This window comes from Brevundimonas sp. Bb-A, assembly GCF_009394735.1.
GTDB lineage: Bacteria > Pseudomonadota > Alphaproteobacteria > Caulobacterales > Caulobacteraceae > Brevundimonas > Brevundimonas aurantiaca.
Genome location: NZ_CP045456.1, coordinates 2,254,323 through 2,308,856, shown reverse-complemented (window position 1 = coordinate 2,308,856; position 54,534 = coordinate 2,254,323). Strand labels below are relative to the sequence as shown.

Here is a 54,534-nt window from a genome sequence, read left to right as displayed (position 1 = left end):
CTCGAAGGGCCTCGAAGCGCCTATCTCGGCCGCCATGTGGAATATCGTCCGCGTCCTTCTGTTCGCCCTCGCGGTGGCCGGGTTCATCGGCCAGTCGTCGGCGCACGCCACTCCGGTTCAGGTGTTCGAGGCGACGGCGGCAATGCCGGAGGCGGACTGCGCCGAGATGATGGACATGGCGGACGAAGCCGTCGACGACGCCGAAGGCCCGTGCAGCAAGATGACGCCGGATTGCATCGCCAAGATGGGCTGCGCCGCCGTCGCCTCGCCGATGCCGCCCGCGCCGGCGTTCGAGCATCCGCTCGGATCGGGGGCGACATCGTTCGCCGAGGTCGATGTCGCGCTGGAAGGCGCAGGTCCGCTTCCGCTGAAGAGTCCGCCAAAACCACTGTCGTAGACTGCTTTCGCTGATCGGCAAGCCGCGCCCCGCTTCGCGGCGTCCGCCGATCGACTAAGGTCTGCGCCTGCGTCTCGCCGCGAGGTGGACGCGGCGGTTATCGAGATTTCTCATGATCATTCGCTTCGGCACGGCGGTCTCCGTCGTGCGCCGTCTCCCGGCGGTTCCCTTGCCGCGACGCTTGCGGCGGCCTTGCTGGCCGTGCCCCGTTGACCGGCCCTGGCCGCTGGCCGCACTCCTGGTGCTCGGACTCTGCGCCGCGCCGGCCCGTGCCGACCCCCAGACCTTCGACGAGACTCTGGCCCGCGCCGCCAGCGAGGCGCCGCGCCTGAGAGCCAGCGCTCTGGGCGTCGACGCGGCTCGGGCCGCCGCGCCCGCTGCCGGGCGCCTGCCGGACCCCCGGCTCTCCGTCGGTCTCGACGGATATCCGGTGAACGGGCCGTTCGCGGGGCAATTCGATGAAGACTTCACCATGCTCAGGATCGGCGTCGAGCAGGAAGTGCCCAGCCGCGCGCGTCGTCGCGCCGAGCGAGACATCGCCGAGGCGGCGATCGGCGTCGCCGGCGCTGAGGAGTCCGTCGCGCGACGAGAGGTCCGGGTCGCCGCGGGCCTCGCGTGGATCGACCTGTTCTATGCCGAGCTCCGCTTTGCAGCGCTGGACGAGCTGCTGGCGACGTTGCAACCCCTCTGGGACGCCGCCCCGGCCGGAGTCGCGTCCGGCGCCTATCGGCCCGCCAACGCTCTCGGTCCCGTTCAGCTCAAGGCGGATCTTGACGATCGCCGCAGCAGTCTCGCCGCCGACATCGAGAAGGCGCGAGCCGAACTGGCCCGGTGGACGGGCGACGCCGATCCCGAGACGGTCGGACCGCCGCCGCAGGACGATCTCGACCTGGTCGCCTTACAGAGCGGCATCGCCCAGCTGCCGACCGTGCGGGCCTATGGAGCCGCCGCGCGCCGCGCCGAAGCCGAGGTCGTTCTGGCCCGCGCCGGACGCCGGCCGGACTGGTCGTTCCAAGCCAGCTACGCCCGCCGCGATGAGCGGTTCGGCGATCTGTTCTCCGTCGGAGCGAGCGTGCGGCTGCCGATCTTTCCCGGTCGGAGGCAGGATCCGGTCATCGCCGCGCGCGCCGCTGATGCGCTGCGGGTCTCCGCCGAGCGTGAGGACGCTGAGCGCGTGTTGACCGCGTCGCTGCGAAGCGCCCTGGCGGAATACGTGACCGCTCACGATCAATGGATCCGGTCGCGCGACGTCGTTCTGCCCAGTGTCCTTCAGCGTTCCGATCTCGAAACCGCGAGCTATGCGGCGGGCCGGGCGGGCATCGTTGAAGTTCTCGAAGCCTTCACCGCCGTGGCCAACGCCCGGCTCGACGCGCTCGATCGCGAGGCCGCCGTGAAGCGTCAGGTGGTCGAGATCACTCTCACCTATGGGAACGACGACCGATGAACGCCCTTCGCAACAAACGCCTGGGCGTCGCCATGGGCGCGCTTCTTTTGGTCGGGGTCGGCGTCGGGGCAGGCATCGTCGTCGCTCCACGCCTGGATGGGGCCGGCGGCGAGACCGCCGAGGGGGCAGGGGAGCGCGAGATCCTCTACTGGTACGATCCCATGGTTCCGAACGAACGATATCCGGGGCCTGGAAAATCGTCGATGAACATGGACACCATCCCCAAGTATGCCGATGAGGGGGGAAGTAGCGCCACCCCCGGCGTCCGGATCGATCCGGCGCTGGCCCAGAATCTGGGGGTCCGATATGCCACGGCCCGCCGTGGCGACCTGGAGGGCGATCTCAGCGCCACGGCGATCATAGGTTACAACGAACGCGACATCGCTGTGGTCCAGTCGCGCGCGGACGGCTTCGTCCAGCGCGTCTACAACCGCGCGCCGGGCGACGTGGTCGCCGCGGGCGCCCCTCTGGTCGATCTGCTCATTCCGTCCTGGGGCGGAGCCCAGACCGAATATCTCGCCGTGCGACGCACCGGCAATACGCCCCTGATCCAGGCGGCGCGGCAGCGACTGGTGCTGTTGGGCATGTCCGAGGGCGTAATCGCTTCTGTGGAACGCAGCGGGCGGGCGCGGAACACGATCACGATCTCGACGCCCACTGGCGGCGTGATCAAGACGCTGAGCGTGCGCGCCGGCATGAGCGTCGCCCAGGGCATGACCCTGGCCGAGATCAACGGCCTGTCGACCGTCTGGGTCAACGCCGCCATCCCGGAGGCGCTCGCGAACCAGCTGAGAGCCGGGCAGTCCGTCGAGGTGGCCCTGGCCGCGTTCCCGGGCGAGCGGTTCACGGGTCGCCTGACCGCCCTGTTGCCGGAGCTCGTCGGCGACAGTCGCACGATCACCGCGCGGATCGAAATGGCCAATCGGGGAGGGCGTCTCAGGCCGGGCATGTTCGGCCGGATCACCTTCGGCGGCGGTTCGACTTCGGCTCTGCTCGTGCCGACCGAGGCGGTGATCCGGACCGGAGAACGTGACATCGTCATGCTCGCCCTGCCGGAGGGCCGCTATCAACCGGCCGAGGTCCGCATCGGACGGGAAGCCGGCGGACAGACCGAGATCCTCGCCGGTCTCAGGGAAGGCGAACGAATCGTCGCGTCGGGGCAGTTCCTGATCGATTCTGAAGCCAGCTTGTCAGGCGTCACGGCGCGGCCGATCGGCCAAACTTCCGGACCCGCACGCGCCCCGGCGTCGCCGACGGCCGGCCGGCCCGCCGCCGCCCAGACGGGCGCATCCATGGCCGCGCCCGCGCCGCGCGAGAGGTCGGGGCAATGATCGCCGCGATCATACGCGCCTCGGTCAAGGGACGTTTTCTCGTCCTTATGGCCGCGCTCGCTCTGCTGGCCGCCGGCCTGTTTGCGGTTCGCAGCACGCCGGTCGACGCCCTGCCGGACCTGTCGGACGTACAGGTCATCATCCGCACCAGCTATCCGGGGCAGGCCCCCCAGATCGTCGAGAACCAGGTCACCTATCCTCTGGCGACCACCATGCTGTCGGTGCCCGGCGCGCGAACGGTTCGGGGCTACTCCTTCTTCGGCGACAGCTTCGTCTATGTGCTGTTCGAGGATGGGACGGACCTCTACTGGGCCCGTTCCCGGGTCCTCGAATATCTGAGCCAGGTGCAGGCGCGACTTCCCGCGACCGCCCAACCGGCACTTGGTCCGGACGCCACCGGCGTAGGCTGGGTTTATGAGTACGCCTTGGTCGACCGCAGTGGCCGAAACGATCTGGCCCAGTTGCGCAGTCTGCAGGACTGGTTCCTCCGCTATGAGTTGAAGACCGTGCCGGGTGTTGCCGAAGTCGCCAGTCTGGGCGGCATGGTGCGGCAATACCAGGTGGTGCTCGACCCCGTCAGGCTCGCGTCCTACGGCGTCACCCATCAGGTGGTGGTCGAAGCTCTCCAGCGCGCCAACGGCGAGACGGGCGGCTCGGTGCTCCAGCTCGCCGAGGCCGAATACATGGTGCGCGCCAACGGCTATCTGACCGAGCTCGACGACTTCCGGGCCGTGCCGCTCCGCACGGCGGCTGGAGGCGTGCCGATCAGCCTCGGGGACGTCGCGACCATCCAGATCGGCCCGGAGATGCGGCGCGGCATAGCGGAGCTGAATGGCGAAGGCGAGGTCGCCGGCGGCGTCGTCATCCTGCGATCCGGCGCAAACGCCCGCGCCACGATCGCGGCTGTCGCCGAGAAACTCCAGACGCTCAAAGCCGGATTGCCGCCGGGGGTCGAAGTGGTGACGACCTACGATCGCTCGCAGCTCATCGACCGGGCGATCGACAATCTGAGCGGCAAGTTGATCGAGGAGTTCATTGTCGTCGCCCTGGTCTGCGGCCTGTTCCTCTGGCACGCCCGGTCGGCGTTGGTCGCCATCCTGACCCTGCCGCTGGGCGTGCTGGCGGCCTTCCCGATCATGAATCTTCAGGGCGTGAACGCCAACATCATGTCGCTGGGCGGCATCGCCATCGCCATCGGGGCCATGGTCGACGCGGCAGTGGTCATGATCGAGAATGCCCACAAACACATCGAGCGATGGGAGCACGATCACCCCGACAAGAAGCTGGCGGGCGAGGAACGGTGGAAGGTCATCACCGAGGCGGCCGTGGAGGTCGGACCGGCGCTGTTCCTTAGTCTGCTGATCATCACCCTGTCGTTCATTCCGGTGTTCAGCCTCCAGGCCCAGGAGGGTCGGCTGTTCGCGCCGCTGGCCTTCACCAAGAGCTACGCCATGGCGGCCGCGGCGATCCTGTCGATCACCCTCGTGCCGGTTCTGATGGGCTATCTGATCCGGGGACGGATACCGGCCGAGCAGAGCAACCCGATCAACCGCTGGCTGACCCACATCTATCGGGGGCCGCTCGACTGGGTGCTGCGTCACCCAAGGAAAACTCTCTTGGTCGCCTTGCTGGTCTTCGCCACTACGGCCTGGCCTCTCAGCCGGCTCGGCGGCGAATTCATGCCGGCGATGGACGAGGGCGACCTGCTCTATATGCCTTCGGCCCAGCCGGGCCTCTCTGCGGCCAAGGCCGCGGAACTGCTGCAGCAGACGGACCGCATGATCCGCACGGTGCCGGAAGTGGCGACCGTGTTCGGCAAGGCCGGCCGGGCGGAAACCGCGACGGATCCGGCTCCGCTGGAAATGTTCGAGACCACCATCCAGTTCAAACCGCGCGATGAATGGCGCCCCGGCATGACGCCGGAGAAGCTGGTCGAGGAGCTCGACCGCGCGGTCCAGGTTCCGGGGTTGTCCAATGTCTGGGTTCCTCCCATCCGCAATCGCATCGACATGCTGGCGACGGGGATCAAGAGCCCCGTCGGCGTCAAGGTGTCCGGCGCCGACCTCGGTCAGATCGACCGCGTCGCGGCCGAGGTCGCCGAGGTCGCCCAATCCGTGCCGGGCGTGAGCTCGGCGCTGGCCGAGCGTCTGACGGGCGGCCGCTACGTCGATATCGACATCGACCGCGACGCGGCGGGGCGTTACGGTCTCAACATCGCCGATGTGCAGTCGATCGTCTCAGGCGCGATCGGCGGCGAAACCATCGGCCAGACCGTGGAGGGCGTGGCGCGCTATCCCATCAGCGTGCGCTATCCGCGCGAGTTGAGGGACAGCGTGGAACAACTGCGAGCCCTGCCGATCCTGACGCCTTCAGGCCAGCAGATCACCCTGGGCGCCGTCGCCGATCTGCGGATCGCCGACGGGCCGCCAATGCTGAAGTCCGAGAACGGCCGGCCGACCACCTGGGTCTATGTCGATGTGCGGGGACGCGACCTGGCCTCGGTCGTCGCGGATCTGCGTCGCGCCGTGGCCCGTGCCGTCACCCCCACGCCTGGCGTGAGCATCGCCTACTCGGGCCAGTTCGAATATCTCGAACGGGCGACCGCGCGGCTCAGGATCGTGGTCCCGGCCACGCTGGCGATCATCTTCGTCCTGCTCTACCTGACGTTCGGGCGCTTCGACGAAGCCCTGCTGATCATGGCCACCCTGCCGTTCGCCCTGACCGGGGGGATCTGGCTGCTCTATCTGCTCGGCTTTCACCAGTCCGTCGCCACCGGCGTCGGCTTCATCGCCCTGGCCGGCCTCTCGGCCGAGTTCGGCGTGGTGATGCTGATCTATCTGAAGCAAGCTTTGAAAGATCGCGGAGCCGACCCCGATCGCGGACAGGTCCAAGAGGCCGTTCGCGAAGGCGCCCTGCTGCGGGTCCGGCCCAAGGCCATGACGGTCGCCGTTGTCCTGGCGGGCCTGTTTCCGATTCTGATCGGCCACGGCGCGGGCTCGGAAGTGATGAGCCGGATCGCCGCGCCGGTGATCGGAGGCATGATCACCGCACCTTTGCTCTCGATGCTCGTTATACCGGCGGGCTACCTTCTCCTCAGGCGCCGCAAGGCCCGTTCAACCCCCCCAAACCAAGGAGCGACCCCATGACCCGAACCCTTGTTTCACTCGCCGGCGCGGCCATGATGCTTTCGGCCTGCGGCCAACCCGCGGACCCGGCCGCCGAACCGGCCGCTGCCGCGCCCGTCGACACGGCTTCCGCGGCCGGCGCGGCGGACACGGCGACGTCCCCCGCTGCGGGCTCCAGATCCGGCAGCGGCGCAGGCGTGGTCACCGCCGTGGATACGGCGGCCGGCACCGTGACGATCAATCACGAGGCTATTCCGGCGGTCGGCTGGCCAGCCATGACGATGAGCTTTACGGCAGACCCCGCCGTGGCACAGCAAGCCGCTGTCGGGGATCGCGTCCAGTTCGACCTGACCGTTCAGGGCAACGCGGGTGAAGTCACCGCCATTCGCCCGGAATAGCCGGACCCGCCTTCACCGTTCGTGCGGGGCGTTGTCAGCGCACGCACGGTGAAGGCGGTGCTCCATCAACGGCTCGACGGAGTGATCGTGCCAACCGCCTCCCGGCACGCCTCTTCGCAGCGGCGGCAGGCCTCGGCGCAGATGCGGCAATGTTCATGCATGTCCGCGTGTTTGTCGCACTCCGCGGCGCAGGCCGCGCAGGTGTCGGCGCAAACCTCGAGCTGGCCCTTGATGACCGCCTCGTTGCTCCCCGTACGGCGCGCGCCGACCGCGCCGGCGGCCGCGCAGACGTCGGCGCAGTCGAGGTTGAGCCGAATGCATTGGACGAGATCGGCGACCATGGCTTCGCCGAGACAGGCGTCGGCGCAGATGCGGCAGGTCGCGGCGCACTCGTAGGCCGCCTCGACGGCGCGGATCAGTGCGTCGTTGGTCGAGCCTTTGACGTGAGGGTGGGCGCTGATCATGGACTGGATATGCATGGGATTCTCCGATGGCGGACTTGGTCAACCCGCCGGAACGGCCGCTGTTCCCCGGTGACCGCGTACGCCGTGAAACGTGAACGGTGTGCATCCCTGAGCGGGCAGCTGGGCCGGGATCAAGGTGTCCGGCCATGTTCCTAAGGGACTATCTGCGGTCGGCAAGCGCCCCATCCTCCACCCGAATACGCCACGCCAGAAGCATAGCGTTCGCGCTGCTCCACGCGACGGCGATCCAGACCTGGCCGACCGCCAGCGGCAGGACGAGGATTTCGAGGGACGCGATCACATAGTTGGGGTGACGAACGAACCGGTAGGGACCCCGTCTGTTCAACGGCGCGCCGAGCAGGGTGATGATCCGTGTGGTCCAGAAGCGTCCGAGCGTCGCGATGACCCAGAGTCGCCCGAACTGCAGCACCACGTAGAACGCAAGCCAGGCGGGATGCGGAACTGTCGCCGGCGGCGTGGCGAGTGCGATGGCCGCCAGCCAGCTGGCGTGCAGTGCGATGAACAGGGGATAATGGCGGGCGCCGACTTCGACCGCGCCCAGTGCGATCAGCCGCCGGGTGTTGCGATTCGCCAGCCAAAGCTCCCAAAGGCGCTGGATCGCCACCAGGCCGATCACCAGCCACAGCCACATCAGGGGTGCACCAGCATCAGGCCGGCGGTGAAGCCGGGGCCGAGGGCGGTGAGCAGGAGAGGCCCTTCCACTCCGTCGTCGAGCATGGCCTTCAGGACGAACAGCACCGTCGCGGCGCTCATGTTGCCGTGGGCGCGGAGCACCTCTCGCGTGTGGCCGAGCGTCCCTTCGGTCAATTCGAAGCAGGTCTCCAGCGCGTCGATCACCTTGGCTCCGCCGGGATGGCAGACGAAACCGCCGACATCCTTCGCCGTCATTCCATTATCGGCGAGGAACTGCGTCGCCACTGGCCGGAAGTCCTCCTGAACGAGGGTCGGGGTGTCTCGACTGAAGACGACCTTGAGCCCGTCGTCCGCCACGCCCCAGCCCATGACATCCAAGCTGTCAGGCCAGGTGTGTTCGCGACTGGCGCCGAGAGCGGGCCCTTTGGCGTCGTCACGACAACTGATCACCGCGGCGGCCGCACCATCGCCGAACAAGGCCGTCGCGACGAGGTTCGATTTGGATCGGTCCTGGGCCCGGAAGGTGAGGGCGCAAAGTTCGACCACAAGCAGAAGCACGCGCTCGTCCGGATGGGCCATCGCGATGTCGGCGGCGTGCGCGAGTCCGACCACGCCCCCGGCGCATCCGAGGCCGAAGACAGGCAGACGCCTTACGTCGGGCCGGAAAGGCATCACCGTCATCAGCCGGGCGTCCAGCGCAGGCGTGGCTATGCCGGTCGTGCAGACGACGACAACCGCGTCGATATCCTGCGCCGTCAACTCCGCCTCGGCCAGCGCCTTGCCCGCGGCTTCGGCCAGCACGGCGACCGCGTTCTCAAGGAACAGATCATTTCGTTCGGAGAAGCTGTGGGGCTTCAGATACCACTCGATCGGGACGCAGGAGTGCCGTGTCTCGATCAGGGCGTTCCTGTAGATCGGAGCCAGACGTTCGAAGCCGCCATGAGTGGTGGCGAACATCTCGGCGCCGTTCGCTGCCACATCCTCCTGTTTCAACGTGAATGGCGGCCAGGCCAGGGCGAGGGCCTGCAGCCGAGGGCGAGTGTGTGGCAAGCGACGCTCCAGCGTTCGGGAACCCACAAACACGACGCCTGCCGGTCAGTTTCAAAGCGCCGGCGAACAGACGAGGTTCCTGTGACCCGCAGTCCATATACACGCCTTGAACACGACTTCGCCGGATCAGTTAAGGTCGCGCACCAAGCGCCGGCTTCCTGGTCCTCGCCGGCGGGTGCGCTGCTGGAGCGATGCCCGGATTCCTTGTCTGTCCCGCCTAGGATCCGGACGCGCTGGCCCGTTCGCATGCTGACCTAAACGACGACGATCCTTATCTGTCCGAGGGACAACCCGGGGAGGGATGCGCCACGCGCAACCGTTCGTGATCGACGGGCGGCGTCGTCGGTGGCCTTCAACGAGCAACTTGAAGCCTTGATCTTCTCCAGAGTTCCAGAATAATCGAAATATGGAATCAACGGCAGCAGTTCTCGCTCTTTCGGCCTTCGCTCAATCGACTCGAATGGAGGCGTTCCGTCTGCTGGTTCGACACGAGCCCTTGGGGCTGCCGGCGGGCGAGATCGCCGATCAGCTGGCGATCCCGGCCAACACCATGTCGGCGCATCTGGGCGTGCTGTCCCGCGCCGGTCTGGTCAGCTCGGAGCGCCGAAGCCGGTCCATCGTCTATCGCGCCGATCTGGATAGGCTGCGCGAGCTGGTCCTGTTCCTGTTGAAGGACTGCTGCGGAGGGCGCGCGGACCTGTGCGAGCCGCTTCTGCGAGAACTCGCGCCCTGCCGCGACTGAGGATCATCCATGGACGTCATCATCTACCACAACCCCGCGTGCGGGACCTCGCGCAACGCCCTTGAACTGATCCGGCATACAGGGGTCGAGCCGCACGTGATCGAGTATCTGAAGACCCCGCCGTCGCGAGAGAGGATCGCCGACTTGGCCGCGCGGACCGGCGGCTCGCTGCGGGACCTGCTGCGCGAGAAGGGCACGCCCTTCGCGGAGCTGGGGCTGGCCGAAGCGCTGTCTGACGACCAGCTGCTGGGCGCCGTGGAGGTCCATCCCATTCTGCTGAACCGGCCGATCGTCGTCTCGCCTCTGGGCGTGAAATTGTGCCGTCCCTCGGAGGCGGTTCTGGACCTGCTTCCGGCCGAAAACCTGAAGCCATTCGCCAAGGAGGACGGCGAGGTCGTCATCGACGCCGACGGGAAAAGGGTCCGCTGATGGTCGACACGCCCGTCGTCGACACGCCGCGTGAGGCCCCCGGTCGTCTGTCCTTCCTGGACCGCTGGCTGACGCTGTGGATCTTCGTCGCCATGGCGGCGGGCGTGGCGCTGGGGACCCTCGTTCCGGGTCTGCCCGGCTGGGTCGACAGCCTCTCGGTGGGGACGACCAACATCCCCATCGCCATCGGCCTGATCCTGATGATGTACCCGCCGCTGGCCAAGGTCAGGTACGAGGCCCTGCCCCAGGTGTTCGCCGACAAGCGGGTGCTGGTCCTGTCCCTGGTCCAGAACTGGGTGATCGGGCCCATCCTGATGTTCGCCCTCGCCGTGATCTTCCTCAGGGATCAGCCGGAGTACATGACCGGGGTCATCCTGATCGGGCTGGCGCGCTGCATCGCCATGGTGCTGGTGTGGAACCAGCTCGCGCGGGGCGACAACCATTATGTCGCCGGCCTGGTGGCCTTCAATTCCCTGTTCCAGATCGCCTTCTTCAGCGTCTACGCGTGGATTTTCCTCGCCGTCCTGCCGCCGCTGTTCGGCCTGGAGAGCAGCGTCGTGGACGTCGGCGTCTGGACGATCGCGGCGGCGGTGCTGGTCTATCTGGGCCTGCCGTTCCTCGGCGGTTTCCTGACCCGCCGCGTGCTGATCGCGCGCAAGGGGGCGGACTGGTACGAGACCCGGTTCCTGCCGCGCATCGGCCCGCTGACCCTCATCGCGCTGCTGTTCACCATCGTGGCCATGTTCAGCCTCAAGGGCGGCGAGGTGGTCGCCCTGCCGCTCGACGCCCTGCGTATCGCCATTCCGCTGACGATCTACTTCCTCGTCATGTTCGTGGTCAGCTTCCTCATGGGCAAGCTGATCGCAGCCGACTACCCGCGCACCACGGCCCTGGCCTTCACCGCGGCCTCCAACAATTTCGAGCTGGCCATCGCGGTCGCCATCGCCGCGTTCGGCCTAGCCTCGCCGGTCGCCTTTGCGGCCGTGATCGGCCCGCTGGTGGAGGTGCCGGTGCTGATCCTGCTGGTGTTGGTCGCCCTCTGGATGGGCCGGCGGTGGTTCCCGGACACGGTCCCGCCAGCGGACGCCGGATGATGGTGGTCCTGCATCTGATCGAGGCGACCGACGCCGGCCTTATCGCCGCGCTGCGGGCCGAAGGCCTGCCCGCGCCTGACGCCGGCCGCTACTTCAGCGCCGATCACGACGGCGCCGTCGTCGGCTATGTCGGGCTGGAAGGGGAGGGGCGCGACCTGCTGCTCCGCTCGCTCGTTGTGCTCGCCGATCGGAAGGCGCGCGGCTTGGGAGCCCGGGTGCTGGCCGCGACCGAGGTCGTCGCCGGCGACCTGGGCGCCGCACGCCTGCATCTGCTCACCACGACGGCCGAGCCCTTCTTCGCCCGGAACGGCTACCGGGCCGCGAGCCGCCAGTCGGCGCCGGAGGCGATCCGGCGGACCCGCGAATTCGCGGGGCTCTGCCCGGCGTCGGCGGCCTATCTGACCAAGGACCTCTGATGACCTTCGCCCGCCTGCGCCCGCTGCCCGATCCGGATCATCTGCCGGCCCTGGACAAGGCCTATCTCTCGGCCGATCCCGCCCGCGATCTGGGGCCGCATGACCATTCGCCCCGGATCCTGCTCCTCTACGGATCGCTGCGTGAACGGTCCTATTCGCGCTTCTGCGTCGAGGAGGCGGCCCGCCTGCTGCAATGGATGGGATGCGAAACCCGCATCTTCGACCCGTCCGACCTGCCCCTTCCGGGGTCGCCCGGCGATGACGATCACCCCGCGGTGCGCGAACTGCGCGAGCACGCTCTGTGGTCCGAGGGCATGGTCTGGTGCAGCCCGGAACGGCACGGCCAGGTCTCGGGCCTGTTGAAGCTGCAGATCGACCATCTGCCCCTGAGCATGGGCGGCGTGCGCCCGACCCAGGGCCGAACCCTGGCCGTCATGCAGGTCTCCGGCGGCTCCCAGAGCTTCAACGCCGTCAACACGCTGCGCCTTCTGGGCCGCTGGATGCGGATGGTCACCATCCCGAACCAGTCGAGCGTGGCCAAGGCTTTCCAGGAGTTCGACGAGGCCGGGCGGATGAAGCCCTCCGCCTACTATGAGCGCCTCGTCGATGTGATGGAGGAACTGGTGCGCTTCACCATCCTGGTGCGCCCGCACTCGACGCAGCTGGTGGACCGCTACTCCGAGCGCAAGGCGGCCGGAATTCCCATCGACGCCGCAGCCGACCTGTCTTCCATCGCTATCGCCGCCCGGTAGCACACCCATCTAATGGAAGATTTTTGGCGCGGGACGGGCGCGCGAAGACCAGGGCGCTAGCCTCCCAACGCCTCAATGACCGGACAACGGCTGGTCTCTGGGTTGCGGCAGTCCGCCGCCGCCTTCTGGAGCACGCCGCGCAGGCGCTGCAGATCCGCGATGCGAGCGTCGATGCTCGCCACATGTTCCCGCGCCATGTCGCGGACCTCACAACAGGCCTGAACCCCCGGCTCGCTCAAGGCGATGAGGCGGCGGATCGCGTCGAGCCCGAAACCAAGCTCCCGGGACCGTCGGATAAACCGCAAACGCTGCAAGTGTTCGAAGAGGTAGCTGCGGTGACCGCCATCGGTTCTCGGCGGCGCCGGCATCAGGCCGATGCGCTCATAATAGCGGACCGTCTCGAGATTGGCGCCAGCACTCTTCGCCAGTCGGCCAATGGTCATACTCCGAGTCGACATATCCCTTGATCCTGTAGCGGCTACGGGTTGTAGCCATTAGCAGTACCCTGACAGGAGACTCCATGGCGACCGACTCCAAATCACCCCGCATTCCGCACGTGGCTGCCAGCGCGGCAGCCGCTGTCGGCGGCCTGGCTTCGGTTTTCGCTTGGGCTGCCTGTTGCGTGCTGCCGCTCGCTTTGTCGGTGGCCGGCCTGTCTTTTGCTGGCGTGGCTGTCATCGCCGGCGCGCGACACTGGATAACGGTCGTGGCCGTTGCGGTCCTTGTTGGCGGCTGGCTGGCACACTGGCGCCGCCTCCGCGCCTGCCGCAGGGACGGGGCGTGTCGGCGGCCGTCACGATTGTCCGTCGTGTTGTTGATGGCCGCAACGGTTCTGGTTGGCCTGTCTCTGGTTTGGGAGCCCCTTATCGAACCTTGGGCCATGCCCCTGCTGGCGGCTCAGCGATGAACTTCGCCGTAAAACTTTGCTCGACGTTGACTTGTCCGCATTGCGGTCATGTCGCAGTCGAGACCATGCCCACCGACGCTTGCATCTGGTTCTACGACTGCCTCGGCTGCGGCGCGCAGTTGAAGCCCAAACCGGGCGACTGCTGCGTCTTCTGCTCTTACGCCGATGTGCCGTGTCCGCCGATCCAGATCGACGGCAAGGGCTGCTGCGACTAGGCTTCGTAGGGCCTGAGGCCTCAGAGGAGGATTGTCGACGACCCTGGTGATCGGATTGGGGTTGACGGTACAGAGGCGCCGTGTTGCCCCCGGTCGCTGGCGACAGGACTCTCGGGGCCTCAGTCTCGAAGAGCTGACAGCCGTCGAGGTGACCTCGGTGTCTCGGCAGCTGCGGTCTACGTGATTTCGGCGGAGGACATCCGCCGCTTGGGCGCAGTGAGCCTGCCCGAGGTGCTGTGCCTCGCCTCCAGCCCGGACGAGCGGCACCCAATTTCTGATCGGCGTCTTGGGTCTTCGCTGTCGTCAGATCGTGCGATGCCGCGCGCTATCGAGCCGTTCCTCTCTGCGAGAAGCCGGTGACCGTCTCGGGCATCACGGACGCCTTAATCAACTAAGTTCAGGCATAGCAATGTGCCTGGCCTGGGCAGGCGAACTACTCGAAGTGATTCAGCGTCGTCTATTCTGGTCTAGGCCCAGAGCCGGTCAGACTGAACGTGCGGGTGTAGCCGAGACCGGAGCGACGTCTGCGCCCCGCCGGGCTCACCTCTGTCGAAGTTCAACTGCGATCAGCGCGTATGGAGCACCCGGCGCAGGAATCGGGAGGCCCTCGCCGAGCCGAAGTCCCTGGCCGCTTGGGCCAATCGATCGGGATTCAACGCACGGGCCCGCTCGAGCACCCGGGGCACAAGGTCGGTCCGGTCCTCGGCGAGCCGATGCGTGCTCAGAAGAAGAGCGACAAGCAAAACCTCCGCGTTCAGACGACTGGGGACGGATGGCGTCCTGCGGAAGTCATAGGTTAGGCCGCCGAGCTCGAACCGGCCCTGACGCCGGAGATTGTAGACGATCGATTCATTGTAGAGCTGTGTCGTCCCGACCCCGAGGCCGTTGAACGCGCTCGGGGACATCATCAGAAAGCGGTCGTCCTTGAGGAAGGCCTTGATCAGCTTCTCCGGCCTTGCGGGCGCCCTGCCGAACCGGCTCTGGCGCGGCGCCATGTAGAGACCGTGAAAAACCTTCTCTAGATGGCCCTCGACCACGAGCCGACGCACATGGCGATCAAGGGCGCTGGACCCCTTCGCGAGGTCCCGACGACGATAGACCTCGCCGGGTCGCAGCTGCCTCCTGAGGTCATCGAGAGCCGACATGCCGCCGCCGACCCTAGAAGGGCACCAGGCCCCGGAGCGCCGGGCGCGCCCAGTCCGGAAGCGGGGGCGAAAGGGTGATCCTGGCCCCCGCCTTTTCACAGAATGGGCGGAGAAGGGCAGGGGCGCCGTGAGTGTTGTCGAACAGGACCGCCAGATCGGCCTGTTCAAGCGCTTGGGGAAGCAGGTCGAGCGTCCGGACATAGCGCTGACGGATACGATCTTCAGGCACGTCGTGACCACCCAGCAGGACTCTCTGGGCGACGCGCGCCACGTTCAGAGAGGGGGATTCCGTCGCAACGAAATAGAGAGCGGTTCGAAACCCGCGCGCCTTGGCCTCCCGCAGAACCTCGATCTTGGACGGATGAGACATCACGGTCTCGAACGAGAAGCTTCGTCCGGCCTCAAGGCAAGCCTGCCGCTCATCGGCGGCGATCTGCTGCGCTCCACGGACGCGCGCGCCATAGGCGCCTTCCAGCGTCTTGGCGATCTCGTCGGGATTCACATAGTGGCCGAGATCGACCCCGTCCGCCCTCAACTGGTTCGTCAGGGTCGTCTTGCCGGACCCGTTTGGCCCCGCGATCATCAGGACGAACGGCGGCTCAGAGGCCAAGCCGGCGTCGCACTTCAATCTGGAGGTCGGCGGCTCCGAAAAGCGGCGTGACGGCTGCGCCTTTCACGGCTGCTCCGGCCTTCGCACGGTTTGCGGTGGGTAGAGGTGAGCCTCGCCTTGCAGTGGGAGAGTAGGCGACGCGCGCGTGCTCGAAGCAGTAGACGCCTTCGGATGCCCGACGACCGCAGAAGGTGAACTCGCGTGAAGATGGATCGCCGATCGGCCACTTGCACATGTGGGCGCCGAGGGTGAGCACCGTAGCGGTGCCGTCCGCCACTTCCATTAGTCGGACGCGGGCCGAGGCCGGGCGGGTTGATGGCCGTCCGCCGGACAGGCCCAGCTGATGCACCTTGCCGATGACGTCATTTCGGGTGATCCCACCGAGCCGCATCGCGATCTGGGTGGCGCTCAATCCGTCGAGCCAGAGCGTCTTCAGCAGATCGAGCCGTGCGTCGTCCCACGGCGGCGGGGTCGCAGGTTCGGCTTCAAACGCAGCAAGAGGAACGTCGGCGCGCTTCGCCTCATCGGCGGCGGCGCGGGACGCTCGGGCCCCGGCTTCGACGAGGTCTTCGAAACTCAGATCGAAAGGCGTTGGTGCCATGCGATTCATATAGCGAATATAGGGGCCGATCGATAGGGCGTCACTGCCGCGTCGCGGGAACCAGAATGTCCCGTCGATTTCAAGGTCGCGCGGTGATCACGTCTGATTGAGCACCAGTCCAGGGCGACCATCACCGCGTCATCACTGAAAGACGGCAGCGGGATAGACACGCCCGGCGACCGGTCGGATGCGGATCGCCGCTTCCATCGCGCCGATGGTCAGGCGACAAGCCCGTATGAACGATATCCCGGCACGCCAGAACAGACCCGAGAATCTCCAGCTGATGCGGGCGCGCCAGGAGATGTTCCACCGCGCTAAGCTCATCTTTATCCTCCAGCTGATCCTGACCGTCTTTCTGCCGGTGGTCGGAGCGGCCACAGGTCTGTTCGTCGAGGAAGCGCGTTCGGGCGTGGCGGCATTCAGCCTCGTAGTCACCTTGCTGGACATCACTATTCTGGATCGCGCCCAGCGCCGTTTCGTGCGGAGCGGCGCCAAAATCGCCGAATGCTTCGACTGCTCCGTGCTGCAACTGCCTTGGAACGGCTTGAGCGCAGGAAAACGTATTGATCCTGAGATCATAGAGGCTGCAGCAGAAGCCTGGTCGAAACGCCACAGCGACAAAGGCATCCTTGACTGGTACCCGGCCGAAGTCGGCAGCACGAGTCTGGAAGCCGGGCGGTTGCTCTGTCAGCGCAGCAGTCTCTGGTACGATGTCACCCTTCGGCGCTTCAACGGCTCGATTGCCTTGGTGCTGGCGATCGGCATCCCAACCGCCTTTCTCATTGCCTGCTGGGTCGTCCGGCTGCCGCTGAGCGACGTCGCCGTGACCTGGATGCCAGTGGCCCCGGTGTTGGTCTGGTCCGTTCGGGAGCACTTCAGACAGAAAGACACGGCCGAAAGCCAGGACCAGACGAAGAGCGAACTGGAGTCCGTTCTGGCGAGGGTGGAGGCGGAGGCGATTTCAGCAGACGACGCCCGCGACGCCAGCCGCAATATTCAGAACGCCCTATATGCGCGTCGGGTGTCCAGTCCTCTGGTCATGCCGGGCCTCTATGAGGCCCGACGCGCCTACCTGGAAAGACATATGAAAGCCGGCGTCGCTGTGAGGCTGCGCGCCGCCGGCTCTACACCCGACTGATCAGGCCGCCGGGAAGAAGTCGCCGAAGACTCCTTTCCAAATCCGCACGGCCTCGGTCTCGCTGCCCTGCGCCTCGGCACGATAGGCGCGCGTTGCGGCCATCTCGGCGTCTCTCAACGTCTGGCGGGCCACCGCGCATTTGGCGGTCGTCATCTCGTCGGACACCGGCGGGCCCAGTTTCGCGGGATCACTCCAGGTTTCCTCGATGCTGGCCGCAGCGGCGGCGAAGAATCGACGGGCTTCGTCGGGGAAGCTGTTGAACGGACCATCAACCAGATCGAGGGCCATGACTTCGACAAGGAAGGACGGTTCGATCGGCTTGCCGTTGGCCCGGTTCCAGCTTTTCAGCATCTTTACGAGCGGCACCCAATTCCCGCTGAGCGTCTTGTTCTTCGCTGTCGTCAGGTCGTTGTGGGTCGCGGGGTTCGTTTTGATCCACTTGCCGAGATCCTCGTCGGGAATCTCGTAATCCGATCCCGACTGGAACGCCGGGACGACGTCCAGGCTGACGACCTTGCCTTCCTCATGCTGGGTCTGGTGGCGTTTTTCGAACCAGACGGTCACGCACCGGCGGTCGCGCTCCACCTGATCTCGCCCATACGCATCAACGAGGCACGTCTCGAGGTCGTCCAGAACGGCCTTCGGGTGCGCCTTGCGTCGGTGGTCCTCCTTTGACCCCAGACAGACAAAGATATCGATGTCCTTGAGCGGCTTTGTCTTGGTGTGTCGCCCGTAGGAGCCGGTCAGGAAGTCGTGGTCGACGTGGAAGGCTTCCTGCACGGTGGCGCGGACATCCTTCTGCCGACGGCTTGCATCATCCTTCTCGGTCTGCGTCAGCTCCAGGCGGCTTTTGAATGTGGCGAATGCGTCGCTGACCTTGGTCATGCCGGCCTCCAGTAGTTGAGCCCGGCGGTGATGTCGTGGGTGGCGATCGCCGTGCCGGTGGACCGGCTGACGAGGCCGGCCGTCGAGAGGTGCGATGTGCTGGACATTCCCGGAACTTCCGGTCGGCCTCGCTTGCAGCTCAGGATGATCCGATAGGTGCATCCGGTCGGCGGGCGACCGACCTTGTCGATCGTGCGCTGAACGTGGTCCCGGTCGACCCACATGTCATCGTCGACTCCGCTGCCGTCGTAGGTGACGGGGAAGTCCCAACGCAGCTGCAACGTGCTCGATCCCGGCTTGAAAAACTCGATGGTCACGACTTCGAGATGGCCGCTCTCGAGCCAGGTCCGGGCGGCCGGTCCGACGATGGTCCAATCGTCCGCCAACTGTTCCGGCGATAGCCCGGCAGCCTGAACGATGCGTTTCAGCTGGTTGCGCATGTGATCCGCCACGAAGGCGGCGGTGTGGGTGCGGGTATAGGTGAAGGTCGAGACAGCCATCAGCTCGCAGCTCCCCAGTTGATGCTGAGAGCCGCCGATGTGTCGTTGGCGGCAGCGGAGGCGTCCTGTTCGGTGTCTGCGGGACCGGAGCCGAGGGCGTGGACCGCGAGGCGAGGAGCCCGTGTTTTCAGCGTCTGCGTCACCCAGTCGAGATCCTCCGGTTCACAGGGCACATGGAGGGTCCAGGCCTTGCGGGTGGGATTCCAATCGAGAGGCGCGACCTCGGCGCCGCGGGTTACCGCGTCCGCGCCGTAGGCGCCGTAGATCACCAGGCGATGTCCGTCCCCTTTCAGGGTCAGCGGATGTTTGGCGTAGTGGTCCTCGCAAAGCAGAGAGGCCATGACGCTCGCCGCCGCCGTGAGCTGGCCGGCGTCGATCGAATCCGGCCGCGTGATCAGAGCGATGATCTCGGACCAGGTTTCGGCTCCCGTACGGACCGGCACGGACGCGATATCTCTACGCAGCTTCACGGCCGACCTCCTTGTTCGCCTGGGTCGAGGCCTTGAGGGCCGCCAGCATCTGTTGGCTTGTGACGAGGTTGGGGTCGCGAGCGGTGGCGATGGAGCCCGCCAGGGCGCTGACCACGGCCTTGCGCAGGCGGCGGCCGTCCATCCCGCTCGATGCGGCGACGAAAAGGCTCATGTCGTTCGCAAGGTTGCGGATCGACGGCCATTGGCGGCCCAGCCCTTCGAGGGTGTCGCGGATGATTTCCGCCCGGGCCTCGTTATTCGGAGGCGGGATGTACTCGATCAGATCCGCCCGCGAGAGAAAGGCGCTGTCGACGGCCTGCGGATAGTTGGTCGTGGCGATGAGCAGGATATTCTTGTGCTGGCGCGTGAGGAGATCGAGGCTGGCGAGGACCGCGTCGGTCGCACGATGAACATCCACGGGGTTGGCTTCGAGGCTCATCTTCTTGCGGTCGGCCGCGATGGTTTCGACTTCGTCCAGCAGGACTACGGCGAAGCCGCCCATTCCCGCCTCCGGGATGGTCTGGTTGAACAGGGTCGTGACCTGCTGCTGGCTCTTGCCGAGCGACGCGCTGGCGAGCCCGTGCGGATCGACCTGGATGAAGTTCACCTTCGAAGGGGACAGCATCGCGGCGACCTTGGTCGCCAGCCCGCGGGCGAGAGTGGTCTTCCCAGTGCCGGGGACGCCGGCGAGCACGATCAGGCCGTGCAGCGGAGCGACGTCGAAGGAGACGGAACGTCGGACGGTCAGGGCCAGCATGGCCTGGGCGACGAGCCGGTCCTTGACCGCCTTGTCCATCTTGATCGAGTCCCAGGCGGACTCGAAGGCGGGATCGGGGAGGGTGCAGCGATACGCAATGCCGGAACTCATAAGAGAGTCCTTTCGATTCAAGGGGAGATGAATCCGAGAGGGCGCTCAGTCGCGGCGACGGTTGTGTGCTCGCGAACGCGATGCATAAGATCGCGCCGCCGACCCGAATGAGTCGGTAACCGGAGAGAGGGCGGCCTTCTTTTGAAGACCTGCAAGTCGGGACGGTCGTCCTCTCCCCACCATGTTCATGCTGACATCGTCAGGCACGCTCCTTCGTCTGATACGCGAGCCGCGCCCGAACACGGCGTCGGCGGATCGATCGAATTCAACGGAATTGGCACAGCCGAAACCCAACCCGGACAGACTCGATATGTTGAGTCGGGTCGCAGGGAAAGGGATCGTTAACCCGTTTTCACTCTGAGCCGATTCGTCTCACGTGTCGAAACTTTCGTCAAGATGTAGTGGCGTGCAGCGTCGAAACCGCAATAGACAGCGTTTCGCATCCGATGGACCCATCTGGCCGAACCGACCTTCCACAGCTTTCGATTGGCTGAAGACGAGGGTGGCGGCGGGAAGTCAGGACCGCTTTGCCGCCAGGTAGGCCCGCCAGCGACGCGACAGGTCCCGACGTCGCCACCGATAGACGAGCGGCGGAACGACAGGCGCGCTCTCAACGGCGGCGTTGTAGTCCGACATCAGGAGAAGAACGTCGGCCTCCGGATAGCCCCGGGCCGCAGTCGTCTCGATACGCCGGAAGATCTCTGCGATGGCGTGAGCGGCCTGATGATGACCGAGTAGGGCGCCGAGGACGTCCGATGACAGAACGAATACGAGCGCCGCGATCATGACCCGAGCCGCGTTGATCTGGGCGTCAGAGGTCAGATCGACGACGCCGCGCCACGCGGCGGCGCAGAGCACCAGGCCGACAACAACGAGAATGGCGGCCACGACGCCCGCGCTCGTCTTCTGGAGATCGCCCGTCCAGTAGGCCGACTCCTCGACGAGCTCCGCCGCGCGTTGAAAGCCCGGGCGGCATCGGCTCGCGAAGTAGTCCTCCTCCCGCACGAGGCGGCGGCCGCGGATCGAAAGCGCGAATCCGTCGAATATGCGCAGCCTTTGGGATGGCGAAACGGACTGGCCGAGCCCGCTGGCCAACAGGACTGCGCGGCGCGCCTGGTTGCCCGCTGTCCGGTGCCGCCCACCGCGTCGACCGATCTCGAACCAGGCCAGCGCAAGAGTGAACCCGACGAAGGCGAAGGTCAGCAGGGTGGGTCCGTCGTTGAAGAATACGGAGCCTGCGGCCACGACGGCGACGAGGAACTGAACAGAGAGTGAAGCGACCTGAAGCTGCTGGGCGCGATCCAATTCGACCCGCTGATGGGTTAGGAGGCTGGAGTTGCTGAAGGCGTCGGCGATCTCGATCAGGACGCCCTCGACGAACATCGCCTTGCCCGACGTGTAAGCATCCAGGTCTTCCGCGTGTTTCTCGGCCAGAGCGGTTTTCAGCGCTGCATACTGTTGAACAAGGCCCTCGTCGTGCACCAACGCATCCCGAAACGCCACCATGCGCTCGCCCCATTCGGAGTCGGTAGGAACGAGATGAAGATTGAAAGCCGGGCTGTCCGGCGTGCCGGTGCGGGTAAGGAACCGCCGTGGGTCAGCTCCTCCAATCTTCTCCTCAACGCGGTAGCCCTGGTTCCTTAGGGATCGCGAGACAGCGTCCGCCGCTTGCCAGTCCGTTAGAGTGACGAGAATGTCTATGATCGGCTTCGCCGGCAGATCTGCGACTGCGGTGCTTCCGACGTGATCAAAGAAGCACTGGACTTGGCTATCGGACTTCAGCCGATCGGCTTCGGCCATGAAGGCGGCGGACCATCCGGTGTCGTGATTCACGAGTGCGACGGGAGTCTGACGGAGCTCGCGAGGCCTGCTGATGGCGCGCCATGCCTCCCCGGCCGCATTGATGAGAACTTTAGGCAACCCGTGAATTGTCGTCATCGCGTTCTTGTCCCGCGATCCAAACACGGCGTCCAGTCGCGCGCCTTCTCCAAGGCCTCAGAACACCGACGCGATTTCTGTACCGATGGGGCCTGCGGATGGGTTGTAAAAACGCAGCGCAGAGCGGGCCGTCGTGCCGTAGTCGGGGGTATCTGATACCCGGTCGGCGGATGCGCCCACGACCGCGAGAAGGAGCGTCTCCAGCTGGGTGATCGCGGCGCGCTTCTCCGCCATGTAGTTGTGCTGGACATAGACGGCCATGGTGATCGGCGATCCGCCGCCGAGATCGCCGGCGTGGTTGAGAAGCTTCGACAGGATGAAAGGACTGACGCCAGCGATCGCGAGCCGGGTCGCGCCGCTGCGACGCAGGTCGTGCGTCGTCAGGTCGAGCGACCCGATCCCCTCCCGGATATCTCGCATCGCATGGCTGATCGCGGCCGGCGACAGATAGGGGACTGTCTTGCTGCGACCCACGAAGACATAGGGCGATGGATCGTCCCCGGGAGCGGGCTCGGATCGGAGCGCGATGGCTTCCCGGATCAGACCGATCGCCGTGGCGCAGAGCGGAACGGCCGTCACCCGACCGGCCTTGGTCTTCTCCGCGGGGATCGTCCAGACCGCGGCATTGAAGTCGATTTCAGGGATGCGCATCGCCGCGATCTCGCCCCGCCGCTGGAGCGTCAGCATCGCGAGCTGAATGGCGATACGGACCGGCCGACTGACCATGACGGGTTCGTCGCGGCCGCCGGGGAGGGGGCGCCGCAAGCCTGTGGGATCGATCAGGGCCCTCCACAGCGACCGCGTCTCCTCATCCGTCAGGATGCGGGTGCGGGGAATTTCCTCTGCCAGGTCGACGAGCTCGCCGGCTGGATTGCGGGCGATCCTGCCTTCGAGGACGCCCCAGGCGTAGATCTGCCGCAGGAGGCCCCGGACTCGGTTCGAGGTGATGCCGCGACCAGCGTTCAGGAGATCGCGCAGCAGCTTACGGACCGCGTCGCGGGTGAGCGCCTCGACCCTGATCGAGCCGAGCGCTGCGAGATACTTCTTGTAGAGATAGCGCTCGGCCTTGATCGTCTGCGGGCGCTTGCGCCGGCGGCTGGGGCGGTACTCTCCCGTCTCGCAGACGGCGAAGTAGGCCTCGGCCAGATCATCGACCGTACGAATGGCCTGGGCTTTGGCCTCGGCCTTGGCGACCTGTCGCGTGGTCGCGGGATCGCCGCCGTCATCGACCTCCGTTTGAATCTTCCTCGCCCGTGCTCTCGCGCCGGCTACCGTCAAAGCCGAGGTATCGCTGATCGCCTGCTCGGGCGGTACGTAGTGACCGAGCCGGATGCGCGGTTGACTTCCGTCCGGTCGGCGATACCTATAGCCCCAGATACGGGTGTCCGAAGACACCCTCAGATACAGGCCTTTCACGGCGGTATCCCAGAGCTCCAGACGGCCGCCTTCGGTGGCCTTGGCCGACGCAACCGTCCGGTCCGTGAGCTTCAAAGTCGGCATCCCGATCTCCGATGAGCGCCCTTTGCTGGGGCACATATGGGGCACAGATTGCAGCAACTCGAAGAATACGGGTGAAAAGCGGTGACGTCAAAAACATTATCAGAAACAAGCGGTTAGAACAGTCCTGACCAGTAGTGAAATGTCCTGAAAACAACCTCAGGGTAGGCTGGGGGTCAAGGGGTCGCAGGTTCGAATCCTGTCGCTCCGACCATCGACACAGGTCGATGACGGGTTTAGGGGCCGCCTTCGGGCGGCCCCTTTTCGTTTTGCGGTTACGCGGGTCTTTTTCGGCCGCCTTCGGCTTGAACCCGGTTCTCGGCTCATTATGATGAACGGCAGAGATCAGGTCGCCCCCGCGACCAGGCCGGCGCTTGTGATCTTCAGGCGAATCCGGTCCGACGTCCGTCGATAACCTGGCGTCACGACAGCTTCATTCGATGATCGGAGGCCGCCGTGGCGCGCAAACCTACACTGGACTTCCTCAAGACCGAGGCCGCGTCCGGCTCGGCCCTGGCCCTTGCGGCGGTCGCCGCGCTTCTGGTGGCGAATTCGCCCTGGAGCGCAGACTATTTCGCCTGGCTGAAGAGTTATCATGTGCTCCAGCTCGGGCCGATCCGTCTGGAGGAGACGATCTCCGACTGGATCAAGGAAGGCCTGATGGCGATCTTCTTCCTCGTCGTGGGGTTGGAGATCAAATATGAGATCGTTCGCGGCGAATTGAGCGACCCCAGGAAGCTGGCGACGCCGGTCTTGGCGGCCTTGGGCGGGATGGCCGGGCCTGCGGCGGTCTATCTGTTCCTGTCCATGACGATGGGGGCGCCGCACGCGGGCTGGCCGATCCCCCTGGCGACGGACATCGCCTTCGCCCTGGCGATCTTCGGCTTCGTCGGCAAGGGGCTGCCCTCGTCGCTCCGCGTCTTCCTTTTGACCCTTGCGATAGTCGATGATCTGGGCGCGATCGCCCTGATCGCCCTGCTGTTCAGCGAGGGCGCCAACTGGACGCCGCTGTTCTGGGCCTTGGGTCTGCTGGCGGCCTTCGGCCTGATCGCCCACAGGATCCGCGTTCCGACCCCCTTCTGGGTGCTGGGATTTTCGGCGGTCTGGTATCTGACGGTTCTGTCCGGTCTTTCGACCTCGCTCACGGCTGTGGCCTTTGCGATGATCGTTCCGATCCAGGCGCGCAAGGAAGACCGCCAAAGCCCGCTGAAGGAGGCGATGCACGACCTCCATCCCTGGAACGCCTTCCTGGTCCTGCCGCTGTTCGCCTTCGCCAAGGCCGGCGTCTCCTTCGCCGGCCTGTCGCTGGAACAGGCCTTCGCCCCCCTGGTCGTGGCGATCGCCCTGGGTCTGTTTTTCGGCAAGCAGATCGGCGTCTTCGGCGCCGCCTGGCTGGCCTCGGCCCTGCGGATCGGCGCGCGTCCAACCGACGCCAGCTGGCTTCAGGTCTATGGGGTCTCTCTGCTGTGCGGGGTCGGCTTCACCATGAGCCTGTTCATCGGCGTCCTGGCCTTTCCGGGCGCGGTGGATTCCCCTGAGCAGATCGAGGTCAAGCTGGGCGTGATCGGGGGGTCCATTCTGTCGGCGATCGGCGCGGCCGTCGTCCTGGGGCTGGCCGGCCGCCGTCCCCGGCGCGATCCGGCGGCCGCAGAGCCGCAAGTCGAGCCTCTCGCAGGTTCCTCGTCCTGAGGAGAATGCGGACAGGAGGGCGCGGCTGAGCAGGCTCAGCCGCGCTCCGCCCATCTGAGTAGGGGGATGATCGGCAGTCCCCAAGCCGTGCCTCCGATCCCGAAAAACAGGAAGTCGATCCAAGGCGAGGGCGGTAAAAGGCCGCGCAGGGCGATGAGGCCCCACACCCAGAAGACCAGAAAGGCCAGGACGCCGACGGCGGCGATGAACCGACGCGCCCGCGGCGGCATCAGCGCTTGTTCCTGAACAGGAAGAAGGTCGCCAGACAGACGACCGACCCTGTCAGGGCCCAAGGGACCCAGACCCAGCTGTCCAGGGTGCTGACCGCAAAGACCCGAACCGCCAGGAACCAGCCGCAGGCCAGGCCGACGCCGGAGACCAGGCTGGCGCCGCCGAAGCCCCGCCGTCCGGTCAGCAGGTCGGCGATCCAGGCCAGAAGCAGGCCGCCCAGAAGGGCGGCGCCGATGTCGGCGTATTGCAACACGCATCTTCTCCCTGTCAGCCCCATCGGGGAGGACGTCATGATCTCAATCCGACTCGATCTTGCGGCCTGGGCGGGGCATACCGCCTCGGTCGCGATTTGGTCACGGTCGAAGGCGACACCATATCCGGGTCAGTGTCGGGCGTCGAATGAACCGTTTCGGAAATCCAGATCGTAACCGCGCCGTGGCCGTGTGGCTGTTCGCCACGGCGGCCTTGGTCTTTCTGATGGTGGTGGTGGGCGGGGTCACGCGCCTGACCGGGTCGGGTCTGTCGATCACCGAATGGAAGCCGATCATGGGGGCCATCCCCCCGTTGAACGAGGCCCAGTGGGCCGAGGCGTTCGAGAAGTACAAGCAGATTCCCCAGTACGCCCAGGTCAACGCCGGCATGAGCCTGGCCGAGTTTCAGGGCATCTTCTGGTGGGAATGGGTGCATCGACTGCTGGGGCGGGTGATCGGTGTGGTGTTCGCTCTTCCGCTTGTGGTGTTTCTGCTGTGCCGCATCGCGCCCGCCCGCTCGATCTTTCGTCAATGGGCCGTGCCGGATCGACTGATCTGGCGCTGCGTCCTGCTGCTGGGCCTCGGCGGTCTGCAAGGGCTGATCGGCTGGTGGATGGTCTCAAGCGGTCTGTCCGAGCGGGTCAGTGTCGCACCCGAACGTCTGGCGACCCATCTGGGTCTGGCCTTGATCCTGTTCGCCGCCCTGATCTGGACCGGACTGGAGGCCTGGAACGGTGAGGACCACGGTCGCCCTCCGGCCGGCTGGGCGCGCGGCGCCGGTTTCCTGCTGGGTCTGGTGTTCCTGCAATGCTTGTTGGGCGCCCTGGTGGCGGGCGGGCACGCCGGGCTCGTCTATACCGACTGGCCCCTGATGAACGGTTCCGTCCTGCCGCCTGCGGACTGGAGCCTGGGCGCCGTCGCCTTCCTGCACGATCAGGCCTTGACCCAGTTCAACCACCGTCTGGTCGCCTATGGTCTGCTGATCGCCGTCAGCATCTACGCCTTTCAGGCCTGGCGCTGGCGCGTGGCCGAGGGGATGGGGCTGGCGGCCTTCGTTTTGGCCGGGGTGGTCTGGGGCCAGGCGGTCCTGGGGATCGCCACCCTGATCCATGCGGTTCCTCTGTGGCTGGGCGTTCTGCACCAGGCCGGGGCCGCCGTCGTCTTGGCGGCGGCGACGGCGAACCTCTGGCTGGTGCTGCGGGCTCAGCCCCGGATCTTCATGTCCGGACCGAGGACCATGGTCCGGTGATCGCCACCGTCAGGCCCGGATACTGAATATTGACGAACAGGGTTCGGCCGTCGGGGGCGAAGACCGCGCCGGCGAATTCAGAGTTCCCCTGAAACACGTTGCGCCCCAGGGTGTAGAGCTTGCCTTCGGGCGTGACCCCCTTCAGGTGGTTTTTGACCTCTGTCGAATAGTTGTCTTCGCAGACGATCAGATGGCCCCAGGGCGCGATGGTGATGTTGTCGCCCATGTTCAGCGTCTTCAGGTCCGTGCTCTCGACGAACAGCTGAACGCGGCCGGGGCGCCGGCTTTCGCCGGGCCGCCCTTCCTCCGGCGAGGGGACATAGCGCAGAATCTGGCCCCGTTGGATCGGCCCGCCCGAGGTGGCGGTCAGATACAGTTCATTGTCGCCCCACCAGATGCCTTCGGCGCGGGCCACCAGGGCGGCGCCTTCGGCATGGCCGCGCCGGCGCAGATCGCCCTTTGGGCTCTCGACCTCGTGCATGTCGATCCACTCCACCTCGCGCCAGTCGCCGACGGACCAGATCCGGTCCTTGTGGTTCGAGGTGTCGGCCCCCTTGTGCCCGCGCAGCACCATGGCCTGCAGCCGACCGCCCTTGGCCAGTTCGCCCGGGGCATCGGGGAGGAAGCGATAGAAGAGGCCGTCGCCCTGGTCCTCGGTGAGATAGAGGATGCCGGTGCGGGGATCGACGCAGACGGCTTCATGTTCGAAGCGCCCCATGGCCTTCAACGGAATCGGATCGACCAGGCCTTCGGCGCGCGCGGGAACTTCAAAGACGTAGCCGTGGTCCTTGGTCACGTCCGAGTCGGCCGGCAGTTCGCTGGTCTCCTCGCAGCTGAGCCAGGACCCCCAGGGCGTCTGGCCGCCGCAGCAGTTGGTGCTGGTGCCGGCCAGGCTGAGGTGCTGGCGCTCGGTGCGGCCGGTCGCCAGGTCGTAAATGACGGTGGTCGTGCCGCCGGGCAGGGGACGGCCGTCCTTATAGGTGTCATAGGCGCGGTTCGCGTCCAGCCGACCGATCCGTTCCTGATTATAGCCGCCGGGGCCCCAGTTGCGGTGGCTGGCCGAAGAGCCCTTCAGTTCGTGATTGCGGACCAGGGCGACGCGGCTGTCGTCCAGGGCGAAACACCCCATGCCGTCGAACTGTCCAGGAACCAGCAGGCCGTCGGCCATGGTCTCTCCGCCCTGGGAGACGATGCGGTAGGAAAAGCCTTCGGGCAGGTCCAGCACCCCGTTGGGGTCGCGCTTGAGCGGGCCGTAGCCGACGACCTCGTTGAGATAGGTTTCCTCTTCGGCGGCGTGGACGTTGCGGGCCAGGCCGGAAAACGCGAGAGCGGCGCTGGAAGCGATGAGGCTGCGGCGATGAAGGATCATGGGAGGGCTCCAAGGGACGACCTCCGATGACTCCGAATGATCATGGTTTGATGACGACGACTGTTATTTCATAACAAAAGGACGCTGTCCGGTACTGGTATTTTAATACCGTATCAAAAAAGACGTTTGTTTACATATGGATGATACAATCTGGATGTCCTGGATTGGATTGACGCCGTCGCCGCCCTCCTGTATCAGCGCGCCTTCATTCGGTTCCCTCGGGGCCGAACCCGATTTTCGTCTCCAGGAATCCTCTCAATGCTGAAGAGCACCACGGCTTCGTTGAAGCCGGCCGAGGTCGAGAAGAAGTGGATCCACATCGACGCCGAAGGCGTCGTCGTGGGCCGCCTCGCGACCTTCATCGCCAACCGTCTGCGCGGCAAGCACCGCGGCGACTACACCCCCCACGTCGATTGCGGCGACTATGTCGTCGTCACCAACGTCGACAAGGTGGTGTTCACGGGCAAGAAGAACACCGACAAGATCTACTACCGCCACACCGGCCACCCCGGCGGCGTCAAGTCGACCACGCCTGAGAAGGTGCTGGGCGGCCGCTTCCCCGAGCGCGTCCTGGAGAAGGCCGTCGAGCGGATGCTGCCCAAGGAAAGCCCCCTGGCCCGCAAGCAGATGACGCACCTGCGCCTGTTCGCCGGCAGCCAGCACGACCACGAAGCCCAGCAACCGGAAACGATCGACTTCAAGTCGGCGTCGCCCAAGAACACCCGGAGCGTCTGAGCATGACCGACGTGACCAACGAAACCGCGACCGGCTTCGACGCCCTGAAGGGCCTGACCGCCTCGGCCGAGAACGACGCCCCCGTCTATGTCCAGAAGCTGGACGCCCAGGGCCGCGCCTATTCGACCGGCAAGCGCAAGAACGCCATCGCCCGCGTCTGGGTGAAGCCCGGCACCGGCAAGATCACCATCAACGGCAAGGACCAGGAGCAGTATTTCGCTCGTCCCGTGCTGCGCATGATGATCGCCCAGCCGCTGACCGTGTCGGACCGCGCCACCCAGTATGACGTGATCTGCACCGTCGAAGGTTCCGGCCTGTCGGGCCAGGCCGGCGCCATCCGCCACGGCCTGTCGCACGCCCTGACGCATTTCGAACCGGAACTGCGCAAGGTTCTGAAGCCGCACGGCTTCCTGACCCGCGACAGCCGCGTCGTCGAGCGCAAGAAGTACGGCCGCGCCAAGGCTCGCCGCAGCTTCCAGTTCTCGAAGCGCTGATCGCGGTCTCGCGGTTTGGATTTGGGGCGCTTCGGGGAGACCCGGAGCGCCCTTTTTCTTGCCCATCTCCTCCGGCAGGAGCGGGACGGCCAGGGAGCAGCCTATGACGACCCACACCATTTTCATCGACGGCGAAGCCGGCACTACCGGACTGGAGATCCGCGAACGTCTGGAGGCGCGTGGCGATCTGGACCTGATGCTGCTGGGCGACCGGCGGCGCGATGTGGACGCACGGCGCCAAGCGCTGAATGCGGCCGATGCGGTGATCCTGTGTCTGCCTGACGACGCCTCGCGCGAAGCGGTGGCCATGATCGAAAATCCGTCAGTCAAGGTGATCGACGCCTCGACCGCCTATCGGGTCGATCCGGACTGGACCTATGGCTTCGCCGAGATGGATGCGGACCAGCGCGCGGCGATCGCCGCCTCGACACGGGTGTCCAATCCCGGCTGCTATCCCACCGGCTTCATCGCCCTGATGCGGCCCTTGGTGAAGGCCGGGCTGGTCCCGGCCGAATGGCCGGTTACGGTCAACGCGGTGTCCGGCTATTCCGGGGGCGGCAAGGCCATGATCGCAGAGTTCGAGGCCGACGACGCCTCGACCGCCTATCGCGCCTACGGCCTGACGCTGAAGCACAAACATGTGCCCGAGATGACCAAACATTCGGGCTTGTCGCGCCCCGTCCTGTTCGCTCCCGCCGTCGGAAACTATCGCCAGGGGATGCTGGTCGAGGTTCCGCTGCATCTGTCCGCCCTGCCGGAGACGCCGTCGGTCGAGCGGCTGCACGGCGCCCTGGTCGAAGCCTATGAGGGCCAGCGGTTCGTCGAGGTCGCCGACCTGGAAGAGACCGAGGCCCTGACGGGGATCGAACCCGAGGCCCTGAACGGCACCAATCGTCTGCGTCTTCACGTCTTCGGCGACCGGGGCGGAGAGCAGGCGCGCCTGGTCGCCCTGCTGGACAATCTGGGCAAGGGGGCGTCAGGCGCGGCGGTGCAGAATCTGAACATCATGCTGGGACTGGATGAGGCGACCGGGCTGAACTGAGCTTGGAGGACGGGAGAGAAACCTTTTCCGACTCGCCTTCGTACTGAGAGCATGACCCTGTCCGTGCTCCCCCATCGCCGCAGCCTCTTGACCGGCGTCCTCGCCCTGGCCGCCTGCTCGCCAGAGCCTACGGCGGCGGGCGAGGCCCAATACGCCGCCTCGCCCTATCGCCGGATTTCGGACGCGGAATGGCGGCGGCGGCTGGGCGACGCCGCCTGGCGGGTTCTGCGGCATGAGGCGACCGAACGTCCTTTCACCAGTCCCTTGAACGATGAGCATCGACGGGGGACCTTCGTCTGCAAGGGGTGCGACCTGCCCCTGTTCCGCTCGAGCTGGAAGTTCGAGTCCGGCACCGGCTGGCCCAGCTTCTATGAGGTCATGGGCGCCAACATCGGCCGCAAGCGCGATTTTGCGATCGGCATTCCTCGCACGGAATATCATTGCGCCCGCTGCCTGGGACACCAAGGCCACGTCTTCAACGATGGTCCCCGCCCGACCGGACTGCGTTATTGCAACAACGGCGCGGCCCTGAGGTTCGTTGCGGCCTAGGCTCGATTGGCCCGGATGGCGGAATCGACCGCCACGCCGAACCAAACCGAGGCGATTAGGATCAGGAGGCCATAGTCATGACCCGGCAGAAAGACCGGCGCGGCGGCGGCGAAGATCAACACCAAGGGAAACAGGCCGGCCCAGACGGCGGAGGCTGCGGAGGCCGGATGGATCATCGGCTGGGGCGTGGGGCGTTTCAGAAGCCGGTTCATCCCGCCGTTGAAGGCGACGAACAGGGCCGAACAGACGACGGCGGTGATCAGATATTTCGCCGCCTGGCCCGGCGCTCCGAACGCCGTCGCCGTCATGATCAAGAGCGCCAGGGCGACGCCGGTGCTGAAGGCCAGCAGGAGGTTGGGTTCCAGACGGCTCAAGACTTCACCTTCACATAGGCGCCGGGCGCGGGTTCAAGCGGGGGCAGGGGGCCGGCCGAGGGATCGCGCGCCGCAACGGGCTCGCCGGAACGCGCCCGCAACCAAGCCGCCCAGTGCTCCCACCAGCTGCCGGGCGCCTCCACCGCGCCCGCCTGCCATTCGGCCAGGGTGTCGGGCAGTTCGGCGTTGGTCCAGTGCTGATATTTTTTCGCCGTCGGCGGATTGATGACCCCGGCGATATGGCCCGAGCCGGCCAGGGTGAAGGTGACGTCCTCGCCGCCGAACAGTTTGGCGGACCGATAGACCGAGTTCATCGGGGCGATGTGGTCCTCTCGGCTGGCCTGGAAATAGAGGGGGATCGTCACCTTGGACAGGTCCGCCGTCAGCCCGCCGATCTTGAACGCCCCCTCGGCCAGGGCGTTGGCCCCGTACATCTGGCGCAGATAGGCCAGGTGCAGGGCCTTGGGCATCCGGGTCTGGTCGGCGTTCCAGAACAGCAGGTCGAAGGCCGGCGGATCCTTGCCCAACAGATAGTTGCTGACGAAGAAGGACCAGATCAGGTCATTGGACCGCAGGGCGTTGAAGGTGTCGGCCATGGCCGCGCCCGGCAGGACGCCGCCGGCGGCGTCCATCTGGCGCTCGATCTCGGCGATCCAGTGGTCGTCGGTGAACAGCAGGAGGTCGCCGGCCTCGGCGAAATCGTGCTGGGCGGCGAAGAAGGTGGCTGCGGCGATCCGCTGATCGTCCCTGGCCGCCATATGGGCCAGGGCTGCGCCCAACAATGTGCCGCCGATGCAATAGCCGACGGCGTTGAGCCGATCGGTCCCGGCCTGCTCCAGCGTCCTTTCGACGGCGCGGTAGACGCCCTTGTCCAGATAGTCGTCAAATCCGTAGCCCGCCTTGTCGCGGTCGGGATTGACCCAGGAACAGACGAAGACGGTGAAACCCTGGCTGGACAGCCAACGGATCAGGGAATTGCCCGGCTGAAGATCCAAGATGTAGAATTTGTTGATCCAGGGCGGAAAGATCAGCAGGGGAATCCGGTGCTGGGTCTCTGTCGCTGGGGCGTACTGGATCAGCTCGAACAGATCGTCGCGCCAGACCACCTGCCCCGGCGCGGTGGCGACGTTCTGGCCGACGACGAACTTGCCGTAGTCCGCCTGGCTGATCCGCAGCGATCCCGCGCCCCGTTCCAGATCGGCGGCGAAGTTCTGCATGCCCTTGACCAGCGATTCGCCGCTCGTCTCCGCCAGGGCCTTCAGGGCGACGGGATTGGACGCCAGGAAGTTCGACGGCGAAAAGGCGTCCGTCAGCAGACGGGTGAAGAACTGGGCGCGCCGCTTCACCGCCGGATCGACGTCCTCGACCCCCGCGATCAGGCCGTTCATCCAGTCGGACGTCAGCAGATAGGAGCGGCGCATCAGGTCGAACATCGGGTTCTCGGACCATTCCGGATCCTTGAACCGCTTGTCGGCGGGGGCGGGCTTCGCCGGTTCGCCGGCCGCCTGACGCGCCGTATCGGCCCACAGGTCCATGTAGCGGCCGAACAGATCGGCCTGGGCCTGAAACAGCTTTTCGGGGCGCGCCGCCAGACCGCCCATGATCGACGTCAGGGCGGGCGCGATGTTGAAGGGGTCGGGCGACAAGGCCGCCGGACGGTCGGCCTGCGACAGGGCGGCTTCGGCCAAGGCGCCCTGGGCCATCATCGCCGCCTTGGCCAGGTTCATCGACAGGGTCTCGATCAACTGCGCCTGATCGGCGCCGGAGGGGGAGGCGGCGCCGTCTGTTTCGGGCGCCGTCGTTTCCGCCGCCGGAGCGGGCTTGGGACCGCGCTTGGCGGTGGAGGCCGCAGCGTCCGGTGCGTCGGCCTTGGCGGCCTTGGGGGCCGTTTTGGCTTTTGAAGGGCGGGGCTTGGCCGAGGTCGGGCGTCCCGCCTTGCGCGGGGTCGGCTCGGCGCGGGGCGCGCCCGGCTTGGACGGGCTGTCTTCGGGGGCGCGGGCCATTGGTTTCCTCCACCTTATTGTGCGCGTCACGCCGGTTCGAACCCGCGCCCTTCCGCAGAGGACGATGATGGCATAAGACGAACCTCGAAATGAACGCGCACTTATCTAAAATGAAGCCGGCGGGCCGGAAATGAGGCGAGCCGCCTCCGTCGTCTGCCTGACGGGCCTCATCGCAGCCTCGGGCGGTTGTGCGCGGTCGCTGGGTCTGGACACCGATCCCGCCTCGCCCATTGCGCCGCGCGTCCAGGCGCTGGTCGACGCCAATCGAGACTATCCGCGCTGGCGTGATTTCCCCGCCGCCCCGACCGATCTGCCGCAGGTGGCCGAGGTCGCGGGCTCAGTCGATCGGCTCCAGGCCCAGGGTTCGGCCCTGGCGCAGGAGGCGGCGCGAATCGAATGGACGATGACCGACGCCGAGGCTGAAGCCGCAGCTGTCCGCGCCCAGGTGGGGGCTGTCCCCGTATCGCCGGACGCGGCCCGCACCCAGGCGGATATCGAGGCCTTCGCTCAGGAACTGAGAGATCGCGCCAAGGCGCCGCCGCCCGTCGATCGCCGACCGATCCCATGAGGCGGTCGCCGGGGCGGAAGAATCCCCGGATGATGCGATGATGGCGGACGACGGCGGCTTCAAGATCGACAGCGGTTTCCTGGGCGTGTCCCAGTCCCTGTCCGGGCGGGCTTGGCGGCAACGCCCGGCGGACCCGGCCCTGATTCGCGCCCATCGTCAGGGCCTAGGTCTCGAGGAGCCGGTAGCGCGGGCGCTGGCGGCGCGCGGCGTGGGCGCCGATCAGGGAGCGGATTTTCTGACCCCGACCCTGCGGGCGCTTTTCCCCGATCCGTCCAGCTTCATGGATATGGACAGGGCGGCCGAGGCGATCGTCGATGCATTGCTGGCCAAGGCTCGGGTGCATGTCTTCGCCGACTATGATGTGGACGGCGCGTCGAGCGCGGCCCTGCTGGTGCGCTGGTTCCGGGCCATGGGCGCCGACCTGCCCCTGTATGTCCCCGATCGTCTGACCGAGGGCTATGGCCCGTCGGCTCGCGCCTTCGATACGCTGAAGGCGGCCGGGGCCGATCTGGTCGTGACGGTGGACTGCGGCGCGGCGGCGAACGAAGCCCTGGCCCATGCCGCCGCCATCGACCTGAAGGTCGTGGTGATCGACCACCATCTGATGCGGTCGGAGCCGCCGCAGGCCCTGGCGGTGGTCAATCCGAATCGACCCGGCTGCAACTCAGGTCAGGGCAATCTGGCCGCGGCTGGGGTGGTCTTCGTGCTGTTGGCCGCCTTGAACCGCGAGGCGCGGCGGCGAGGCCTGTTCGCCGACCGGCCTGAGCCCGACCTGCGCCAGTGGTTGGACCTCGCCGCCCTGGGGGCCATCTGCGACGTCACCGGCCTGACCGGGTTCAACCGCGCCCTGACCAGTCTGGGTCTTAAGGTCATGAGCGACTGGAGAAATCCCGGTCTGTGCGCGCTTCTGGCCGCTGCGGGCGCGGAACAGGGCGCGGCCAAGAGCCATCACGCCGGCTTTATCCTGGGGCCGCGCATCAATGCAGGTGGTCGGATCGGGCGCGCGGACCTGGGGGCCCGATTGCTGTCGACGGACGATCCGGCCGAGGCGCAGCAGCTGGCGCTGGAGTTGGATGCGCTGAACCTGTCTCGGCGCGACGTCGAGCGCGCTGTGACCGACGCCGCCGTGCGCAAGGTGGAGGCGACCGGGGCGCACGTCGATGATACGCCCGTGATCGTGGTGGCCGGTGAAGACTGGCATCCCGGCGTGGTCGGCATTGTGGCGGGGCGTCTGAGGGAGCGCTGGCGCAAGCCCGTGATCGTCGTCGGATTGGATCCGGTGACGGGACTGGGCAAGGGGTCGGGCCGGTCCCAGCCCGGCATGAACCTGGGCCGGGCGGTCCAGGCGGCTTGGGAAACAGGGCTGCTGCTGGCCGGGGGCGGCCACGCCATGGCGGCCGGGTTGACGGTCGAGGGCGGCCGACTGGCCGAACTGACCGCCTTTCTGGCGGAGCGGCTGTCCGGCGAACGGGAAGACGCCGTGGCGATGGATGTGCTGGAGATCGACGCCCTGATTGATCCGGCCGCCGCTCGCCGCGATCTGTTCGATTCGTTCGAACGTCTGGCGCCGTTCGGTCCGGCCAATCCCGAACCCGTCTTCGCCCTGGCCGGGGTCCAGGCCCGGGAGGCGGTGCAGATGAGCGGCGGTCATGTGCGCTGTCGTCTGGTCGGTCCTGACGGGGCGTCCGTCCGCGCGGTGGCCTGGCGTTGCGCCGATCTGCCGATCGGCCGGGCCCTGCTGTCGGGCCAGGGGGGGCTGAATGTCGTCGGTCGTCTGAAGGCGGACGACTGGAACGGCCGGCGCGGCGTTCAGCTCGAGATCGAAGACGTGGCCGATCCCCGTCGCATATAACGGTCGCCGCTTCGGGACCAGGCTGCTGAAAAACTCGAAATCCGCGCTTGCACCCTTTTGAGGGCGCGGCTATATCGCCGGCTCTCCCGCGCAGCGGTCCCTTCGTCTATCGGTTAGGACGTCAGGTTTTCAACCTGAAAAGAGGGGTTCGATTCCCCTAGGGACTGCCACGCGGTGAAGCTGAGGGCCTGGCCGCCTGCCGCCTCACCTATAGAAATCCTCGCCAATTCAATCGTTGAGCGGTGCGCCGGATTGGTGTCGTTTGTGCGACACAACCGAGGCGTTTCTGCTAACCTCGCTCAACATTCCCACCCCCTGCGGCCAGATTCCGCTTTCCAAAGATTCGCGGAACAGTGTTAAACGGAATCCAAGGGTCCGTAGAGGAGCGGACGGGGGTATTAGGTTGACTGACTACCACGGGATGGAAACGGCGGAGACCGTTCGTGTCGTCGGTCGCGTCAAATGGTTCGATCCGACGAAGGGCTATGGCTTCATCGTTCCGGACGATCCGACTTTGACCGATCTGCGGGACGTGCTGCTGCACATCAGCAGTCTGAGAGACAAGGGGCGCGACCATGCGGAAGAGGGCGCGCCCATCGTTTGCGACTGCGTGCGGCGCGCCAAGGGATGGCAGGCCGTCCAGGTTCACGACCTGGGCGTCGGCGACGTCGCGGCGGTGGCGAGACGGCCCGGTACCGAGGCCGACAAGCCGGCGCCGCCGCTTGACCCCGGCGCGACGCTGGAGCCCGCCGTGGTCAAATGGTTCAATCGCACCAAGGGCTACGGATTCGTCGTGCGTGATCGCGAACCCGGCGATATCTTCGTCCATATAGAGACGCTGCGCCGTTGTGGACTGGACGATCTGGTTCCCGGCGACGCGGTTCAGGTGCGGTTCGCCAGCGGCCCCAAGGGGCTGGTGGTGGCGGAAATCAGAACGGGCGGCTGAAGGCCGCCCCGGAGGGCGGATGGTCGATCTGGTGCGACGTGCGTTTTCAGCCGGCTTGATGGCGCTGGCGCTGGCTGGGTGCGCCGCCAAGGCGCCGGTGGGCGTCAACGGCGAGCCGATGCAGCGGCTGGCGGTCGTCACCGCCTCGGGCGAACACGCCTTTTGGGTTGAGATCGCGGACGATGAGCCCGAACGGCAGCGCGGACTGATGTTCCGTCCCCCGTTGGCGGACGATCAGGGCATGCTGTTCCAATGGCCGGGAGAGCCGCCGCGCGAACAGAGCTTCTGGATGCGCAACACCCCCAGTTCGCTGGACATTCTCTATATAGATCCGAAAGGGCGAATCGTCTCCATCGCCTCGCACGCCACGCCCTTTTCCGAGACGCCGATCCCCTCGAACGGCGCCGCCAACGGGGTTCTGGAACTGCGCGCGGGGCGGGCCTCCGAGATCGGCGCCAAGCCCGGCGACAAGGTTTTGCACCCTTATTTCAAGCCATGATTTGCGGATTGCGCGCTGAAGTGCCAATAGAGCGCTCCGTTCGGTCCGGGGTGTAGCGCAGCCTGGTAGCGCATCTGGTTTGGGACCAGAGGGTCGGAGGTTCGAATCCTCTCGCCCCGACCAAGGAACGGCCGCTGGATTCCGTGTCCGGCGCGCGTTATGGCAGGTCCACAGGACCTGACGATCACTAGGGATTTCGCCATGCTCGCCCGCATCTACCGCCCGGCCAAGACCGCTATGCAGTCCGGCAAGGCCAAGAGCCGCGACTGGCGCCTGGAGTTCGAACCGGCCTCGGCCCGCACGATCGACCCGCTGATGGGCTGGACGGGCAGCTCCGACATGAACGGCCAGGTGCGTCTGACCTTCGATTCGAAGGAAGAGGCCGTCGCCTATGCCGAACGTCACGGCATTCCGTTCCGGCTGCACGAGCCGCACGAGGCGCCGACGATCATCAAGGCCTATGCCGACAACTTCGCAACCAACCGCAAACAGCCCTGGACGCACTGACGTCGGGCCTTTGCCGAGCGCCCTTAGCTCAACCGGATAGAGCACCCGCCTTCTAAGCGGACGGTTGTAGGTTCGAGTCCTACAGGGCGCGCCATTCTCCGGCGGCGGCGATCAGAGCTTTCTCGATGACAGACCCCGCTTTCGCCTCTCCTCAGACTCGAGTCGCCGCCCTGTATCGGTTTGCGCCGATAGGGGAGAGCAAGCTTGTCCTGGTGCGGGACCGGCTTCAGGCGGTCTGCGACGCGTACGGCGTCAAGGGCACGCTTCTGGTCGCGACCGAGGGGCTGAACGGCACGATCGCCGGGCCGGAGGCGGGGATTGAGGCGGTGTTGGGTGAGATCCGCGCCTTGCCGGGGTTCGCCGATCTGGACGTCAAATACGCCTGGACGGGGGAGGCGCCCTTCCTCCGGATGAAGGTCCGCATCAAACGCGAGATCGTGACCATGGGTCAGCCCGATCTCGACCCCGCGCGCCAGGCGGGGGTCTATGTGGCGCCTCAGGACTGGAACGCCCTGATCGCTGATCCGACCACCTTGGTCATCGACACCCGCAATGATTATGAGGGCGAGATCGGCGCTTTCGAGAGGGCGGTGCAGCCGAACACCCGCAGCTTCCGCGACTTTCCCGACTGGTTCCGCACGGAAGGCCGGGCGCTGCTGGACGAACGCAAGCCCCAGCGGGTCGCCATGTACTGCACCGGCGGCATTCGTTGCGAAAAGTCGACCGCCTTTCTGAAAGCGGAAGGGGTGGAGAACGTCCACCATCTGGAAGGCGGCGTACTGCGCTATCTGGAAGAGGTCGATCCTGCCGACAGCCTGTGGCGGGGCGACTGCTTCGTTTTCGACGAGCGGGTTTCCGTGGGGCACGGTCTGGTCCGGGGCAAGCACACGCTCTGCCGGGGCTGCCGCATGCCTATGGATGCGGCGGGGCGGGCCTCGCCCCATTTCATCGAAGGCGTCTGTTGCGACCGTTGCAGGGACACGCGCGACGACGCCCAGAGGCTGCGCTATGCGGAGCGGCAAAGACAGATCGAGCTGGCCCGAAGGCGAGGGCAGGCGCATCTGGGGCGAACGGATCCGGCCTGACGGGGCGCCGGCGGAAGCAGTGTCCGCTTTGTAGGTTAAATAAATAAAAACAATGTCATAAGCCACAATCTTGAATTGTTCCCACGTCTGTACCCACCTTTCGGATTGCCTCTGGATGAGTTCTAATCAGCCGGGGTCAGGCTGGATGACGCGGCGTGACTCAAAGGCGACGTTGGGCGCATACGCTTTTCGCAAGCGCCGAGTTCTGATCGTGAATCCGAGGCGCTACCAAACCACCACTCTTTCATCTGGCGGTAGATACAAAGCCGCGTCCGGCCCGACATCGAATGCCGCGTACCAGGCGTCGAGATTGCGGACGACGCCGTTGACGCGGTAACGCGCCGGCGAGTGGTAGCTGTTCTGAGACTGACCGCCTCAGGGCGTCTTCAGTTGTCTGTGTGCGCCAGAACTGCGCCCATCCCAGAAAGAAGCGCTGCTCTGCGGCGAAGCCGTCCAACCGGGCGTTCATGTCCATCCCGGTCTCCGCCGCATGCAGCCGGAGCGCATCAAGCGCCAGGGTCACCCCGACCAAATCTGCGAGGTTCTCGCCGAGAGATCGGCGCTCGTCCAGGTGAACGCCGGGTAGAGGTTCATAGCTATCGTATTGAGAGACCAGCCGTTCGGCCTTGGCGCCGAATGCGGCGCGACTGGTCGGCGACCGCCTTACCGCGAGTGCGAGGCAACCCCATACGACGATTTGGCTTACGCTCTTCTCTGGCTCAGTAGACCGCACACCCAGTAATGATGGCGACTAAAAGGACGAGTCAGCCATGCGGAGCGCTATCGGTTGGCAGAGTTCTACAAGCTGCAACATGCGCTCCAGACGCATTTTTCAGGGGACCGTCACGACGCTGAACAACGTCGAGGGGGCATAAGTCTGCCGAGTTTTTCGCTTCTTGCGCGCGCGTCGCTGGGGCTTGCCTGACACGACAGGACCCGCCTTCTCGAGCTTGGCGGCCAGCGACGACTTGCTCGACGCGCCTAAGGAAGAAGCGTCAGCCCTGGAAACGTCAAGGTTCCCGAGGCGACGCAACTCACCCCAGACCCCGTGAAGCTGACGGTCGAAGTCGGATTGTCGAAGATTCCGGGCGACATGGAGGACATGCAGGTGGATCCTCCTGACACACTCCAGTTCAGGATCACCTGGCTGTTAATCCCCGACGGCAGGGTGGACGGCGTGGGGGCGACCAGACTTCCAAACCCATTCAGGGTCACCAGGAAGCAGTTCGGTCCCGTCAGGGTTGACGTGCCCAACCACGGCGCACCGCTCTGCATTCGCCAACTCGATCGCACCGAGCAGGTGACCGGTCCTATGAAGGTTTGGAAGGTGACGGTCCCGGTCGCCGGCGCCGTCACCCCGGGGGGCGGCAGATAGAAGGTGCCTGCTTGAGCCTGTTCCGCCGAAACAAGGCTGATCATGGAGGCGGCGGCGGCCGCCATGAGCGTAGTTCTCAGCATCGATACCTCCTCTACACGCGCTGATTGACTACCTACAATTTCGTAAATAGCGCGAGAGTCAATCCGATGCTGAGGCGCGCCTCGCTGCCGCTCGGCTTAATGTCCTTCGGCGCCCTGACGGCCCGTGAACCGAATCTGCTGTCCGAAGGATAGCTCCAGCGTATTTCCGTCTGGGTCGCTGATGTAGGTCCAGTAGCCGACCGGAGGCGGGCTTTGAACGGGCGGAGACCGCAGGACGCCCCTGCGCCTGGCGAGGTCCGCGAGGCGGTCCACTTCGCCCTGATCCCGGCACGCCAGTCCAATTTGCCCAAAGGGACCGAGCGGCGTGTCGTCGAGCTGGTTTGATTCGACCAGCACGACCGTGAAGGCGGTGTGGGGATCGGCCAGCCAGGCGACGCGGCTGATACGGCCCTCCGCAGGGCGTTCATGCACCAGCCGCAAGCCGGCGAAGGTTTCATAGAACTCACGACTGCGGTCCATCTCACGGACGACCAGGGCGATGTGGCTCAGGCCGCGGTCTAAGGAGGGTGTATCGGACATCGGGCGCTCCCTTGGTGATTGCGCGCCAATCTTCGGTTATTCACATCCCGTATGGAAACGGATATTTAATATGGCGATCATGCGTATGACGAATGAAATCGCCGGCATTGATCTCAACCTGCTCGTGGTCCTGGACGCTTTGCTTTCTGAACGCCATGTGACCCGTGCAGCGCTGAGGCTGAACAAGACCCAGCCCGCCGTCAGCCAGGCTCTGGCGCGTCTTCGGGCTCTGCTTGATGACCCGATCCTGGTTCGCAGAGCCGGGCGGCTGGAGCCGACCGCGCGCGCACAGGCGTTGGCCGCGCCCCTTGGCGAGGCCCTCGCCGTGCTCGGAGGGCTTTTGCGGGACGAGGTCTTCAGTCCGCAGACCCTCAGGCGGGCGTTTCGGGTCTCGATGTCGGACTACGCCGCCGAGGTTCTGTTGCCGGGGCTGGTCAGGCGCCTTGTTCAAACGGCGCCGGGTGCGGCCTTGCGGCTCGTGTCCCTGGGCCGCGAGGCCGCTTTGGGCGCGGTCCGATCCGGCGAAATCGATCTGGCGATCGGCGTCTATCCGGACGTGCGGGACGACGGCTTGCGCAGTTCGGATCTCTTCATTGATCAATTCGCCTGTCTTGCCGACGAGGCGGCGGGTCTGCCGGCGACCTTGGAGGACTATCTGTCCCGACCTCATGTGGCGGTGGCGGCGTCGCCGGACGACAGGGGCGAGGTGGACGCCGCCTTGAAAGCCTTGGGCCACGCTCGTCGGGTGACCTTCACCCTGCCGCACTGGTCCGTCGCCCCTCGGATCGTGCGAGGCACAAGCCTGGTTTTGACGGCGGCGCGCCGAAGCCTTGAGGCGCGGCTAGACAGGGGTTTGGTCCTCGGCGCGCCGCCGATCGCCCTCGCCCGTATTGCGCTCGTCCAGGTCTGGCATGACCGGCGGGACCATGATCACGGTCTGCGTTGGCTCAGAAACGAGATCGAGACGGAAGCGCAGGCGACGCCCTGAGTTGGCGACGTTGAGCTGCAGCCGCCTGTTCGATCCGTGATGATCTCTTGGGTTTCAGGATTTCCGTGATGCGTTGAGACCCAGTAGCACGAGGGTTGGCAGTGTCAGCGTGTAGGCGGCCAGAGGCCAAACTGTGCTGCCGTTGAATAGGATCACGGCCAGGGTCCCAACGAGGCTTACGATCAGGCTCTGGCCCGCAAAGTAGAGCGCGACGGCCAGGCCCGCCTGATCGCCGAAGGCTTCGAGGGCGCCATTCGCCGAGACGGACACGGTCAGGACGATCCCCACCGCCATGATCCAAGACGGGAGGATGACGCTCCCTATGGAGGGCTCGCCGAAGGCGGCGCTCGCGCCGAAACACAGGGCGCTCGCGAGCAGCAGGCCCATGCCCCGCTGAACGGCGCCCGCCACCCCCCATCGGTCCAAGCAAGGGCGAGCGGCATGGGATGCGACGATCATGACGAAAGCCGTGCTGGCGAAGGCGAGGCTGAACTCAAGCTCCGACAGTCCCACCCTTTCGACAAGAATGCGTGGCGCCGTCGAGACGTAGACGAAGAAGGACCCCATCGCGGCTCCAAACGCCAAGGTGTAGATTTGGAAGGCCCGACTGCGGAGAATGGGGCCCGGGCGTGGGCGAGAGGCTTCGCCCAAAGGGCGCGTTTCCGTCCACCGCCAAAGCGCGTGCATCAGGGGCGGAAGCGTCAAAGCGGCCAAGAACCAGAAGATCGCCCGCCAGCTCAACTGCGCTGAAACGAGCGCCCCGAGCACGGGTCCGAACGCGGGCACAAAGGCCAACATCGCGCTGAACAGGCCATAGATCCGGACACTCTCCGGCTTGTCGCCGTACACGTCACGGACCGTCGCGAAGGTCGCCACCAGCATCGCCGCGGCGCCCATCGCCTGAGCAAGCCGAAGGACGACGAACGCCCAGCCTGACGCCGCCATCGCCAACAGGCCCGAAGTCACCGCGAACGTGAGCGCGCCGGACAGAAGCACAGGCCGCCGACCGAACCGGTCTGAGAGCGGGCCGAAGATGACTTGCCCGAGGCCGAGGCCGAGGAGGTAGACGCTGAGCGTGAGCTGGATGACGGCTGGATCGGCCTGCAAAGCGGCCGGCATGGCCGGCGTCACGGGCAGATAGATGTCCATCGCCAGCGAGGCGAGCAGGTCAAAGGGCGCCATCAGCAGGATGGCGGTCGGAAGGGCGTGGGCCCAAATGGGCCGGTTGTCGGACATGAGGGATCGCTTCGCGTCAAATGCTGGATTTGACGGCGATCAGCCGGGTGGAGGTCAGCAGATCGCCGCAACAACGGGTTCGTCGTTGCGGCCTATTCGTCCGAGGCCTTCGTGCCACCCATCTCAGGCGCCTCCCGCGTCTTCTTGGTCAGGCTTTGTCTGGACCTAAACAAAGCAAAGGTCCAGCGACCGAAGCCGCGCAGGGCTGTGGCGGCCGACGGGCGCTGTCCGACAAAACCGAAAGCCCTCTGGTGGGGCTTGGCGAGAGGGTCTTCGGCGCAGCCGCCTTAAACCGCACATCGATCGAAGCCGCCTTCAGCCGCCGTCGGTGCGAACGGCGCTCCCGATCCGGTGGCGCGCGTCCACCTTCAGAACGGCTTGTCGTTTCGACGACTCATTCTTCCGCACTGGGTTGGAAAGTCAGTCGCCCGACGAGGCCGCTTCGCCCGCCGCTGCGGTTGGATAAACCGAACTGCCCGCCTTGGGCCTCCGCCAAGGTGCGAACGATGGCGAGGCCGAGGCCGGAACCGGACGCCTGGGAGGGCGCGGCGCGGAAGAATCGGTCTGTAAGGCGGGGAAGGGCGGCCTCATCGACGCCGGGGCCGTGATCCCAGACGCAGACCGCGCCCGTTGTTCGCACATGCACGATGACGGGCGGCGCGCCGTGGTGGAAGGCGTTGTCGATAAGATTGAGGATCTGTTCAGCGATTAGGTCCTCGGCGCCCAGAACGACCACGGCCTCTGCCGGAAGACGAAGGCGTAGAGCGCCGTTCGGGGCGGACCGGCGCGCCTTAGCCAATTGAAAGGCGCGCCGCGCCGCCCGGCCCAGGTCGGCAGACGACTTGATCCGGGCGCCGTCAGCCCGGGCCGTGGAAAGCAACTGGCCGACGAGCCGGGTCATGCCGGCGACCGCGTCGCGGGAGTCGTCGATCAGACGCCTCTCCCGCACGGTCCAGGTCCTGGGCGCGCCCGCCAGCAGATCGAGATTGGCCGCCACGACCGAAAGCGGGGTGCGCAACTGGTGCGAGGCGTCGGCTGCGAAGCGCTGAACCCCCGACGTCGAGGCCTCAAGCCGCGCCAGGAGATGGTTGAAGGCGGTCAGCACCGGCTGGAATTCGCGGGGCGCCAGGTCGATGTCGGCGGGCGCGAAGTCGGCACGGGGACCGGGGCGGCGCGTCAGGTCGTCGATCAGCCGCTTGAGCGAGTTGAGGCCCCACTTCAAGGCCGGCCAGATCAGAAGCGCGGCCAACAGGACGAGCAGGGTGGGTGGCAGCAGTAGGCTGCGATATAGATCCAACAGGCTGGCGCGTCGCGAGTCCAGGCTCTGAGCCACCGACACGGTGACGGGGGCGGGTCTTCCTGGGATCGTCAGGGTTTGCTGGGCCATGCGAACCGGCACGCCGCGGACGGACAGGTCGGCGAAGATCGGAGCATCCGACGAGGCGTCGGGCAGGCGCGGCAACTCCTCATAGCCTGTGATCAGTCGGCCGCCCTCGCGAACACTGTAGAAGACGGCGTCCCGCTCGGGACCGTCGAGCAGGCCCAGAGTCCAGGGCGCGACATCGACAGTCACCTTGCCGTCGGCGACCGAGACCGTTTCCCGGATGGTCTGCAGCGCCCCCGCCAGGAGGCGGTCGGCCGTCTCCGCCACCACGCGGTGGGCCGTCCAAGCCCCGACCGCCAGCACCACGACGGCGAACAGGGCCAGGGGCGCGACCTGGGCGATCAGCAGACGTGTCACCAGACTGTGGGGGCGGCGCGAGCCGGGCGCCTCGCTCATGGATCGAGACGATAGCCGCGACCGCGGATATTGGTCACGGCGGGGCCGTCAGGCTGCAACTGGCGCCTCAGCCGACCGACATGGATCTCCAGGGCGTTGAGCGAGGGAGCCTCATCCTGCGGAAAGACTTCGGCCGCCAACAACTCCCGATCCACCACCTGGCCAGCGCGCGAGGCCAGAACGCGCAGGGCCGCCCATTCGCGCGGACGGAGCGACAGCTCCCGGTCATTGACCTGGGCCCGGCCGGCGTCCCAGTCGCAGACCAGTGAGCCGACGATCGCGGCGCCCGCCGCCCGACCCTGGCGTCGACGCACGATCGCTCTCAATCGGGCGATCAGTTCCGAAGGGGCGAAGGGTTTGACGAGATAGTCATCAGCGCCGAAATCCAGTCCCGCCACCCGGTCGCCCAGGGCGTCGCGCGCGGTCAGCATGAGGACGGGCGTCTGCGATCCCCGCCGTCTGAAGGCCTTCAGGACCTCGAAACCGTCGATGTCGGGAAGGCCGATGTCCAACACGGCGGCGTCGAACCGCTCCGTCGCTTCCAGATGAAGGGCTTGGTCCCCGCTGTCGGTGGAGCGGAGTTCGAAACCGACCGCCAGAAGGCTGGCCTCGAGCGAATGCTGAAGCGCCTTGTCATCCTCGACGACCAGTATTCTCATGGCGATGCGAAGGAGCGGATCATGAGCGGTACAATAGCGGGAAACCCGCCCCGGTGAAGACGGACCGCCGACATCTGCTTCTCGGACTCGCGGGGGCGGGGGTTTCGGCCTGCGCGGGCGAGCCGGACGGGGTCGCGACGGCGCCCCGCGTCCGATGGCTGGCCAGGCGCGAGGGCGGGCTGCACATCCTCACGAACACTAGCCTGATGGGGCCTGTGCTGGCGGCGTTTCAACGGCGCTGGCCCGAGATCGCGGTGCGGCTCGAGGACATCAACTCGACCCTGATCGCGAACCGAGTCCAGTCCCGCGCCGCCTCCGGACTGGAGGGGCCGGATCTGGTCTGGAGCACAGCGATGGACGTGCAGGTCAAGCTGATCAATGACGGCTACGCCCAAGTTTATCGATCGCCGCATCGGGCGGCCATGCCGGACGGCTCGGTCTGGCGAGACCAGGCGTTCGGTGTGACGGCCGAGCCCGTCGTCTTCGCCTATAATCGCAGGCGGTTGCCGTCGGAGATCGTGCCGCGCAGCCACGCCCAACTGCTCGAACGGCTGTCTACCGACGCGGACCGGTTTTTCCGCCGGGTCACCCTGTATGACGCCGAACGCAGCGGGGTGGCGCTTCTGCAACTGTCGGCCGACATCCAGATCTATCCCGACGCTTGGGCCCTGATGACTGCCCTGGGGTCTACTCATCCGCGTGCCGATACGTCCGGCCAAAGGATGATGGGCCAACTGGCTGAGGGCCGCATGGCCTTCGCCTACAATATGAACCAGTCTTACGGGGCGTCGTGGGTCGCCCGGGCGCCCGATATCGGCCTGGTTACGCCAGAGGACTATCATCTGTCCGTCTCGCGCGTGGCCTTCATACCCCGCAACGCGGCCCACCCCAACGCCGCCCGGCTTTTTCTGGATTTTCTTTTATCGCGTGAAGGGCAGAGGATCATCGCCGGCCTGGGGGTCCGCCCGGCTCGCGACGACATTCTTACCGAGCGTCGCACCTCTATCCCCGGCGCTCGGCCGGTCCGTGTGGGACCGGCCTTGCTCGCCAATCTTGATCAGGCGCGTCGCGAGGGGCTTCTGCAGCGTTGGCGGGCCGCCATGCAGGCGGCGGAACGGGCGCCGGACGACCCTAGGGCGCCCTAAGGCTTTCCTGTGGATAAGTCTCTTTCTTCTGAAGGCGGTGTTTCTGTCACCTCGCTTTCACCGATCCTGCGGTGACCGAGAGTCGCTCGGCGACAAACGACTGACGCGCTTCAAAAGCGGCATGTAATTGCATGAATGTGAAAATAGAAGCATTAGCCTTGCGAGGCGTGCCGATTTGACAGGCATTCATTGGTCGATCTTACTCGCTTCAGCAAGGCGGGAGAGATCGGTTCCCGCCGACGCCGAAGGCGCAACCGCCCCGGAAACGCTCAGGCAAACGGACCGTCTTGCTGAAGGAACGCTGGAGAGAAGGTCGAATCCGGGGGATGCGGCCTCGCCGAAGGAGAAAGGGTCGGCGAACGGCCCGAAACTCTCAGGCCCAATGACAGCGGGGGCGAACAGGCGCCGCAGAGCGCCGGTCGCATTGGGCAACCCTGGGGAGGGGCGTCGTCGCCATGAGGAATCTCGCTTTGTCTCGTCTTAATCGCAACCTGACCTATTATTGCAGCGCCATCGCGCTGATGGCCTGCGCCACCTCTGTCCATGCCCAGGAGGCGGGCGCCCCAGAGGATGCGGCCTCGGTCGATGACATCGTCGTCACCGCCTCGCGGATCGACCGCGCCGGCTTCGAGGCGCCGACGCCGACCATCCATCTTTCCGCCGAGGATCTGTCGGTCGGCGCGCGGCCGAATATCGCCGCCGCCCTCAACGACATGCCTCAATTCCGCGCCACCACATCGGCCCAGACGACCGGCACCAACACCGGTGCGGGCAATGCGCCGGTCGATCTGCGCGGCTTGGGCATCAACCGGACCCTAGTCCTGATCGATGGGCGTCGCGTGTCCAGCGAGAACGATCTGAACGCCGTGCCGTCGGTGCTGGTCAAGAGCGTCGACGTGGTTACGGGCGGCGCATCGGCCGCCTGGGGCTCAGGCGCCGTCGCCGGCGTCGTGAACATCGGCATTGATCGCTATTTCACCGGCGGCAAGCTGGGCGCCGAATACGGCGTGTCCTCCTACGACGACGCTGAGCAGGAACGGTTCGAAGGCGCCTGGGGCGCGGACTTCGCCGACGGGCGCGGCCATTTCGTCATCGGCGGCGAATACCTGGACAACGAAGGCGTCATCCCCAAAGCGTCGCGCCCGAATATCGGCCGATGGGCCACCGTCAACGGCGCCCTGCAGCCGGACGTCGGCTTCGCCAACGCCGCTTACGGCGGTCTGATCCTGTCGGGCGTGAACCGCGGTAAGGTGTTTAACCCGGACGGCACGCTTCGGCCTTTCGATTACGGCACAGTCAGCGGGACCAACTCGATCGGCGGCGAAGGTCCGTCCAATGACGATCTCAGCCCCCTGGTCACGCCGCAGCGCCGCTACACCGGGCTGGCCAGCGCCGTCTATGAGATCAATGACAAGCTGCGGGTCACTGCTGACGTCCGTCACTCGCGGATGTGGAACGACTATGTCTGGTTCGGCGATCACGATCGCGGCGACCTGACCATCAGCATCGACAACGCCTTCTTGTCATCCACGATCAAGCAGCAGATGGCGGCCGCTGGCCAGACGTCCTTCACCTTCGGACGTTTCAACTCCGATCTGTCCTATTCCACGATCGATTTCGAGCGCGTCACCACCCAGGCCACTCTGGCCGTGGACGGCGAGTTCGGCGACAGCTGGCGCTGGGGCGCCTACTACAGCCACGGTGAGTTTGAGAATAATATCGATACGCCCGGTTTCCTGCTGAAGACCGAATTCGCCAATGCGGTCGATTCCGTAATCGATCCCGTGAGCGGTCGAGCCGTCTGCCGCGTGACCCTGACCAATCCCAACTCGGGCTGCGTGCCGATCAATCTCTTTGGCCTGGGCGCGCCGTCTCAGGAAGCCATCGATTATGTCACCGGCACGCCTCAGCAGCGGGCCACCACCAAGCTGGACGTCGCCGGCGTCAGCCTGCGTGGCGAGCCCTTCAGCCTGCCGGCCGGCGACGTGTCGATCGCCGTCGGCCTGGAAGCCCGCAAGGAGCAGACCGATCAGCGCATTGGCGAGCTGGACGCGGCCAAGGCCTTCAAGACGTTCAGCTTCTCGGCCATGTCCGGCGAGTTCAGCGTGAAGGAGGCCTTCGCCGAAGTCCTGGTCCCGATCGTCAAGGATCTGCCGATCCTGAACGACCTGCAGTTCAATGCTGCAGCTCGCATCTCGGACTACGACACCACGGGCTCGATCTGGTCTTGGAAGGTTGGCGCCACCAACGAGTTCTTCCCCGGCTTCCGCGGCCGTGTGACTCAGTCGCGCGATATCCGTTCGGCCAATCTTTCGGAGCTGTTCACCACCACCACCACCGGCTGGAACAACATCAATGACCCGGCCAAGAACGGGGCTTTAGTTTATACGCTGAACAACGGCGGCGGTAATCCCAACCTCCGCCCGGAGACCGCCGATACACTGACCCTGGGCGTCACCTATTCGCCGCCTTCGATCCCAGGCCTGAACCTGTCGCTGGATTATTACGACATCAAGATCGACGACGTGATAACGACGATTGCGCCGCAGGATCTGGTCAACCGCTGCTACAACGGCAACCTCGACCTGTGCTCCAAGGTCGAGCGCGACTCGGCGGGCAATCTGGTCCGCACCATGTCCACCTATGTGAACCTGGCCGAGTACCACACGGACGGGATCGACGCCGAGGCCTCCTACGCCTCCGACGCCGACCTCTGGGTTCCGGGCGCGACGGGCCGGGTGATGATGCGCTTGGTCGGCACCTGGGTGAACAGCCTGACCACGGACGACGGCGTGACCAAGATCGAATATGTCGAATCCCAGGGCTATTCTTTCGGCCTGGGCGTACCCAAGCTGCGGGTCAACGCCAGCCTCGGCTGGAAGGGCGAGGTGTTCGGCGCGAACCTGCGCGCGCGCTACATCTCGGCGGGCGACTACAACAGCACCGTCGCCATCTCGAACAACCACATCGACGCCTTCACCTATGTCGATCTAGGGCTGACGGCCGACCTGGCGCACTACGGCGCAAACGGGGTCGAGCTGTACGCCAATGCGACCAACCTGTTCGACAAGGACCCGCCGGTCGGGTCGCTCTATTCGCCGTATTACGACGTCATCGGTCGGTACGTCACGGTTGGCGCGCGGTACCGCTTCTAGTTCTGGTTCTGCGCTCCGGATCGCCGGCCCCGCTCCTCCATTGGGCCGGCGATCTCCCCTTCTGCTCCTCCATTTTTCACACGGTCTGTGTCATGATTTCCCGTCTGCCGATGGCTCTCCTGCTCGCCCTGAGCGTCGCTCCTGCGGCCCTTGCCGAGGCGCCCAAGCCCGCCGCCATCGTCGCCGACGGCCTTCCCGCCGTGCCCGACGATCTGGTCGCGGCGACCCAGCCCTATCTTCAGACGCGCCGTGCGACCTTCCTGGGCTGGAACGCCGCCGATCAGTCAATGCTGATCAAGACGCGGTTCGGCGCCACGGATCAGCTTCACGTCGTGGCTGCTCCTGACGGCGCCCGAACCCAGATCAGTTTCGAGGCCGAGCCGATCCTGGCCAGCGCCCTGTCGCCCAACGGTCAGACCCTTCTTGTCCAGAAGGACAATGGGGGCGACGAATTCTATCAACTCTACACCCTGGCCGCAGGTCGGTTGAGCCTGATTACGGACGGCAAGAGCCGCAATTGGTTCGGCGCCTGGAGTCGGGACGGCAAGCGGGTCGGCTACGCCTCATCGCGTCGCAACGGCGCGGACATGGACCTTTATGTGGTCGATCCCTCCGACCCCTCGACCGACCGTCTGGTGGCCCAGGTGTCCGGCGGCGGCTGGAACATCGCCGACTTCTCCAGGGACGGGACCAAGGCCCTGGTCCTGAACCGGATGTCGATCAACAGGGCCGTTGTCTATGAGCTGGACCTCGCCTCGAGCCGGATGACGCCGCTGACCGACCCTGCCGCGCAGGTCTCCTATGTCGATCCTCAGTACGGGCCCGACGGCGCCGTCTGGGCGACCTCGAACAAGGATTCTGACTTCCTGCGTCTGGGGCGGATCGTGCGGAACGGCTTTGTGCCGGTCAGCACAGAAGCCCGCTGGGATGTCAGCGACTACGCCGTCGCTCCGGACGGCGGCTTCATCGCCTATGCGGTCAACGAGGCTGGGATATCGCGGCTGAAGGTTATGGATGTCGCGACCGGCGCCGTCCGGGTCGTCACAGGTCTGCCGGAAGGCGTCATCCCCTACAGCATCGGCCCGGCCATCGACATCGCCCCATGGGGCGCGATCGGTCTCAGCCTGTCGTCCGCGCGCGTCTCCGGCGACGCCTTCTCCGTCGATCCGACCACCCTGGCCGTCACCCAATGGACCCATAGCGAGACGGGCGGTCTGGACCCTGCTGTCAACGTCGAGCCGCAACTGGTCGAGGTGAGGAGCTTCGACGGCGAGACGGTGTCCGGCTTCCTCTACCGGCCCGACCCCACCGAATTCCCCGGCAAGCGGCCGCTGATTGTCGATATCCACGGCGGTCCTGAAGGCCAGACGCGCCCCGATTTCCTGGGCGCGCAGAACTATCTGTTAAACGAGATGGGCGTGGCCCTTTTCTTCCCGAACGTGCGCGGCTCGTCCGGCTTCGGCACCCGGTTCGTCAATCTGGACAACGGCCCGTTCCAGCGCGAGAATTCGGTCAAGGACATCGGCGCTTTCCTGGACGCGCTCGAGGTCGATCCCACCCTGGACGCCTCGCGCTTCGCCGTCACCGGCGTCTCCTACGGCGGCTACATGTGCTACGCCGCCGCCGTGCATTACAGCGACCGGCTGAAGGGGGCGAACTGCTATGTCGCCATCTCCAACTTCGTCACCTTCCTGGAAAACACCCAGTCGTATCGCCGCGACCTGAGACGGGTGGAATACGGCGACGAACGGGATCCGGCTCAGCGCGCCCAGCTTCAAGCCATCTCCCCCCTGACCAGCGTCGACAAGATCACCATTCCGCTTCTGGTCGCCACCGGTGGAAACGATCCCCGCGTCCCGGCCTCCGAAGCCGACCAGATCGTCAGCGCGGTCCGCAGCCGCGGAGGCACGGCCTGGCACCTGCTGGCCCAGAACGAGGGCCACGGCTTCCACAAGAAGGAGAACGAGGACTACTATTTCTGGACCAGCCTTCTGTTCTGGAAACAGACCCTGCTGGGCGAGGCGGCGCGCTAGGCGACACGGTTCCAGTCACGCTCCATGTTCTTCAAACGCCTTGTCGCGGCGAGCGCGGCCCTGGTCGTGCTCGCTGCGGCGCCCGCCACGTCCCAGACCCGTCCTCCGGTTCGTACCGACCATCATGTCCATGTCCACGCCCCGCCCATTCGGGAGATTCTGACGGCCTATTGCGACAGTCCGGGGCGGATCAGCGCCTGCGATCCGGCGTTCGTCAAACCACTGACGGCCAAAGATCTTCTGGCGGATATGGACCAGACGGGCGTCCAGACGGCTTGGATCATGTCCACGGCCTATCTGGCCGAGAGCCCGATGATGGTTCCACCCCTGGCCGACGCGGCCGACCGCGTTCATGCCGCCAACGCCTTCACCGTGGCCACGGCGGCCGCGCATCCCGAGCGGCTGGTCGCCTTCATCTCGGTCAATCCGCTGGCGCCCGAGGCTCTGGCCGAAATCGAAGCGTGGAAAGGCGAGCCTTTTGCAAAGGGATTGAAGCTGCATCTGACCAACTCGGGCGTCGATCTTCGCGACCCCGGTCAGGTTCGCCGTCTTGCCGCCGTCTTCGACGTCGCCTCGGGCGCCGGCCTGACCATCATGATCCACATGCGAACCCGCGCCTCCGACTATGGCGCCCAGGATGTGCGCATCTTTGTCGAACAGGTTCTGCCCCATGCACGCGGCGTCCCGGTGGTCATCGCCCATTCGGGCGGCTGGGGCGGACTGGATGCGAACACTTGGGACGCGCTGGAGGCCTTCCGGCAGTCGCTGGCGACGGATCCCAAGCGTTTTCCAGACCTCTATTTCGACCTGGCCCAGGTCTTCGACGCCGACACGCCGCCCGGAGATCGCGAAAGGCTGGTCGATCTGATGCGACGGATCGGCGTCGATCGTTTCGTACCAGGATCCGACTGGCCGTTCTCGGGCCCTCTGGACGCCTATCTGAACGACGCCATGGCCTTGTTGCCGCTGACTTCAGACGAGGCCGAGGCGTTACGGCTGAGGCAGGTCGAGCTAAAAACTGGGGCATAATCTCCGGGCGGCGTGCGAACCAGGTGGGCAGGGGCGCCCGCAGCCGAACTGAAAGTCCGGGGTTCAGCGGGACCAGATTCAGCGTTCCGCCGATCCGGTCCGCGCGACGTTTCATGTTGGGCAGGCCCTTGCCGCCATCCCGCAGCCTTGGCGGCAGGCCCATGCCGTCGCCCGAGACCGATATGACGACGGCCTCGGACTCGCTCTCAAGGCGGATGTCTACGCGGGACGCCTGGGCGTGTTTGACCGCGTTGGTGATCGCCTCCTGAAGAATACGGTAGATGTTGATCCTGGCCTCCGGACCGAAACCCTCGACGGGCGCGCCCGGCGCGGCGGTCCAGGTCAGTTCGATGCCCACCAGACGCAGGCGGGGCGCCATGCGCTCATGGAAAATGGCGATGGCGACCTCCAGCGAGTCATCCACGCCATCCATCGAGTCGATGATCAGCCGCAGATCGTCGATGGCGATCTGCACGCCCTGGCGCAGGGTTTCGACATCGGGCGCGCCGCCTCTCAACTGGGCCAGCAGCGAGACCAGATGGCCGCCGACTCCGTCGTGCATGTCGGCACCAGGCGCTGGCGCTCCTCATTGATGGCGATCATCCGCTCCTGCTCTCTGAGGCGCAGTTAGGTGGAGCGGATCTCGGCCTCCTTGAGCTGCACCTGTTCCGCCAGACTGTCGCGCGCCATGGTGGCGCCTCGGCCGGAGCAACCGGCCCTCACAAGGTGTTCGTGTTGAACGACGGTTGAGGGGCGCGCTGTGGAGCGCAACTCAAAGTTTACGTTCTGAGGCCACACCGCCGCCATGACAGGCAAGAACTCCGACTATTCGATAGACGCCTTGTGCCGCGCCAACCGGACCTCCGCTCCGGAGGGACGGTTTGAGACTGTGTTGAAATGGATGATGGTGATCGGTGTCGGGGCGCTGATCGTCACGATACTGGGTGGGCTTCTCGCCCTGAACGCGGCGACGATCAGAGCGTGGCTCAAGCCGGTCGTTGCCGGAGCCTTCCTGCTGGGGCTCGGTCTCGTGGGCCTAAGCTGGGTCTTCAGCTTCGGCGTCCTTGTCCGGGAACTTCATGCGAGATCACAGGGGCGGTTCCAGCGCAGCCACGATTTGGCGGCTTCCTTTGCCGGGGAGGTAGCGGATCAGTTCTCGAAGGACGAGATCACAAGTCGGCTGAAATCCGTGCGTCTCGAGTTGAAGCTCAACGCGCGCACCCCGGACAAGCTACCGATCGCCGTTGGTCTCATCGCGACGAGCGCGGCCGCCGTACGGTTCATCGTCTCTCCGGAGGGAGAGCTTGCGGTCGGAGCGGCCGCCAATCTCAGGTCCGCCGTGGAAGGGGGCGATCCGGCCGGGGCCCTCGGCGCGCTCGCCACCGGCCTCGCCCCGGAGCTGGCCATTATCGGGTTCGGCGTCCTGCTCGGCAGCTACATCGTGCGGGGGATGATCCACACGGATCACGATCGCCTCCTCAGAACGGAGAGCCTTCTGGAAAGGGCCGAGGCGATCGCCCGTCCGCCCAAGAAGCCCGTCGCCGTCCCATCAAGTCCAGCGACATGACGCGGGAGGGATGACCTGTCGTGGCGCACCAGCGACATCAAGATCGCCGTTCGCGTCGCCTTATGACCAGATGGCTAGCGTCGCTGGATCAGGCGGGGAACGTCATAGCGCTTGCCGTCAAATGAAAGGCGGATCGTGCGAGGCGCGACCGCTTGGTCGGTCGTGCTGCACTCACCGTTCTTGGCCTCCCTAGACGTGCTCTGAGTGATCCGCTCCAGCACCGAAATATCCTGCCCCTTCTGGCCCGGGACCATTCGAAGGATTCGCTCGGTCACAACAGTCTCGCCGGCGCAGGACAGATCCCATTGCCCTTGACTGCGTTCGACGATCAGGTCGTCTAAGACTGGCGCGAGGGCCGCGCCCCGTGGCTCGTAGAGGGACAGCGTGGTTTCCATGAACGGGTTCGGGCGCGAACAGCCGACCCATTCGCG

Annotated in this window: 56 protein-coding genes, 3 tRNA genes, 3 pseudogenes and 1 riboswitch (2 of these 63 running past the window's edge); of the genes and pseudogenes, 35 read left to right on the top strand and 27 right to left on the bottom strand. The window is 65.9% G+C overall.

The genetic code is table 11. The features are described from left to right. From BSP_RS11350 to BSP_RS11330, 5 genes are all read left to right on the top strand, one after another. A protein-coding gene (locus BSP_RS11350) for a hypothetical protein (protein WP_227975935.1) crosses the window boundary here: on the top strand, window positions 1-397 show its 3' portion. The gene continues 53 nt to the left of window position 1, outside the view; 397 of the gene's 450 nt are visible here — the last part of the coding sequence; its start codon lies off the left edge, out of view; it ends in the stop codon at window positions 395-397. A 112-nt stretch (window positions 398-509) separates the two neighbouring features. Continuing rightward, the gene (locus BSP_RS11345) at window positions 510-1,841 is read left to right on the top strand and encodes a TolC family protein (RefSeq protein WP_152950391.1); all 1,332 of its coding nucleotides are present in this window, start codon (window positions 510-512) and stop codon (window positions 1,839-1,841) included. After that, window positions 1,838-3,172 carry an efflux RND transporter periplasmic adaptor subunit gene (locus BSP_RS11340; protein WP_082854040.1) on the top strand — a complete coding sequence of 445 codons (1,335 nt, stop codon included), beginning with the start codon at window positions 1,838-1,840 and terminating at the stop codon, window positions 3,170-3,172. The genes BSP_RS11345 and BSP_RS11340 overlap by 4 nt, the downstream gene beginning before the upstream one ends. Beyond that, window positions 3,169-6,318, top strand: a complete 3,150-nt coding sequence (locus BSP_RS11335) for an efflux RND transporter permease subunit (RefSeq protein WP_152950390.1) — start codon at window positions 3,169-3,171, stop codon at window positions 6,316-6,318. Before BSP_RS11340 ends, BSP_RS11335 begins: the two co-directional genes overlap by 4 nt. Further along, window positions 6,315-6,695, top strand: coding sequence for a copper-binding protein (locus BSP_RS11330; protein ID WP_066551055.1), 381 nt, complete (start codon window positions 6,315-6,317; stop codon window positions 6,693-6,695). Before BSP_RS11335 ends, BSP_RS11330 begins: the two co-directional genes overlap by 4 nt. A 65-nt stretch (window positions 6,696-6,760) precedes the next feature. Here the strand turns inward: BSP_RS11330 and BSP_RS11325 are convergent, their stop codons facing one another. The 3 genes from BSP_RS11325 to BSP_RS11315 all read right to left on the bottom strand — a co-directional run bounded on the left by BSP_RS11325 (window position 6,761) and on the right by BSP_RS11315 (window position 8,863). Further along, window positions 6,761-7,174 (bottom strand): ferredoxin, encoded by a 414-nt coding sequence (locus BSP_RS11325; RefSeq protein WP_066551057.1) that lies wholly within the window; start codon window positions 7,172-7,174, stop codon window positions 6,761-6,763. A 145-nt stretch (window positions 7,175-7,319) separates the two neighbouring features. Then, the gene (locus BSP_RS11320) at window positions 7,320-7,811 is read right to left on the bottom strand and encodes an isoprenylcysteine carboxyl methyltransferase family protein (protein WP_152950389.1); all 492 of its coding nucleotides are present in this window, start codon (window positions 7,809-7,811) and stop codon (window positions 7,320-7,322) included. Continuing rightward, window positions 7,811-8,863, bottom strand: a complete 1,053-nt coding sequence (locus BSP_RS11315; protein WP_152950388.1) for a type III polyketide synthase — start codon at window positions 8,861-8,863, stop codon at window positions 7,811-7,813. Before BSP_RS11315 ends, BSP_RS11320 begins: the two co-directional genes overlap by 1 nt. A 406-nt stretch (window positions 8,864-9,269) precedes the next feature. Here BSP_RS11315 and BSP_RS11310 point away from each other — a divergent pair, with 406 nt between their 5' ends. The 5 genes from BSP_RS11310 to arsH are packed head-to-tail and all read left to right on the top strand — an operon-like array spanning window position 9,270 to window position 12,296. Beyond that, entirely contained in the window at window positions 9,270-9,605 is a 336-nt protein-coding gene (locus BSP_RS11310) for a helix-turn-helix transcriptional regulator (protein ID WP_152950387.1), read from the top strand. Between the two features lie 9 nt (window positions 9,606-9,614). Further along, complete coding sequence (gene arsC, locus BSP_RS11305) at window positions 9,615-10,034, top strand: arsenate reductase (glutaredoxin) (RefSeq protein ID WP_152950386.1); 420 nt, start codon at window positions 9,615-9,617, stop codon at window positions 10,032-10,034. Then, a complete protein-coding gene (gene arsB / locus BSP_RS11300; protein WP_152950385.1) occupies window positions 10,034-11,128 on the top strand; it encodes an ACR3 family arsenite efflux transporter in 1,095 nt (364 codons plus the stop codon). Before arsC ends, arsB begins: the two co-directional genes overlap by 1 nt. Then, complete coding sequence (arsN2, locus tag BSP_RS11295; protein WP_227975934.1) at window positions 11,125-11,544, top strand: arsenic resistance N-acetyltransferase ArsN2; 420 nt, start codon at window positions 11,125-11,127, stop codon at window positions 11,542-11,544. Before arsB ends, arsN2 begins: the two co-directional genes overlap by 4 nt. Further along, a complete protein-coding gene (gene arsH, locus BSP_RS11290) occupies window positions 11,544-12,296 on the top strand; it encodes an arsenical resistance protein ArsH (RefSeq protein ID WP_152950384.1) in 753 nt (250 codons plus the stop codon). The genes arsN2 and arsH overlap by 1 nt, the downstream gene beginning before the upstream one ends. A 56-nt stretch (window positions 12,297-12,352) precedes the next feature. Here the strand turns inward: arsH and BSP_RS11285 are convergent, their stop codons facing one another. After that, on the bottom strand, window positions 12,353-12,739 hold the full coding sequence (locus BSP_RS11285; protein ID WP_224764325.1) for a helix-turn-helix domain-containing protein: 387 nt from the start codon (window positions 12,737-12,739) through the stop codon (window positions 12,353-12,355). A gap of 77 nt (window positions 12,740-12,816) precedes the next feature. Here BSP_RS11285 and BSP_RS11280 point away from each other — a divergent pair, with 77 nt between their 5' ends. Both BSP_RS11280 and BSP_RS11275 read left to right on the top strand, forming a co-directional pair. Next, window positions 12,817-13,203: an MFS transporter permease gene (locus tag BSP_RS11280; RefSeq protein WP_152950382.1), complete on the top strand. Its 387-nt coding sequence runs from the start codon at window positions 12,817-12,819 to the stop codon at window positions 13,201-13,203. Continuing rightward, the gene (locus BSP_RS11275) at window positions 13,200-13,418 is read left to right on the top strand and encodes a GDCCVxC domain-containing (seleno)protein (RefSeq protein WP_152950381.1); all 219 of its coding nucleotides are present in this window, start codon (window positions 13,200-13,202) and stop codon (window positions 13,416-13,418) included. The genes BSP_RS11280 and BSP_RS11275 overlap by 4 nt, the downstream gene beginning before the upstream one ends. Before the next feature lie 566 nt (window positions 13,419-13,984). On the opposite strand, the gene BSP_RS11270 is transcribed toward BSP_RS11275, so the two are convergent. From BSP_RS11270 to BSP_RS11260, 3 genes are read right to left on the bottom strand one after another with little or no spacing between them, the layout of a single operon-like run. Further along, window positions 13,985-14,563 (bottom strand): hypothetical protein, encoded by a 579-nt coding sequence (locus tag BSP_RS11270; protein ID WP_152950380.1) that lies wholly within the window; start codon window positions 14,561-14,563, stop codon window positions 13,985-13,987. Between the two features lie 13 nt (window positions 14,564-14,576). Beyond that, the gene (locus BSP_RS11265; RefSeq protein ID WP_152950379.1) at window positions 14,577-15,173 is read right to left on the bottom strand and encodes a zeta toxin family protein; all 597 of its coding nucleotides are present in this window, start codon (window positions 15,171-15,173) and stop codon (window positions 14,577-14,579) included. Next, complete coding sequence (locus BSP_RS11260; protein ID WP_152950378.1) at window positions 15,163-15,774, bottom strand: GcrA family cell cycle regulator; 612 nt, start codon at window positions 15,772-15,774, stop codon at window positions 15,163-15,165. Before BSP_RS11260 ends, BSP_RS11265 begins: the two co-directional genes overlap by 11 nt. Window positions 15,775-15,961: 187 nt before the next feature. Here BSP_RS11260 and BSP_RS11255 point away from each other — a divergent pair, with 187 nt between their 5' ends. Beyond that, the gene (locus BSP_RS11255) at window positions 15,962-16,912 is read left to right on the top strand and encodes an S-4TM family putative pore-forming effector (RefSeq protein ID WP_152950377.1); all 951 of its coding nucleotides are present in this window, start codon (window positions 15,962-15,964) and stop codon (window positions 16,910-16,912) included. On the opposite strand, the gene BSP_RS11250 is transcribed toward BSP_RS11255, so the two are convergent. The 6 genes from BSP_RS11250 to BSP_RS11225 form a co-directional block, all read right to left on the bottom strand. Then, entirely contained in the window at window positions 16,913-17,797 is an 885-nt protein-coding gene (locus BSP_RS11250; protein ID WP_152950376.1) for a CBASS oligonucleotide cyclase, read from the bottom strand. Further along, window positions 17,794-18,297 (bottom strand): HORMA domain containing protein, encoded by a 504-nt coding sequence (locus BSP_RS11245; protein ID WP_152950375.1) that lies wholly within the window; start codon window positions 18,295-18,297, stop codon window positions 17,794-17,796. Before BSP_RS11245 ends, BSP_RS11250 begins: the two co-directional genes overlap by 4 nt. Then, complete coding sequence (locus BSP_RS11240; protein ID WP_152950374.1) at window positions 18,297-18,767, bottom strand: hypothetical protein; 471 nt, start codon at window positions 18,765-18,767, stop codon at window positions 18,297-18,299. The genes BSP_RS11245 and BSP_RS11240 overlap by 1 nt, the downstream gene beginning before the upstream one ends. Continuing rightward, complete coding sequence (locus tag BSP_RS11235) at window positions 18,754-19,635, bottom strand: AAA family ATPase (RefSeq protein ID WP_152950373.1); 882 nt, start codon at window positions 19,633-19,635, stop codon at window positions 18,754-18,756. The genes BSP_RS11240 and BSP_RS11235 overlap by 14 nt, the downstream gene beginning before the upstream one ends. A gap of 516 nt (window positions 19,636-20,151) precedes the next feature. Continuing rightward, a complete protein-coding gene (locus tag BSP_RS11230) occupies window positions 20,152-21,573 on the bottom strand; it encodes a GrpB family protein (RefSeq protein ID WP_152950372.1) in 1,422 nt (473 codons plus the stop codon). Between the two features lie 57 nt (window positions 21,574-21,630). Further along, window positions 21,631-23,073: a site-specific integrase gene (locus tag BSP_RS11225; protein ID WP_194166958.1), complete on the bottom strand. Its 1,443-nt coding sequence runs from the start codon at window positions 23,071-23,073 to the stop codon at window positions 21,631-21,633. A 453-nt stretch (window positions 23,074-23,526) separates the two neighbouring features. Between BSP_RS11225 and nhaA the strand changes: the two genes are divergently transcribed. Further along, complete coding sequence (nhaA, locus tag BSP_RS11220; RefSeq protein ID WP_152950370.1) at window positions 23,527-24,759, top strand: Na+/H+ antiporter NhaA; 1,233 nt, start codon at window positions 23,527-23,529, stop codon at window positions 24,757-24,759. 35 nt (window positions 24,760-24,794) lie between these two features. On the opposite strand, the gene BSP_RS11215 is transcribed toward nhaA, so the two are convergent. Further along, window positions 24,795-24,989 carry a DUF2842 domain-containing protein gene (locus BSP_RS11215; protein ID WP_054765959.1) on the bottom strand — a complete coding sequence of 65 codons (195 nt, stop codon included), beginning with the start codon at window positions 24,987-24,989 and terminating at the stop codon, window positions 24,795-24,797. After that, window positions 24,989-25,243: a transglycosylase gene (locus tag BSP_RS11210; RefSeq protein WP_224760946.1), complete on the bottom strand. Its 255-nt coding sequence runs from the start codon at window positions 25,241-25,243 to the stop codon at window positions 24,989-24,991. Before BSP_RS11210 ends, BSP_RS11215 begins: the two co-directional genes overlap by 1 nt. Window positions 25,244-25,389: 146 nt before the next feature. On the opposite strand from BSP_RS11210, the gene BSP_RS11205 reads away from it, so the two are divergent. Next, complete coding sequence (locus tag BSP_RS11205; protein WP_152950369.1) at window positions 25,390-26,490, top strand: COX15/CtaA family protein; 1,101 nt, start codon at window positions 25,390-25,392, stop codon at window positions 26,488-26,490. Here the strand turns inward: BSP_RS11205 and BSP_RS11200 are convergent. After that, window positions 26,459-27,859 (bottom strand): alkaline phosphatase PhoX, encoded by a 1,401-nt coding sequence (locus tag BSP_RS11200; RefSeq protein WP_152950368.1) that lies wholly within the window; start codon window positions 27,857-27,859, stop codon window positions 26,459-26,461. The genes BSP_RS11205 and BSP_RS11200 overlap by 32 nt on opposite strands. 258 nt (window positions 27,860-28,117) lie before the next feature. On the opposite strand from BSP_RS11200, the gene rplM reads away from it, so the two are divergent. From rplM to msrB, 4 genes are all read left to right on the top strand, one after another. Continuing rightward, window positions 28,118-28,594 carry a 50S ribosomal protein L13 gene (gene rplM, locus BSP_RS11195; RefSeq protein ID WP_054765955.1) on the top strand — a complete coding sequence of 159 codons (477 nt, stop codon included), beginning with the start codon at window positions 28,118-28,120 and terminating at the stop codon, window positions 28,592-28,594. 2 nt (window positions 28,595-28,596) lie between these two features. Beyond that, window positions 28,597-29,088, top strand: coding sequence for a 30S ribosomal protein S9 (gene rpsI / locus BSP_RS11190; protein WP_054765954.1), 492 nt, complete (start codon window positions 28,597-28,599; stop codon window positions 29,086-29,088). A 103-nt stretch (window positions 29,089-29,191) separates the two neighbouring features. Continuing rightward, on the top strand, window positions 29,192-30,130 hold the full coding sequence (gene argC, locus BSP_RS11185) for an N-acetyl-gamma-glutamyl-phosphate reductase (RefSeq protein WP_152950367.1): 939 nt from the start codon (window positions 29,192-29,194) through the stop codon (window positions 30,128-30,130). Between the two features lie 51 nt (window positions 30,131-30,181). Beyond that, entirely contained in the window at window positions 30,182-30,679 is a 498-nt protein-coding gene (gene msrB / locus BSP_RS11180) for a peptide-methionine (R)-S-oxide reductase MsrB (protein ID WP_054765952.1), read from the top strand. Here the strand turns inward: msrB and BSP_RS11175 are convergent. Together BSP_RS11175 and phaC are read right to left on the bottom strand one after the other, a co-directional pair. Continuing rightward, window positions 30,676-31,053, bottom strand: a complete 378-nt coding sequence (locus tag BSP_RS11175) for a hypothetical protein (protein WP_152950366.1) — start codon at window positions 31,051-31,053, stop codon at window positions 30,676-30,678. The genes msrB and BSP_RS11175 overlap by 4 nt on opposite strands. Continuing rightward, window positions 31,050-33,056 (bottom strand): class I poly(R)-hydroxyalkanoic acid synthase, encoded by a 2,007-nt coding sequence (phaC, locus tag BSP_RS11170; protein WP_152950365.1) that lies wholly within the window; start codon window positions 33,054-33,056, stop codon window positions 31,050-31,052. The genes BSP_RS11175 and phaC overlap by 4 nt, the downstream gene beginning before the upstream one ends. 130 nt (window positions 33,057-33,186) lie before the next feature. Here phaC and BSP_RS11165 point away from each other — a divergent pair, with 130 nt between their 5' ends. The 9 genes from BSP_RS11165 (at window position 33,187) to BSP_RS11125 (ending at window position 38,513) form a co-directional block, all read left to right on the top strand. Further along, a complete protein-coding gene (locus BSP_RS11165; RefSeq protein ID WP_152950364.1) occupies window positions 33,187-33,624 on the top strand; it encodes a hypothetical protein in 438 nt (145 codons plus the stop codon). Between the two features lie 40 nt (window positions 33,625-33,664). Continuing rightward, a complete protein-coding gene (gene recJ / locus BSP_RS11160) occupies window positions 33,665-35,476 on the top strand; it encodes a single-stranded-DNA-specific exonuclease RecJ (RefSeq protein ID WP_152951125.1) in 1,812 nt (603 codons plus the stop codon). 95 nt (window positions 35,477-35,571) lie between these two features. Beyond that, window positions 35,572-35,646: transfer RNA gene (locus BSP_RS11155), tRNA-Glu, on the top strand. A 251-nt stretch (window positions 35,647-35,897) separates the two neighbouring features. Beyond that, window positions 35,898-36,422, top strand: a complete 525-nt coding sequence (locus BSP_RS11150; protein WP_054765945.1) for a cold-shock protein — start codon at window positions 35,898-35,900, stop codon at window positions 36,420-36,422. Window positions 36,423-36,441: 19 nt separating this feature from the next. Then, entirely contained in the window at window positions 36,442-36,921 is a 480-nt protein-coding gene (locus tag BSP_RS11145; protein WP_054765944.1) for a DUF192 domain-containing protein, read from the top strand. Window positions 36,922-36,967: 46 nt separating this feature from the next. Beyond that, window positions 36,968-37,044 (top strand) — tRNA-Pro (locus BSP_RS11140). Window positions 37,045-37,122: 78 nt separating this feature from the next. Then, complete coding sequence (locus BSP_RS11135; RefSeq protein WP_054765943.1) at window positions 37,123-37,428, top strand: ETC complex I subunit; 306 nt, start codon at window positions 37,123-37,125, stop codon at window positions 37,426-37,428. Window positions 37,429-37,445: 17 nt separating this feature from the next. Then, window positions 37,446-37,522 (top strand) — tRNA-Arg (locus BSP_RS11130). A 31-nt stretch (window positions 37,523-37,553) separates the two neighbouring features. After that, on the top strand, window positions 37,554-38,513 hold the full coding sequence (locus BSP_RS11125) for a rhodanese-related sulfurtransferase (RefSeq protein ID WP_054766966.1): 960 nt from the start codon (window positions 37,554-37,556) through the stop codon (window positions 38,511-38,513). A gap of 225 nt (window positions 38,514-38,738) precedes the next feature. Here BSP_RS11125 and BSP_RS16635 read toward each other — a convergent pair. From BSP_RS16635 to BSP_RS11110, 4 genes and pseudogenes are all read right to left on the bottom strand, one after another. Beyond that, window positions 38,739-38,864 (bottom strand): annotated as a pseudogene (locus BSP_RS16635) (M13-type metalloendopeptidase); the annotation flags it as partial. A 34-nt stretch (window positions 38,865-38,898) separates the two neighbouring features. Further along, window positions 38,899-39,246 (bottom strand): annotated as a pseudogene (locus BSP_RS16630) (M13-type metalloendopeptidase); the annotation flags it as partial. A gap of 248 nt (window positions 39,247-39,494) precedes the next feature. After that, the gene (locus tag BSP_RS11115; protein ID WP_152950363.1) at window positions 39,495-39,953 is read right to left on the bottom strand and encodes a hypothetical protein; all 459 of its coding nucleotides are present in this window, start codon (window positions 39,951-39,953) and stop codon (window positions 39,495-39,497) included. A gap of 114 nt (window positions 39,954-40,067) precedes the next feature. Beyond that, window positions 40,068-40,511: a VOC family protein gene (locus BSP_RS11110; RefSeq protein WP_054765941.1), complete on the bottom strand. Its 444-nt coding sequence runs from the start codon at window positions 40,509-40,511 to the stop codon at window positions 40,068-40,070. A 79-nt stretch (window positions 40,512-40,590) separates the two neighbouring features. On the opposite strand from BSP_RS11110, the gene BSP_RS11105 reads away from it, so the two are divergent. After that, complete coding sequence (locus tag BSP_RS11105) at window positions 40,591-41,499, top strand: LysR family transcriptional regulator (protein ID WP_082382800.1); 909 nt, start codon at window positions 40,591-40,593, stop codon at window positions 41,497-41,499. 54 nt (window positions 41,500-41,553) lie between these two features. On the opposite strand, the gene cml is transcribed toward BSP_RS11105, so the two are convergent. From cml to BSP_RS11090, 3 genes are all read right to left on the bottom strand, one after another. After that, complete coding sequence (gene cml / locus BSP_RS11100) at window positions 41,554-42,735, bottom strand: CmlA/FloR family chloramphenicol efflux MFS transporter (protein WP_054765940.1); 1,182 nt, start codon at window positions 42,733-42,735, stop codon at window positions 41,554-41,556. A gap of 394 nt (window positions 42,736-43,129) precedes the next feature. Continuing rightward, the gene (locus tag BSP_RS11095; RefSeq protein WP_152950362.1) at window positions 43,130-44,515 is read right to left on the bottom strand and encodes a sensor histidine kinase; all 1,386 of its coding nucleotides are present in this window, start codon (window positions 44,513-44,515) and stop codon (window positions 43,130-43,132) included. Further along, window positions 44,512-45,174, bottom strand: coding sequence for a response regulator transcription factor (locus BSP_RS11090; protein ID WP_054765938.1), 663 nt, complete (start codon window positions 45,172-45,174; stop codon window positions 44,512-44,514). Before BSP_RS11090 ends, BSP_RS11095 begins: the two co-directional genes overlap by 4 nt. A gap of 53 nt (window positions 45,175-45,227) precedes the next feature. Here BSP_RS11090 and BSP_RS11085 point away from each other — a divergent pair, with 53 nt between their 5' ends. From BSP_RS11085 to BSP_RS11070, 4 genes are all read left to right on the top strand, one after another. Next, a complete protein-coding gene (locus BSP_RS11085; protein WP_054765937.1) occupies window positions 45,228-46,319 on the top strand; it encodes an ABC transporter substrate-binding protein in 1,092 nt (363 codons plus the stop codon). A 207-nt stretch (window positions 46,320-46,526) separates the two neighbouring features. After that, window positions 46,527-46,614: riboswitch (glycine riboswitch) on the top strand. 175 nt (window positions 46,615-46,789) lie between these two features. Further along, complete coding sequence (locus BSP_RS11080) at window positions 46,790-49,474, top strand: TonB-dependent receptor domain-containing protein (RefSeq protein ID WP_227975933.1); 2,685 nt, start codon at window positions 46,790-46,792, stop codon at window positions 49,472-49,474. Window positions 49,475-49,584: 110 nt separating this feature from the next. Beyond that, entirely contained in the window at window positions 49,585-51,507 is a 1,923-nt protein-coding gene (locus BSP_RS11075) for a prolyl oligopeptidase family serine peptidase (protein ID WP_227975932.1), read from the top strand. Between the two features lie 24 nt (window positions 51,508-51,531). Continuing rightward, the gene (locus tag BSP_RS11070; protein ID WP_152950360.1) at window positions 51,532-52,536 is read left to right on the top strand and encodes an amidohydrolase family protein; all 1,005 of its coding nucleotides are present in this window, start codon (window positions 51,532-51,534) and stop codon (window positions 52,534-52,536) included. A gap of 85 nt (window positions 52,537-52,621) precedes the next feature. Here the strand turns inward: BSP_RS11070 and BSP_RS16625 are convergent. After that, window positions 52,622-52,894, bottom strand: a pseudogene (locus tag BSP_RS16625) (sensor histidine kinase); the annotation flags it as partial. Between BSP_RS16625 and BSP_RS16385 the strand changes: the two are divergent. Together BSP_RS16385 and BSP_RS11060 are read left to right on the top strand one after the other, a co-directional pair. Beyond that, window positions 52,775-53,167, top strand: a complete 393-nt coding sequence (locus BSP_RS16385) for a hypothetical protein (RefSeq protein ID WP_227975931.1) — start codon at window positions 52,775-52,777, stop codon at window positions 53,165-53,167. The pseudogene BSP_RS16625 and the gene BSP_RS16385 overlap by 120 nt on opposite strands. 174 nt (window positions 53,168-53,341) lie before the next feature. Then, window positions 53,342-54,103 carry a hypothetical protein gene (locus BSP_RS11060; protein ID WP_054765931.1) on the top strand — a complete coding sequence of 254 codons (762 nt, stop codon included), beginning with the start codon at window positions 53,342-53,344 and terminating at the stop codon, window positions 54,101-54,103. A gap of 74 nt (window positions 54,104-54,177) precedes the next feature. Here BSP_RS11060 and BSP_RS11055 read toward each other — a convergent pair whose 3' ends face one another. Beyond that, window positions 54,178-54,534, bottom strand: partial view of a hypothetical protein gene (locus tag BSP_RS11055; protein ID WP_152950359.1) — the 3' end only. Its footprint extends 537 nt past the window's final position; the window shows 357 of its 894 coding nt (coding positions 538-894); its start codon lies beyond the right edge, outside the window — the gene reads right to left on this strand; its stop codon occupies window positions 54,178-54,180.

Coding starts and splice junctions, on each gene's coding strand:
- BSP_RS11320 (WP_152950389.1), bottom strand. CDS start 7,811: ATGTGGCTGTGGCTGGTGATCGGCCTGGTGGCGATCCAGCGCCTTTGG.
- phaC (WP_152950365.1), bottom strand. CDS start 33,056: ATGGCCCGCGCCCCCGAAGACAGCCCGTCCAAGCCGGGCGCGCCCCGC.
- BSP_RS11075 (WP_227975932.1), top strand. CDS start 49,585: ATGGCTCTCCTGCTCGCCCTGAGCGTCGCTCCTGCGGCCCTTGCCGAG.
- BSP_RS11115 (WP_152950363.1), bottom strand. CDS start 39,953: ATGGCGGCCGCCGCCGCCTCCATGATCAGCCTTGTTTCGGCGGAACAG.
- BSP_RS11325 (WP_066551057.1), bottom strand. CDS start 7,174: ATGCATATCCAGTCCATGATCAGCGCCCACCCTCACGTCAAAGGCTCG.
- BSP_RS11285 (WP_224764325.1), bottom strand. CDS start 12,739: ATGACCATTGGCCGACTGGCGAAGAGTGCTGGCGCCAATCTCGAGACG.
- BSP_RS11060 (WP_054765931.1), top strand. CDS start 53,342: ATGACAGGCAAGAACTCCGACTATTCGATAGACGCCTTGTGCCGCGCC.
- BSP_RS11215 (WP_054765959.1), bottom strand. CDS start 24,989: ATGCCGCCGCGGGCGCGTCGGTTCATCGCCGCCGTCGGCGTCCTGGCC.
- BSP_RS11280 (WP_152950382.1), top strand. CDS start 12,817: ATGGCGACCGACTCCAAATCACCCCGCATTCCGCACGTGGCTGCCAGC.
- BSP_RS11125 (WP_054766966.1), top strand. CDS start 37,554: ATGACAGACCCCGCTTTCGCCTCTCCTCAGACTCGAGTCGCCGCCCTG.
- BSP_RS11335 (WP_152950390.1), top strand. CDS start 3,169: ATGATCGCCGCGATCATACGCGCCTCGGTCAAGGGACGTTTTCTCGTC.
- BSP_RS11090 (WP_054765938.1), bottom strand. CDS start 45,174: ATGAGAATACTGGTCGTCGAGGATGACAAGGCGCTTCAGCATTCGCTC.
- BSP_RS11310 (WP_152950387.1), top strand. CDS start 9,270: ATGGAATCAACGGCAGCAGTTCTCGCTCTTTCGGCCTTCGCTCAATCG.
- BSP_RS11255 (WP_152950377.1), top strand. CDS start 15,962: ATGCGGATCGCCGCTTCCATCGCGCCGATGGTCAGGCGACAAGCCCGT.
- arsC (WP_152950386.1), top strand. CDS start 9,615: ATGGACGTCATCATCTACCACAACCCCGCGTGCGGGACCTCGCGCAAC.
- BSP_RS11235 (WP_152950373.1), bottom strand. CDS start 19,635: ATGAGTTCCGGCATTGCGTATCGCTGCACCCTCCCCGATCCCGCCTTC.
- BSP_RS11095 (WP_152950362.1), bottom strand. CDS start 44,515: ATGAGCGAGGCGCCCGGCTCGCGCCGCCCCCACAGTCTGGTGACACGT.
- rplM (WP_054765955.1), top strand. CDS start 28,118: ATGCTGAAGAGCACCACGGCTTCGTTGAAGCCGGCCGAGGTCGAGAAG.
- BSP_RS11275 (WP_152950381.1), top strand. CDS start 13,200: ATGAACTTCGCCGTAAAACTTTGCTCGACGTTGACTTGTCCGCATTGC.
- BSP_RS11270 (WP_152950380.1), bottom strand. CDS start 14,563: ATGTCGGCTCTCGATGACCTCAGGAGGCAGCTGCGACCCGGCGAGGTC.
- BSP_RS11205 (WP_152950369.1), top strand. CDS start 25,390: ATGAACCGTTTCGGAAATCCAGATCGTAACCGCGCCGTGGCCGTGTGG.
- cml (WP_054765940.1), bottom strand. CDS start 42,735: ATGTCCGACAACCGGCCCATTTGGGCCCACGCCCTTCCGACCGCCATC.
- BSP_RS11260 (WP_152950378.1), bottom strand. CDS start 15,774: ATGGCACCAACGCCTTTCGATCTGAGTTTCGAAGACCTCGTCGAAGCC.
- BSP_RS11105 (WP_082382800.1), top strand. CDS start 40,591: ATGCGTATGACGAATGAAATCGCCGGCATTGATCTCAACCTGCTCGTG.
- BSP_RS11135 (WP_054765943.1), top strand. CDS start 37,123: ATGCTCGCCCGCATCTACCGCCCGGCCAAGACCGCTATGCAGTCCGGC.
- arsB (WP_152950385.1), top strand. CDS start 10,034: ATGGTCGACACGCCCGTCGTCGACACGCCGCGTGAGGCCCCCGGTCGT.
- BSP_RS11230 (WP_152950372.1), bottom strand. CDS start 21,573: ATGACGACAATTCACGGGTTGCCTAAAGTTCTCATCAATGCGGCCGGG.
- BSP_RS11245 (WP_152950375.1), bottom strand. CDS start 18,297: ATGGCTGTCTCGACCTTCACCTATACCCGCACCCACACCGCCGCCTTC.
- rpsI (WP_054765954.1), top strand. CDS start 28,597: ATGACCGACGTGACCAACGAAACCGCGACCGGCTTCGACGCCCTGAAG.
- arsH (WP_152950384.1), top strand. CDS start 11,544: ATGACCTTCGCCCGCCTGCGCCCGCTGCCCGATCCGGATCATCTGCCG.
- BSP_RS11345 (WP_152950391.1), top strand. CDS start 510: ATGATCATTCGCTTCGGCACGGCGGTCTCCGTCGTGCGCCGTCTCCCG.
- argC (WP_152950367.1), top strand. CDS start 29,192: ATGACGACCCACACCATTTTCATCGACGGCGAAGCCGGCACTACCGGA.
- arsN2 (WP_227975934.1), top strand. CDS start 11,125: ATGATGGTGGTCCTGCATCTGATCGAGGCGACCGACGCCGGCCTTATC.
- BSP_RS11200 (WP_152950368.1), bottom strand. CDS start 27,859: ATGATCCTTCATCGCCGCAGCCTCATCGCTTCCAGCGCCGCTCTCGCG.
- BSP_RS11150 (WP_054765945.1), top strand. CDS start 35,898: ATGGAAACGGCGGAGACCGTTCGTGTCGTCGGTCGCGTCAAATGGTTC.
- BSP_RS11340 (WP_082854040.1), top strand. CDS start 1,838: ATGAACGCCCTTCGCAACAAACGCCTGGGCGTCGCCATGGGCGCGCTT.
- msrB (WP_054765952.1), top strand. CDS start 30,182: ATGACCCTGTCCGTGCTCCCCCATCGCCGCAGCCTCTTGACCGGCGTC.
- BSP_RS11070 (WP_152950360.1), top strand. CDS start 51,532: ATGTTCTTCAAACGCCTTGTCGCGGCGAGCGCGGCCCTGGTCGTGCTC.
- BSP_RS11225 (WP_194166958.1), bottom strand. CDS start 23,073: ATGCCGACTTTGAAGCTCACGGACCGGACGGTTGCGTCGGCCAAGGCC.
- BSP_RS11165 (WP_152950364.1), top strand. CDS start 33,187: ATGAGGCGAGCCGCCTCCGTCGTCTGCCTGACGGGCCTCATCGCAGCC.
- BSP_RS11145 (WP_054765944.1), top strand. CDS start 36,442: ATGGTCGATCTGGTGCGACGTGCGTTTTCAGCCGGCTTGATGGCGCTG.
- BSP_RS11250 (WP_152950376.1), bottom strand. CDS start 17,797: ATGACCAAGGTCAGCGACGCATTCGCCACATTCAAAAGCCGCCTGGAG.
- BSP_RS11110 (WP_054765941.1), bottom strand. CDS start 40,511: ATGTCCGATACACCCTCCTTAGACCGCGGCCTGAGCCACATCGCCCTG.
- recJ (WP_152951125.1), top strand. CDS start 33,665: ATGGCGGACGACGGCGGCTTCAAGATCGACAGCGGTTTCCTGGGCGTG.
- BSP_RS11330 (WP_066551055.1), top strand. CDS start 6,315: ATGACCCGAACCCTTGTTTCACTCGCCGGCGCGGCCATGATGCTTTCG.